50 protein-coding genes are annotated in these 57,671 nt (G+C 69.4%); 22 read left to right on the forward strand and 28 right to left on the reverse strand.

Annotated features, from left to right (window positions below):
• Positions 1–93 precede the first annotated feature (93 nt).
• The 5 genes from AB0K03_RS33215 to AB0K03_RS33235 all read left to right on the forward strand — a co-directional run bounded on the left by AB0K03_RS33215 (position 94) and on the right by AB0K03_RS33235 (position 7,180).
• Entirely contained in the window at positions 94–2,070 is a 1,977-nt protein-coding gene (locus AB0K03_RS33215; protein ID WP_364693265.1) for a S53 family peptidase, read from the forward strand.
• 370 nt (positions 2,071–2,440) lie between these two features.
• Positions 2,441–2,857, forward strand: coding sequence for a hypothetical protein (locus AB0K03_RS33220; RefSeq protein WP_364693268.1), 417 nt, complete (start codon positions 2,441–2,443; stop codon positions 2,855–2,857).
• Between the two features lie 58 nt (positions 2,858–2,915).
• On the forward strand, positions 2,916–4,694 hold the full coding sequence (locus AB0K03_RS33225; protein WP_364693271.1) for an asparagine synthase-related protein: 1,779 nt from the start codon (positions 2,916–2,918) through the stop codon (positions 4,692–4,694).
• A 42-nt stretch (positions 4,695–4,736) separates the two neighbouring features.
• Complete coding sequence (locus tag AB0K03_RS33230; protein ID WP_364693274.1) at positions 4,737–6,008, forward strand: cytochrome P450; 1,272 nt, start codon at positions 4,737–4,739, stop codon at positions 6,006–6,008.
• A 68-nt stretch (positions 6,009–6,076) separates the two neighbouring features.
• Complete coding sequence (locus AB0K03_RS33235) at positions 6,077–7,180, forward strand: histidine decarboxylase (RefSeq protein WP_364693277.1); 1,104 nt, start codon at positions 6,077–6,079, stop codon at positions 7,178–7,180.
• An 89-nt stretch (positions 7,181–7,269) separates the two neighbouring features.
• Here the strand turns inward: AB0K03_RS33235 and AB0K03_RS33240 are convergent, their stop codons facing one another.
• Positions 7,270–8,115 (reverse strand): hypothetical protein, encoded by an 846-nt coding sequence (locus AB0K03_RS33240; protein ID WP_364693280.1) that lies wholly within the window; start codon positions 8,113–8,115, stop codon positions 7,270–7,272.
• 357 nt (positions 8,116–8,472) lie between these two features.
• On the opposite strand from AB0K03_RS33240, the gene AB0K03_RS33245 reads away from it, so the two are divergent.
• The 10 genes from AB0K03_RS33245 to AB0K03_RS33290 all read left to right on the forward strand — a co-directional run bounded on the left by AB0K03_RS33245 (position 8,473) and on the right by AB0K03_RS33290 (position 19,367).
• Positions 8,473–9,528, forward strand: a complete 1,056-nt coding sequence (locus tag AB0K03_RS33245) for a hypothetical protein (protein WP_364693283.1) — start codon at positions 8,473–8,475, stop codon at positions 9,526–9,528.
• Positions 9,525–9,896: a hypothetical protein gene (locus AB0K03_RS33250; protein ID WP_364693286.1), complete on the forward strand. Its 372-nt coding sequence runs from the start codon at positions 9,525–9,527 to the stop codon at positions 9,894–9,896. Before AB0K03_RS33245 ends, AB0K03_RS33250 begins: the two co-directional genes overlap by 4 nt.
• An 8-nt stretch (positions 9,897–9,904) precedes the next feature.
• Positions 9,905–12,055 (forward strand): hypothetical protein, encoded by a 2,151-nt coding sequence (locus AB0K03_RS33255; protein WP_364693289.1) that lies wholly within the window; start codon positions 9,905–9,907, stop codon positions 12,053–12,055.
• Positions 12,056–12,081: 26 nt separating this feature from the next.
• The gene (locus tag AB0K03_RS33260) at positions 12,082–13,602 is read left to right on the forward strand and encodes an SCO6880 family protein (protein WP_364693291.1); all 1,521 of its coding nucleotides are present in this window, start codon (positions 12,082–12,084) and stop codon (positions 13,600–13,602) included.
• The gene (locus tag AB0K03_RS33265; RefSeq protein ID WP_364693293.1) at positions 13,599–15,161 is read left to right on the forward strand and encodes a hypothetical protein; all 1,563 of its coding nucleotides are present in this window, start codon (positions 13,599–13,601) and stop codon (positions 15,159–15,161) included. The genes AB0K03_RS33260 and AB0K03_RS33265 overlap by 4 nt, the downstream gene beginning before the upstream one ends.
• On the forward strand, positions 15,161–17,017 hold the full coding sequence (locus AB0K03_RS33270) for a TraM recognition domain-containing protein (RefSeq protein ID WP_364693295.1): 1,857 nt from the start codon (positions 15,161–15,163) through the stop codon (positions 17,015–17,017). The genes AB0K03_RS33265 and AB0K03_RS33270 overlap by 1 nt, the downstream gene beginning before the upstream one ends.
• Positions 17,017–17,637 (forward strand): hypothetical protein, encoded by a 621-nt coding sequence (locus tag AB0K03_RS33275; RefSeq protein WP_364693298.1) that lies wholly within the window; start codon positions 17,017–17,019, stop codon positions 17,635–17,637. The genes AB0K03_RS33270 and AB0K03_RS33275 overlap by 1 nt, the downstream gene beginning before the upstream one ends.
• A complete protein-coding gene (locus AB0K03_RS33280; protein ID WP_364693300.1) occupies positions 17,634–17,942 on the forward strand; it encodes a hypothetical protein in 309 nt (102 codons plus the stop codon). Before AB0K03_RS33275 ends, AB0K03_RS33280 begins: the two co-directional genes overlap by 4 nt.
• Positions 17,942–18,220 carry a hypothetical protein gene (locus AB0K03_RS33285; RefSeq protein ID WP_364693303.1) on the forward strand — a complete coding sequence of 93 codons (279 nt, stop codon included), beginning with the start codon at positions 17,942–17,944 and terminating at the stop codon, positions 18,218–18,220. Before AB0K03_RS33280 ends, AB0K03_RS33285 begins: the two co-directional genes overlap by 1 nt.
• Positions 18,221–18,329: 109 nt before the next feature.
• Entirely contained in the window at positions 18,330–19,367 is a 1,038-nt protein-coding gene (locus AB0K03_RS33290; protein ID WP_364693305.1) for a hypothetical protein, read from the forward strand.
• A gap of 32 nt (positions 19,368–19,399) precedes the next feature.
• On the opposite strand, the gene AB0K03_RS33295 is transcribed toward AB0K03_RS33290, so the two are convergent.
• From AB0K03_RS33295 to AB0K03_RS33305, 3 genes are all read right to left on the reverse strand, one after another.
• The gene (locus tag AB0K03_RS33295) at positions 19,400–20,452 is read right to left on the reverse strand and encodes a DUF4365 domain-containing protein (RefSeq protein ID WP_364693308.1); all 1,053 of its coding nucleotides are present in this window, start codon (positions 20,450–20,452) and stop codon (positions 19,400–19,402) included.
• Between the two features lie 99 nt (positions 20,453–20,551).
• Positions 20,552–21,040, reverse strand: coding sequence for a hypothetical protein (locus tag AB0K03_RS33300; RefSeq protein ID WP_364693311.1), 489 nt, complete (start codon positions 21,038–21,040; stop codon positions 20,552–20,554).
• Positions 21,041–22,000: 960 nt separating this feature from the next.
• The gene (locus AB0K03_RS33305; protein WP_364693314.1) at positions 22,001–23,458 is read right to left on the reverse strand and encodes a hypothetical protein; all 1,458 of its coding nucleotides are present in this window, start codon (positions 23,456–23,458) and stop codon (positions 22,001–22,003) included.
• A 575-nt stretch (positions 23,459–24,033) separates the two neighbouring features.
• Here AB0K03_RS33305 and AB0K03_RS33310 point away from each other — a divergent pair.
• From AB0K03_RS33310 to AB0K03_RS33335, 6 genes are all read left to right on the forward strand, one after another.
• The gene (locus tag AB0K03_RS33310) at positions 24,034–25,152 is read left to right on the forward strand and encodes an alpha/beta hydrolase (RefSeq protein ID WP_364693317.1); all 1,119 of its coding nucleotides are present in this window, start codon (positions 24,034–24,036) and stop codon (positions 25,150–25,152) included.
• Positions 25,153–25,420: 268 nt separating this feature from the next.
• Positions 25,421–25,951 (forward strand): MarR family transcriptional regulator, encoded by a 531-nt coding sequence (locus AB0K03_RS33315; RefSeq protein ID WP_364693320.1) that lies wholly within the window; start codon positions 25,421–25,423, stop codon positions 25,949–25,951.
• Positions 25,952–25,953: 2 nt separating this feature from the next.
• Positions 25,954–26,643 (forward strand): DUF981 family protein, encoded by a 690-nt coding sequence (locus AB0K03_RS33320; RefSeq protein WP_364693450.1) that lies wholly within the window; start codon positions 25,954–25,956, stop codon positions 26,641–26,643.
• 41 nt (positions 26,644–26,684) lie between these two features.
• Complete coding sequence (locus tag AB0K03_RS33325) at positions 26,685–27,314, forward strand: hypothetical protein (protein WP_364693323.1); 630 nt, start codon at positions 26,685–26,687, stop codon at positions 27,312–27,314.
• 122 nt (positions 27,315–27,436) lie between these two features.
• Complete coding sequence (locus tag AB0K03_RS33330; protein ID WP_364693326.1) at positions 27,437–28,492, forward strand: hypothetical protein; 1,056 nt, start codon at positions 27,437–27,439, stop codon at positions 28,490–28,492.
• Positions 28,493–28,593: 101 nt separating this feature from the next.
• Positions 28,594–28,980, forward strand: a complete 387-nt coding sequence (locus tag AB0K03_RS33335) for a hypothetical protein (protein ID WP_364693329.1) — start codon at positions 28,594–28,596, stop codon at positions 28,978–28,980.
• 222 nt (positions 28,981–29,202) lie between these two features.
• On the opposite strand, the gene mobF is transcribed toward AB0K03_RS33335, so the two are convergent.
• Complete coding sequence (mobF, locus tag AB0K03_RS33340) at positions 29,203–33,498, reverse strand: MobF family relaxase (RefSeq protein WP_364693332.1); 4,296 nt, start codon at positions 33,496–33,498, stop codon at positions 29,203–29,205.
• 211 nt (positions 33,499–33,709) lie between these two features.
• On the opposite strand from mobF, the gene AB0K03_RS33345 reads away from it, so the two are divergent.
• Positions 33,710–34,195, forward strand: a complete 486-nt coding sequence (locus AB0K03_RS33345) for a hypothetical protein (protein WP_364693335.1) — start codon at positions 33,710–33,712, stop codon at positions 34,193–34,195.
• Here AB0K03_RS33345 and AB0K03_RS33350 read toward each other — a convergent pair.
• The 23 genes from AB0K03_RS33350 to AB0K03_RS33460 form a co-directional block, all read right to left on the reverse strand.
• The gene (locus AB0K03_RS33350) at positions 34,179–34,316 is read right to left on the reverse strand and encodes a hypothetical protein (RefSeq protein ID WP_364693338.1); all 138 of its coding nucleotides are present in this window, start codon (positions 34,314–34,316) and stop codon (positions 34,179–34,181) included. The genes AB0K03_RS33345 and AB0K03_RS33350 overlap by 17 nt on opposite strands.
• Positions 34,307–34,498 (reverse strand): hypothetical protein, encoded by a 192-nt coding sequence (locus AB0K03_RS33355; protein ID WP_364693341.1) that lies wholly within the window; start codon positions 34,496–34,498, stop codon positions 34,307–34,309. The genes AB0K03_RS33350 and AB0K03_RS33355 overlap by 10 nt, the downstream gene beginning before the upstream one ends.
• Positions 34,499–34,844: 346 nt before the next feature.
• A complete protein-coding gene (locus AB0K03_RS33360) occupies positions 34,845–35,192 on the reverse strand; it encodes a hypothetical protein (protein WP_364693344.1) in 348 nt (115 codons plus the stop codon).
• Between the two features lie 532 nt (positions 35,193–35,724).
• Positions 35,725–35,889 carry a hypothetical protein gene (locus tag AB0K03_RS33365; protein WP_364693346.1) on the reverse strand — a complete coding sequence of 55 codons (165 nt, stop codon included), beginning with the start codon at positions 35,887–35,889 and terminating at the stop codon, positions 35,725–35,727.
• A 517-nt stretch (positions 35,890–36,406) separates the two neighbouring features.
• Entirely contained in the window at positions 36,407–37,210 is an 804-nt protein-coding gene (locus AB0K03_RS33370; RefSeq protein ID WP_364693349.1) for a hypothetical protein, read from the reverse strand.
• Positions 37,207–37,758, reverse strand: a complete 552-nt coding sequence (locus AB0K03_RS33375) for a hypothetical protein (protein ID WP_364693352.1) — start codon at positions 37,756–37,758, stop codon at positions 37,207–37,209. Before AB0K03_RS33375 ends, AB0K03_RS33370 begins: the two co-directional genes overlap by 4 nt.
• Positions 37,759–37,924: 166 nt before the next feature.
• Positions 37,925–38,476, reverse strand: coding sequence for a hypothetical protein (locus AB0K03_RS33380; protein WP_364693355.1), 552 nt, complete (start codon positions 38,474–38,476; stop codon positions 37,925–37,927).
• A 403-nt stretch (positions 38,477–38,879) separates the two neighbouring features.
• Positions 38,880–39,617, reverse strand: coding sequence for a hypothetical protein (locus AB0K03_RS33385; protein ID WP_364693358.1), 738 nt, complete (start codon positions 39,615–39,617; stop codon positions 38,880–38,882).
• 197 nt (positions 39,618–39,814) lie between these two features.
• A complete protein-coding gene (locus AB0K03_RS33390) occupies positions 39,815–40,000 on the reverse strand; it encodes a hypothetical protein (RefSeq protein WP_364693361.1) in 186 nt (61 codons plus the stop codon).
• A gap of 984 nt (positions 40,001–40,984) precedes the next feature.
• A complete protein-coding gene (locus tag AB0K03_RS33395; RefSeq protein ID WP_364693364.1) occupies positions 40,985–41,452 on the reverse strand; it encodes a hypothetical protein in 468 nt (155 codons plus the stop codon).
• A 78-nt stretch (positions 41,453–41,530) separates the two neighbouring features.
• Positions 41,531–41,965, reverse strand: coding sequence for a single-stranded DNA-binding protein (locus AB0K03_RS33400; RefSeq protein WP_364693367.1), 435 nt, complete (start codon positions 41,963–41,965; stop codon positions 41,531–41,533).
• A 490-nt stretch (positions 41,966–42,455) separates the two neighbouring features.
• Positions 42,456–43,394: a bifunctional DNA primase/polymerase gene (locus AB0K03_RS33405; RefSeq protein ID WP_364693370.1), complete on the reverse strand. Its 939-nt coding sequence runs from the start codon at positions 43,392–43,394 to the stop codon at positions 42,456–42,458.
• A gap of 552 nt (positions 43,395–43,946) precedes the next feature.
• Positions 43,947–44,711 (reverse strand): hypothetical protein, encoded by a 765-nt coding sequence (locus AB0K03_RS33410; RefSeq protein ID WP_364693373.1) that lies wholly within the window; start codon positions 44,709–44,711, stop codon positions 43,947–43,949.
• A gap of 281 nt (positions 44,712–44,992) precedes the next feature.
• Positions 44,993–46,873, reverse strand: coding sequence for a ParB N-terminal domain-containing protein (locus tag AB0K03_RS33415; protein ID WP_364693376.1), 1,881 nt, complete (start codon positions 46,871–46,873; stop codon positions 44,993–44,995).
• 295 nt (positions 46,874–47,168) lie between these two features.
• Positions 47,169–48,083, reverse strand: coding sequence for a DUF4192 domain-containing protein (locus AB0K03_RS33420; protein ID WP_364693379.1), 915 nt, complete (start codon positions 48,081–48,083; stop codon positions 47,169–47,171).
• A 429-nt stretch (positions 48,084–48,512) separates the two neighbouring features.
• A complete protein-coding gene (locus AB0K03_RS33425) occupies positions 48,513–49,664 on the reverse strand; it encodes a DUF932 domain-containing protein (RefSeq protein ID WP_364693382.1) in 1,152 nt (383 codons plus the stop codon).
• 403 nt (positions 49,665–50,067) lie between these two features.
• Positions 50,068–50,670: a hypothetical protein gene (locus AB0K03_RS33430; RefSeq protein ID WP_364693385.1), complete on the reverse strand. Its 603-nt coding sequence runs from the start codon at positions 50,668–50,670 to the stop codon at positions 50,068–50,070.
• A gap of 108 nt (positions 50,671–50,778) precedes the next feature.
• Positions 50,779–51,273 carry a hypothetical protein gene (locus tag AB0K03_RS33435; protein ID WP_364693387.1) on the reverse strand — a complete coding sequence of 165 codons (495 nt, stop codon included), beginning with the start codon at positions 51,271–51,273 and terminating at the stop codon, positions 50,779–50,781.
• Between the two features lie 111 nt (positions 51,274–51,384).
• A complete protein-coding gene (locus tag AB0K03_RS33440) occupies positions 51,385–52,890 on the reverse strand; it encodes an ATP-binding protein (protein WP_364693390.1) in 1,506 nt (501 codons plus the stop codon).
• Between the two features lie 343 nt (positions 52,891–53,233).
• Positions 53,234–53,716, reverse strand: coding sequence for a hypothetical protein (locus AB0K03_RS33445; protein ID WP_364693393.1), 483 nt, complete (start codon positions 53,714–53,716; stop codon positions 53,234–53,236).
• Positions 53,713–54,222, reverse strand: a complete 510-nt coding sequence (locus AB0K03_RS33450) for a hypothetical protein (protein WP_364693396.1) — start codon at positions 54,220–54,222, stop codon at positions 53,713–53,715. Before AB0K03_RS33450 ends, AB0K03_RS33445 begins: the two co-directional genes overlap by 4 nt.
• 139 nt (positions 54,223–54,361) lie before the next feature.
• Positions 54,362–56,446: an ATP-binding protein gene (locus AB0K03_RS33455; RefSeq protein ID WP_364693399.1), complete on the reverse strand. Its 2,085-nt coding sequence runs from the start codon at positions 56,444–56,446 to the stop codon at positions 54,362–54,364.
• A gap of 240 nt (positions 56,447–56,686) precedes the next feature.
• Positions 56,687–57,628 (reverse strand): DUF4192 domain-containing protein, encoded by a 942-nt coding sequence (locus AB0K03_RS33460; protein WP_364693402.1) that lies wholly within the window; start codon positions 57,626–57,628, stop codon positions 56,687–56,689.
• Between the last annotated feature and the right edge of the window lie 43 nt (positions 57,629–57,671).

The raw sequence follows: 57,671 nt of genomic DNA on the forward strand, positions 1-57,671 counted from the left end.
CGCCGCGCGGAAGCCCAAGCCCAACGCGTTGAGCGCTGATCGTTCGTTCGGGCTCTCCTTCCGGCCCTCCATGCACGATGAAAGGTCCTGACCATGCGCCCGTATCACCTCATGGCCTGCCTGCTGGCCGCCGCGCCGATCACGACGGCGCTGGCCACACCTGCCACCGCTGCACCGCCTCGCCCGGATACGTCCACCGAGACAGCCGCGACGGCGACCGTCGGCCTCACCATCAGCCTGCGCAGTCCACACGAGCAGCAGCTGCGCTCGTACGCGGCTGCCGTGTCGACCCCGGGCAACATCCGCTACCGGCAGTACCTCACGACGGCCCAGCTCAGCCAGCGCTTCGGCGCCCGGCCCGGCGCGGCCAGACGAGTCAGCGCGTGGGCCAGTACCGCGGGCTTCCAGGTCGGCGCGTTGGACGCCACCGGCTCCCGCCTGCCGCTGACCGGCACCGCGGCCACGGTCAAGAAAGCGCTCGGCTCGATCCTCTACGACACCGTGCAGGACGGCGCCAGGGTCCGCGTCGCAACCGCCATCCACCTGCCACCGCGCATCGCTGACGACGTCGCGGCGGTCACCGGCCTGAACGAGCAGCCAGCCCAGCCGATGCACGTGCGACCGGCAACCGCGTTGAACACCAGCCGGAGCAGCTGTCTATCCGCGACCACGGCGACCGCGCTACTGGCCTCCTGCCTGGCTCGCCCCGCCATCGAGCAGAGCAACGTTACGGGCCGCCGGCCGCGCGTGGACGTCCGCGGAGCAGCCGGCGCCGCTGGCAACGGCAGCCCCGAAGGGTGGAGGCTGCCGCCGTTACAGCCGGTGCGGAACCCGGGGGTGTGCGCGACGTCCTGGGCCAGCCCCGACACCGCGCCGGTTCAGGATCGCAGCGGCGGGTCCGTGTCGATGCCGGTGTGCGGCTACACCGGGCCGCAACTACGGTCGCTGTACGGACTGCGCGCCGATGACGACGGCGACGGGCAGACCATCGTGATCGTCGGCGCCTACAACGAGGCGGCCACGCTGCGCGACGCCAACGCCACCTTCGCGCTCAACGGCGTCGCACCACTGCCGGCCAGCCGATACCGCGTCAAGACCTACTCGGGGAGTGAAGCGCGGGACCGCGGTTGTGACCGTGCCGCGTGGGGGTGGGAGCAGGCCGTCGACGTGCAGAGCGCCCACACTCTCGCCCCGGCCGCGACCATCATCTACGTCCCCGCCGCCGACTGCACCCGGCTCGGCGACACCCTCGCCCAAGCCATCGCCGACCCCCAGCTACGCGGCAGCGTGATCTCGAACTCATGGGGATACCCGGCCGAGGCGCTGAGCAACGACGAAGTCGCCGCCACCGACGCCATGCTCGCCCGCGCCGCCGTGCTCGGGACCGGCACCTACAGCGCCTCCGGGCTGTACGGCACCGCCACGACCAGCGGCATGCAGCTCCCAGACCGCGCCTACCCCGCGTCGTCGCCGTGGACAACCGCGGTCGGCGGCACCACCAGCGCTGTCGGCCCCGGCAATACAGTGCTGTGGCAAACCGGCTGGGCCAGCTCCGGCACCGCCCTGAACAGCGGCGCCCAGGACCCGACGGCCGGCCCCCTGGTCGCCGCCGCCGGTGGCGGCACCAGCGTCCGCGAATCTCGGCCCGCGTGGCAGCGCACCTCCACCGCGATGCGGCAGGTGCCCGACCTAGCCGCCCTCGCCGACCCCCACACCGGCCTGCTCGTCGGTACCACCCAAGACGGCCGCTTCGGCGCTGGGCCGGTCGGAGGGACCGGGCTGGCAACCCCGATCGTCGCGTCGCTGGCGGCTCTGGCCCAGGCCCGCAGCGGCCACCCAGCTGGCCTTATCGCGCCGGCATTGTGGGACCGACAGTCGCAGGGGTCCACGCTCATCGACATCACACATGTCGACGCCGCCGTGTGGACACCACAGCTGCCCGGCACGGCACCGGCGACGAGCGGCTACGTAGTCCGCGTTGACGCCGCCGACCAGCACACCGGCCCCGGCTGGGACCCCGTCACCGGCCTCGGCGCACCCGGACGCACGTTCCTGGCCGATGTCGGCTGACCCGCGGCGCTCGGCGTCGCAGAGCACGTCCCACCAGGAAGAAGCACGGGTGCGTGCCGTGCCAGCTATCACCTCTGCTTTTGACCATTTCCTGCACCCGCTGGAAAGCCGCGCGCGTCGCGTGCCGGTCCCACATCTTGCGGCGGCGACGCTGCAGGAACTCGTCGAGGTCACGGCACAAGCCGAGGTGCCCGGTGCGCCTCGAGACGATCACCAGGACCAGCCTGGCACTGGTCACACCGTTCACCCCCGGGCCCCTCTCGCGGTCTTCGACGCCGCCGGGGGAAGTCCCATCGCTCGGATCCGACCCGTCTGGGCCGGTAGTGAAGCATGGCTGCCGGTCATCGCGTGGCAACCGGGCTGGGTGCGGGTGCTGCTCCCGACGCGGCCGGGCGGTGCGACGGGCTGGCTCGACGCTAGCCGCGTCGCCACCGCCATCAGCCGCCACCGCCTCCACCTATCGCTGCGCACCGGCATGCTGCGCCTGCTGCACGGGGAGCACGTCGTAGGGGCCTGGCCAGCCGACTTGCACGCCGAGCCCCACACCGTCGCCGCCGGGCGGACCTTCGTCCTGGCGAGCGTACGGCGCGGACCAGTGACGCCACCGATGCTGCTGCGCCTGGCCGTTCACCTGCACGAGCGCGACGCGGGACTGCTCACCATCCACCCCCGATCACGCCCCGCAGGCAACCCCGCTGCGGGCAGAGGAATCAGCGTCCCCGACGAGGCGATGGCCGCTCTGCACGTCGTGCCGCCGGGCTGCCTCGTGCACCTCGAGATGCGCTGAGCCACCACCTTCGCGCACCCACTCCTGCGCCCAGCGACTACTTCATGGGGGAAACAGCATGGCAATCACAGGATGGATCCATCCCACGCGCGACCTGCGTGACGAGCGGCCAGCGGTCAACGCGATGGCCGTCGCGCTCACCGCCGGGGCGTTACGCCGCGACGTCGTCCGGCTGGCCCGGCGCACCGCGTTCGCTCACCTCGGACTGAACGGCGGCTACGCCGACTGGCGACATCCCGAACACCCCGACCCGGACCTGGCCCTGGTCATCGACGGGCAGTTGACCAACCGCGGTCACCTCGACGAGCAGTTGTACGGCGGACCGAGACCGTTGTCGGGTGACGCCGAAGTGCTGCTGCATGCCTACCGGGCATGGGGAGCCGGCCTGGTCGACCGGATCGACGGCGCGTACGCCATTGCCGTCTGGGACAACCTGACCCGGCAGCTCATGCTGATCCGCGACCCTCTCGGCGCCCGTACCCTGTACTTCTCGCTGATCGACGGCGGGATCGTCTTCGCGACTCGAGCCACCGCGCTGCTGGCCCATCCGGCGGTCAAGCCAGTCGTCGACGCCGATGGTCTCAACGAACTACTCACCCTCGGCCCGGTGCGCACCCCCGGTCATGGCGTCATCGCCGGAGTGGCCGAGGTCCTGCCCGCCGAACTCATCCAGGCCGGTCCGACTGGGCTGCGACGGCGCCGCTACTGGTACCTCGAAGCAGATGACCCTCGCCACAACGCCGACACCGCCGTACAGGTCGTGCGTCGAGCTCTGGCCGAGACGACCGCGGCGCACCGCACCCGGCCGGCGAGCGCGGTGCTCCTGTCCGGGGGCGTCGCGTCGGCCACCGCCGCCGCATATGCCGCCGGAACGCGCGGACACCGGCCCGCCGCCTGGACCCTGGCCCTCACCGGCCCATCGGGCCTGTCACCCGACGCCGGGGCCGACGTGGCGCAGGCCGAGCGCACCGCCGAGCACCTGCGCCTGCGGCACCACGTGCTCGCCCTCGACACCGACACCCTCCTCGACGCCGCGCACGCCGCGAACGAGGCCCTCGATTTTCCTGGCGAAGCCGGTGCGGATGCCGTGCTGTTCGCGGGGCTTCGGCGGATCGCCGCCGCGGGCAGCACCAGCGTCGTGACCGGTGACGGCGCGAACGCGGTGTTCGGCGGCTACGGGTGGCAGCACGACCCGCTCACCCTGGCTACCGACGACTTCCCCTGGCCCGGCGTCGGCGAGCCCGCGGATCTGCTGAACGCCGACGCCCGTCGCCATCTCATGGCCGGGGTGTATCGCCGGCACCGCTACGAGCAGGCCACCCTCGGCGTGCCGCACCTGACCGGCGCGGACGCACTCGCGCGACGGCGACGCACGATGGCGTACCTGACCCTCACCCGGTACGTGCCGCACCTGCTGACCCGTCTCGGCCGGCTCGCCGACACCGTCGGCGTGACTGTGCGTACCCCGTTCGCCGACTGGCTGCTCGCGGCCTACCTGTTCAACACGCCGACGGGCCTGCGGCACCTGCTCGGCATCCCGAACGGGTTGCTGCGCCACGCCGTCGCGGGCCTGCTGCCGCCCGAGACCACGTGGCTTCGGCCCCGCGCATTTCCCAGCGCCGACCTGCTCGACGGATGGCAGCAAACCCGGACCGATCAGCTGCGCGCCGTCCTCGACGACCGCGAGGCGCCGCTGCGCCCGCTGCTGGACCGCAACCGCGTCACCGACCTGCTCGCCCCGCCTACCGGCCCGACGGGCGACCGCGCGGCGGCCACCGCCGCGTACCTCGTCGACGTCAACGCCTGGCTGCAGCGCCACCACATCTCGCTCACCTGAGCCACCACCGACCCCTCCCGATTCCTCCTACCGGAGCACGCGATGAGACTCGACCCGTTCAGCGGCCCCTACAGCCGCGACCCCGCCACCACCTGGCGGCGCATCAACGCCACCGCCCGATCCATCAGCTACGACGACGACCTCGAGATGTGGCTGATCGCGGGGCACGACAACGTGCGCACCGTACTGTCGGACACCGCCCGGTTCAGCAACGCCGCCACCCTGGCGCCGATCACCGCGCTCACCGCCGACGCCGCCGACATCCTGGCCGGCCTCGACGCCCCGGCGGTGGCCGTTGCCGCGGATCGCCCGCAGCACCTGCGCACCCGAGCGATCCTGCGGGCGTTGATGCCCGCCACCGCGGTCCGCGCCGAACAGCAGTGGGGGCCACTGGTCGCGGCCCGCACCAATGACCTGATCGTTGACATGAAGGTCACGGAGCCGGCCGACCTGATGCACTTCGCGGTGCAGCTGCCGCTGCTGGTCATCCACGATGTCCTCGGCCTGCCGACTACCGCTGCCCCACAGGTTCGCGCGTGGACCGACGACTTCGCCGAACTGGTCTGGGGCAACCCGAGTCCCGAAGCGCAGATCGCCCAGGCGTACTCCAGCGTTACGTTGTGGCGGTACTGCGCCGACATCGTCAACGGCCGCGCCGACCGCGGCGATTACGGCCCCGGTCTGATCGGTGAGCTCCTGCGCTACCGCAACAACGACGACAGCAACCTCACCATCGCCGAGGTCGCCGCCCTCGCGCTCAACATCGTCGGTGCCGGTTGGATCACCACCGCGGGGGCCCTCGGCAATGCCCTCGCCCACGCCTTGGCCGATCCTGGCCGGTGGGCGCAGCTGGCCGACAACGAGCACTACCTCAACCTGCACGTCGAGGAAGCCCTGCGGCATAGCCCCGCCATCGACGGCTGGCTGCGCCTGACCACCACCGACGTCACCCTCGACGGTGTCACCATCCCGACTGGCGGCCGCTGCCTGGTCCTGATCGGCGCCGCGAACCACGACCCCGCCGTCTACGCCGAACCGGACGTCTTCGATCCCCGCCGCGGCCGCGCCGGACAACACCTCGCCTTCGGAGCCGGCCCGCACTACTGCATCGGCGCCGCCCTGGCCCGCCTCGAACTCACCACTGCGCTACGCGCCCTGGCCGGCCGGCTGCCGGATCTCGCCGTGGCCGACGGATTCCGGCAGCAGTTCAAGACCAGCGCGGCCCTACGGCAGCTCACCCGCTTGCCCGTTCGGCAGCAACCGCCAGGCCGGTGCCCGATCGCGCACGGCACCACCGCGGGGCCGCGGTCATGACCGGACGCGGATTGACCGATACCCGCCCGGCCGGTTCCGTTATCCGGTCTCCGCGCGCCGCACAGGCGATGAACGCACGCCTGCGCGCTGTGGAGACGCGGCTGGCCGCCGCCGCCCCTACGAACATCGGGTTTCCCGCCGCCCGCGACATCGACTACGGGCCGCTGGCGCCCCTGCTGGGCCATCTGCTCAACAACCTCGGCGACCCGCGCGTCGACCCGCTGTACCCGGGTCATGTGCACGATCTGGAACGTGAGGTGCTCGACTTCACTGCTGAGTTGTTCCGCGCCCCGCCCGGTTGGAGCGGCTACCTCACCAGCGGCGGCACCGAAGGCAACCTGTACGGCCTGTGGCTGGGCCGCACCAAACTTCCCAACGCCGTCGCCTACTACTCCAGCGCCGCGCACTACAGCGTGCCCAAGGCCTGCCACCTGCTCGGCCTACCCGCCGTCGAAGTCGCCACAACGGCTACCGGGCAGATTGACTACACCGACTTGACCCGCCAAGCCGGACGGCACCGCAGCCGGCCGGCGATCGTCGTGGCCACCATCGGCACCACCATGACCGAGGCCGTCGACGACGTCATCCACGTCCACAACGCCCTCGACGTCGCCGGTATCCGGCACCGCTACGTGCACAGCGATGCCGCCCTCGCCGGAGTCCCGCTCGCCACCACCAGCAACCGGCCCGCATTCGACTTGGCCGAGGGCGCCGACAGCATCAGCGTGTCCGGGCACAAGTTCTTCGGCACCCCTGTGGTCTGCGGGATCGTCGTGACCCGCCGCGGACCCGACGAACTCGGCCCTGCGGTGCCGTACCTCGACACCCACGACACCACCATCAGCGGATCCCGCAATGGTCTCGCCGCGGCGATGCTGTGGCACGCCATGGATTCCCTCGGCGAGGCCGGGCACACCGCCCGGGCGCGTCGAGCCCGCGACGTCGCCGCCTATGCCGTCCAGCAGCTGCACAACATCGGCTGGCCGGCGTGGCGCAACCCCCTGTCGTTCACCGTGCTCCTGCGGCAACTCCCCGCCGACATGGCGACCACCTGGCCGCTGCCGACTCAAGACGGCTGGTCCCACATCATCTGCATGCCCGGCATAGAGACGAAGCACATCGACCATCTCGTCGAAACGATAGCCGCGCACGGTGGCTATCCGCACGAATAGAACCGAAAGGTCAAGAGGTCCTCAAAGGAAAGCGCAGCAATGGCGATACGGCAACGCTATCCAAGCGTCAATGTTCCGCCGAAAAAGTCCTACCGGCCCCAGTGCGCGTACTGCTGGCGGAGAATCATCAGGTCCCGCTCACACTGTGCTCGCTCATCCTCGTCCGGCGCAAGGTCAACAAGGGCACTGAACGATTTACTCGCACGGTCGAAATCGGCACGCTTTTTGTCGCGTTCGAGGCGTGTAACCAGCAAGGGTCCAAGTAGTTTGTGTGCCCGCCGGATCCCGGGACCGGTGACCCGCGGATGGTGCAGAGCCCGCTCAGCCAGATCAATGGCGTCATCCAGGTCAGACACCGCTTTCGAAGGCATGAACCTGCTTCGCGCGGCGGTGACCCCGGCAAGGTCGAGTAGCCTCGTCGCGTATGCAGGGTCGTCGCTTGGCGTGTAGTCGAGCAGCCGCACGAAAACGGCGACGACGCTGTCCGCCAGTGCTGGATCCTGCGTCTTCAGCCAGTGGGCGCGAACGGCTGAGGCGTGGCCTTGCAAGGCGCGTAGCAGGGCGGCCGGCTCATCCGTCTCGGCGCCGCGCGCGATGGCGTCGTCGACCTCTTGGCGTAGCTGAGGTGCGACATTGCCGCCGTTGATCGCGTACATCCACACGGCGAGCGCGACGTAGGCGTGTGTGTCCTCCGGGCTGGCCAGTCCGGAGGCGCGTAGCCGGTGCACCGCGATCACATCGGCTAGAACGCCGATCGGTAGTGCCGCGCCCTGACGGCGCTGCAGCAGCAGGGCATCGAGTGCCTGCGAAGTGTCGACGAGTGCTTCGCCTTCAAATGCGAGAGCTGCGTCCTGGCGGTCGACGTAGTCCTGTACGCGGCGGCGCAGCCGCGCCTCGACAGGGGAAGAAGCGAGTCGACGCCGCCAGATGGGCACCGGCCGAGACTAACCCTCGGCGGCAAGCGGGCCAAACGCTATCGCCGGTGCGGCCGGGTTAGCCAAGGACAGGGCGGGACAGCTCCGGACAACTGCCATCGCCAGAACAGCCACGGCAAGGTAGATGGCGTGACCGATCCGCCTTCACGCAATAAGTCGGGCGATCGGGCGACGAGCGATGGATATGCGTCCGAGGGGGGCGTCGATCGTCGTCTCGGGCAGTGATTCACCGATGCGCTAATGAACGTTGTCGGGCGAATTCCCCGTCCTGCTCGGGTCACCAGCCGGTTGCTATCGGCTGCCTTCGCTGACCACGTGCGATTGCCCCCATCAATCGCACGTGGTCAGCAAACAAACGTGCCGAAACTCGAACCCATTCGAAGGGGGCTGATGGTGCTCGCTATCGCTGCGTCGGATGCGCCACCAGCTCAGGTGCTGGCGGCTGCGGGCGATTCCGCGTCACTGCCGAGCGGCCCGGAATGGTCGGCCTACCCAGCGCCGGCTGACCCGCCCGGCTACAAGCCGCCGGTGGAGCAGCCGCTGGTCGTGCGCGCGCGTGCCGTGCCCAGCGAGTTCGGCCCCGCGGACATCGCGGAGCGGGCTTGGCTACGCGCCGCTGCGTTGCGTCCTGCCGCGTTGATCGCGGTGTCGTCCGCCGACGGCGGCGTCGGCCGCTCCACCCTGGTCGCCGCGCTCGGTGAGGTGCTCGCTCTTGCGGTGCCGGGACCGGTCGTCGCCGTCGACATGCACCCTGTGCCCTGGGGTGGGCTCGGCGAACGCGTCGGCCGCTCCAACGCCGGGACTATGTGGGACGCGGTTCGCGACCTGCATACCTTGACCAGCCGCCACGAGGTCGAGCGGTGGACCCAGCGCAACCCTTCGGGGCTGCTGGCCTTGGTCGGGGAAACCGAAGGGCAGGGCCGGCGCCCGCCACGTCACGACGAAGCCGCCGCGGTCGTCGAGGCGGTGCGCCGGCTCTATCCGCTGACGATCTGCGACGTCATGCCCGCCCTGATCACAGGCGTCTGGCGCACTCTGGCCGCCGCGTACGCGCCGGTGCTGGTCGCTCGAGCGACCACCGACAGCCTGCACCACACGATGCGGCTGCTCACCCACCTGCGCGCTGCGGGAAACAGCGCGGTGGTCGACCGGGCAGTGCTGGCCGTTGTCGCCGCCTCTCCGGTCACCGACCGCACGGTGCGCGCCGTCCTGCAGCAGGCAGCCACGGTCGTGCCCGCCGTCGTCTCGATCCCTTACGACCCTCAGCTCGCCCGGCCCGAGCCGGTCGACGCGCGGCGCCTGAAGAAGCAGACACGGACCGCGCTGGTGCAGCTGGCCGATGCCGTTGTCGCGCGGTGCGCCGATCCCCGGGTCGCTCTACCCGTCGCCGCCCGAAAGGAGCGCGCCCGATGATTTCCACGCTGACTGCTTGGCTCGCCGTGCGGCTTCCCGCCGAAGCCCAGCACCTGTTGGCAGCACCCGGGCCGACGCCGACGCCGTCGAACGGCCCCGGCGGGTTCGATTGGGACCGCGTCCACCCTGACGGCTCGGCGATCCCCAAGTCCGGGATCTTCTACACGATCATGAACGCCGTCATGTGGCTCGGCGGCGTGGCCGCGTTCTGCGGCCTGGTCGCCGGCGCCATCGCGTTCGGCGTCGGCCCGATCTTCGGCGCTCACATCGTCTCTGATCGCGGCAAGAGCATGATGTGGCGCAACGGCTTGGTCGCGATCATCGTCGGCTCGGCGACCGCCATCATCGCCGGGCTGCTGGTGCTGTGACCGCGGCCATGCACAGGACCGAGGCTGCAGCCGCGCCGGACGGGTCGAAGCATCCCGTCTCCCGCCGGGCGGCCTTCGCGCGCGGGCTGCTCCTGCTCGCTGCCTGCCTGGCGATGCTGCTCGGTGGTGCAGTCCGCGCCGAGGCGGCGCCCGCCCCGAGCCCCACACCGTCGAGCCCGGTCGTGGGCGCGGCTTGCGCGGCGAAAGCACCGGGGTCGGTCGCCTGGTGCATGCCGTGGGCCGTGCACGTCGACAAGCCCACCGAGCAGGGCCGCTCGCATTGGGTCACGCAGTGCAGTAAAGCGATTAGCGACGCCGACAAAGAGTCCTGCGCTGCTGCGTCCATCACGTTGAGAGGCAATCCGCGCGACGGGACCGCGTCAGTGCTGATGGACGGGCCCAGCACCGGCGCCGGACCTAAGGGCCTGATCAACTGCGCGGCCCAGCTTCCGATCGGCTACAACCTCAACTCCCATACCGAGCCGGCCTACGAGCTGAAGTACAACCTCTGCCAGCAGCAAGTTTCCGTGTTGGCGGCCCAGATGTACGACCCGGACCCGAAACCGCCGGACTGCCCGGTCGCCGACGTCAGCTGCAAGGTCCAGCGCAACGCCGCGGAGGCGCTCGAGTCCGGTGTGCGCTCGGGCATCCAAGGGCTCGTCGACGCGGCCGTGCAGGGCGTGGTGTTCCTGCTGTCCAAGCTGGCCACCCTGGTCTTCAAGGTCACCGCTATCTCATCGCCGGACGCGGCGTTCTACTCCACCTACAACTCCCTCGCCGGCGTGATGATCGGGCTGATCTTCGTCTTCTTCGTGATCTCCACGATCATCAACGGGCTGCGCACCACCGCCGGACCCAGCCCGGTCGCGTCGCTCGGCGGCCTCGTCCGGGCCGTCCTCGGTGTCACCTTCGCCGGCGGTCTGGCCTACACGATCGTCGCGGCGTGGGACCAGGCCACCAACGCGGTCATCGACGCGAACGCGCGTACCCCGTACGACCCGTCAGCGCTGGTGACCAGCTTCAGCAACCTCACCGGTGGCGCCGGGACGATGATCATCGCGCTGTTGCTGGCGGTGCTGGCCACGATCGGCCTGCTCCTGCTGTTCGTGATCATGCTGTTCCGCGGTTTGCTGGCCACTGGCGCCGCGCTGTTCGGCGCGGTCGCGATGTCCGGTCAGGCCATGCACGAGACCCGGCACTGGGGACGTCGCTGGTTCTGGACGGTCAACGCGCTGGGCTCGTCGAAGTTCTTCATCGCCGAGCTGTGGATCTACGGCTCCCGGGCCGCGTACGGGTCGGACGACCTGATGAACGCGCTGCGCGGGGTGCTGCTGATCTGGCTGATGGTGGTCGCGCCCTGGATTCTGCTGCGGCTGACGACGCTGTGGGACGGCTACCTGTCCGACGTCAACGCCCACGGCATCCTGTCCACCGCCGGGGGCCCGCTGCAGCTGGGCGCCGACCTGGTCGACGGGTTCCGCGCCGGTGCCGCCGACGCCAGCGGCGGCGGAAGTCCGGGCTCCGGTGCCGCCGGCGTCATGAACGAGAACGCGGCGAGCGTGCCGACCAGCCCGGTCGAGTCTGCCGAGGGCGCCGCCGGTATCGGTGCCGGCACCGGCCGGCAGGTGGGTGACGCCGCGTCGACCGGCGCCGACGGTGGGCAGGTCGGCGAAACCGCCAACGACCCGGGCAGCGAGGAGCAGGCCCAGGGCGGGGGCGCTGAGACTCCGAACGGCGACGAAGCCGACGGCATCCAGTCGGGAGCGAACAGCGCGCAGCACGACGTGGCGTCCGGGCAGCTCACCGCCCCGGGAGATGCCACTGGCTCGCAAGGGTCGCTGCCGGTCACCCCGGGCGGGGCGCAGACCGCCGACCCGACCGGTGGCGTCACCGGCGACCTCACCGGCGCGAGCGGCCGATCGGGCGACAACGCCGATACCTCCGCGATGCCCGACGCGACCGGCGCGACGTCTCCCGCAGCGTCGGGCGCCTCGTCGGCCGGTGAGCCGTCCGCGTCCGGCCCGGCAGCGGGATCGGACGCCGCGCCGCAGCAGAACTCGTCAACCGACGGCGAGCAGTCCGGCGGTCGCTCGGGCGCGGCAGCCAGTGGCGATGGTGCTGCCGCCGCCGCATCCGAAGTGCCCATCGTGCCGATCTAGCCCCTGACCTCGACGGAAGTGAAGACATGAAATTCCAGTTTCCGCCGCGCTCGACGCGCGGAGCCGTCCTCGGGTTCGCGTGGTCGCAGATCGCCCTGGTCATGGCCGGTGTCATCGCCGCCGTCGTGGCCCTCAACCTGCTGGTCGCCGGGCAACGCGGTGCGGCGATCGCCGCCATGGCGGGCTGCGTGCTGCTGGTGACGCTCGGGCTCCTGCGGTTCAAGGGCCGGCGGGTGACCGAGTGGGCGCCGGTCGTGGCCGGAGCTCTGCTGCAGCGCCGGACCGGGCAGAGCGACTACCGCGGCGGCCCGTATGCGCCGAACAGCGTCGAGCGGTGGATGGATCTGCCCGGCCCGGCCGCCGCCTATGTGTGGCTGCCGGCGACCGCCGCCGACGGCACCACGCAGATCGGGTTGCTGCATCACCGCCGCGAGAAGACGGTGACCGCCGCTCTGACCTGCTACGGCACCAACCTCATCCTCGCCGACCGCGATGTTCAGGCGCAGCGGCTGACCGACTGGGCGCAGCTGCTCAACATCCTCGGCAGTGAGTACGCCGACGCCGGCCTGATCCGCTGGTCAGTGACCTCCCGCGCAGTGCCGGACACCGGCAACGCCGCCCAGCGATACCTGGTGAACCGGGCCGTCGACACCAGCAGCGACGCCTACCGATCGCTGGCGCAGCTGACCGCGGCGGCGGCGCCGGCAGCGCAGCGCCACGAGATCTACCTGTCGGTGGTGTTCGACATCGCCCGGCTCTCGGGCGAGATCGCCCAGGCCGGTGGGACGGACGCGGCGATCGCCGCGGTGGTGCTGGACCGGCTGACCGGTATCGAGTCCGCCGTCCTCGAGGCAGGGATCACCACCGGCGGCTGGCTGTCCCCGCGCGCCTACGCCGCCGTCATCCGTACGCAGTTCGACCCCGACGATCAGGAAGTCGTCGACCTGCGCGCCAGCACCTCACCGACCGGCGACGACGGGCCGACGGCGGCGGGAGTTGAACCGCGGCTGGCCGGGCCGGTCGCTGCCCGCACCGTCGGCTGGACGACCTACCAGCACGACTCGGCATTTTCCCGCACGCTGTGGGTGGCGCAGATGCCGCGGCAGCAAGTGGCGGCGACGTGGCTGAGCCCGCTCTACATGCGCACCACCTGCCGCCGCACCGTCACCCTGGTCGCCCAGCCCGTCCCGGCCGCGGTGGCGCAGCTGGCCACCCGCCGCGAGAAGGTGTCCCGCGCCGGAGACGAGGTCACCAAACGCAAACTGCGGCTGGTCCGGACCGCGCGGGAGGACGACGAGGCCCGCGCGGTCGAGCAGATCGACCGGGAGCAGGCCGCCGGGCACGTGCGGTACCGGTACGCGCTGCTGGTCACCGTCACCGCGCCCACCCTGCCTGACCTCGACCGGGATGTCCGCTCGGTCAAACGGATCCTCTCGCGCGCCGGGTGCGAGGCCATCGTCCTTGCCGGGGAACAAGACCAGGCGTTCGCCGCCGGAGCCCTGCCGCTGGCACGCGGATTGAAGCCCGCCCGGGGGTGGTCCGCGTGAGCCGCCGAGTCCTGCGCCGCGAAGGATCGCTAGCCGACCGCATCGAGCAGCGGGCCGCCGCCCGCGACCTCGCCCACGCGCAGGCCGCCCTGGAGCGCGAACAGCAGGCCGTGGCCCGGCAGGAGGACCGGCTGCTCGGCCCCGTCCCCGTCGGCCCACGCGGTGCCTACGGCCGCGCGGCCGGGCGGGTGTTCTGGCAGATGCAACTTCCACCGCTGACCACCACCTCCGCCCAGCTGTGCAGTGTGTACCCATTCGTGTCCGATCCGGGCCTGCCCGTCGACGGACCGCTGATCGGCCTCGAGGTGTACTCCCGTAGCGCGTTCACCTTCAGCCTGCACGAGCTGTACCGGGCGAAAGTCATCACCGCCCCGAACATGGTCGTCACCGGCGAGATCGGCTCGGCGAAGTCGTCGTTGCTCAAGACCCTGGCGTTTAGGGGGATCCCGTTCGGGACCCGGTTCTACGGCACCGACTACAAGGGTGAGTACGAACAGCTCGCCGCCGCCGCGGGCATCGCACCGGTGCGGATCGGCCCCGGCCTGGGCGTCATCATGAACCCCTTGGCTGGGATCCGCCGCTACCCGCAGCAGACCGAGGCCCAGTGGCGGCAGCTGCAGCGCTCACGCCGGCTGCTGCTGCTCGAAGGACTCCTCGAAATTCAGCTCGGCGGGCCATTGCAGGAAGCCGAACGCTCGCTGCTGGAGTACGCCGTCGACGCGGTCACCCGCGAACACGACGCCTCCGCCGGCCGGCTGGCCACCCCCACCCTGTCCGCAGTGCTCGCCGCGACCGGCGACCCCGCGCTGTGGCAGCACCGCCTCGACCAACTCGCCTACCCCATCGACACGTTCGTCACCGACTCCCGCCGCGTCCGGCTGGCCCTCGAACGTCTGATCAGCGGGGCGCTGGGTGGGGTGTTCGACGGCCCGGTCGAATCCAACGCGCGCCTGGACTTCACCCAGCCCGGCGCGATCCTGGACCTGCGCACCATCCGCGCCTCGGACCAGATGACCGCGATGGCGATGACCTGCGCCCAGTCCTGGCTCGAGACCGAACTCTCCGCGCCCGACGCCCCGCCGCGGGTGTGCTTCTACGACGAGTTCGCGCTCATCGCCCGCCACCTGCCGCTGATCCGCCGCATGCGCGAACAGCTGAAACTGGCCCGAGCGCTGGGCATCGCCAACGTCCTGGCGTTCCACCGCTTCAGTGACCTGGCCGCGTCCGGCTCGGCCGACTCCGAACAGGTCCGCATCGCCCGCGGCCTGATCGAGGACTCCGGCGTGCGCGTCTCCTACCGCCAAGCCACCGGCAGCCTGGAACAGGCCCGCGAATTTCTTGGCACCTCCGACGTCGAAACCGACCTGATGCGCTACCTGCGCCAAGGCGTCGGCCTGTGGAAGATCGGCACCCGCTCCTTCGTCGTCAAACACCAGCTGTCCCGGGTCGAGACGGCGATGGTGCACACCGACAGCCGCATGGAAACCGACGAGCCGGCCGCCCCGGTCGACGACTATGACGCCCGCTTGGCCGCCGCCACCGACGGGACGGCGGCGTGATGGCCCGCCCGCCGCTGTCCTCACCCGGGCACCGCCCACCCCGCCAAGGCCGGGCCCGCGCCGACATCCTCGGCCGGCTCATCCTGCTCGTGTTGTTCGTCGTGATTGCCGTAGTCGGCGTTGTGTCGCTGTGGGCGGCTGGTCAGCTGTCCGCTCTGCTTGCCCACCATCGGTGGGCGGACGCCACGATCGGGCAGACCCCCGGGATCGTGGTGCGCCTGACCGCGCACCTGAGCCGCCCCGCCGATGCGTGGCCGGCCACCGCCCGCGCGGTCATCGGGGGGCCTTGGTTGCTGTATCCGCTGTGGGCCCTCACGTTCTTCGGCACCCTAGCCGGGATCGGCGCCCCGGCACTGCACCTGGCCAAGACCCGGATGCGGCGTAGCGGCTTCGCCACCAACGCTGACCTGCACCGGACGCTGACCGCTGACGCGGTCCGCAAGCGGGTCGACGTCGTGCGTCCCGGCCTGACCGTTCTCGACTCCGACGACGCACTCACCCACGCGACCAAGACCGCCCGCCGGCAGGACCCGCTCGAGGTCGCCCGGTTCCTGGGCAACGACGCCACCAGCGGCCGGCCGTTGTACCTGGCCAACGAATACACCCTGCTCGCCGCCGCGGTGCCCCGTTTCGGCAACAAGACCACCCGCTACGTCATCCCCGCGGTCGCCGACGCCCGCGGCGCGGTCCTCACGACCTCCACCCGCCTGGACGTCGCGGAGATCACCTACGACCGGCGGGCTGCGATCGGCCCCACGCACATCTTCGAGCCCCAAGGTGAGATCCGCGGCGTGCCCCGCATGGCGTGGTCGCCGATCGAAGGCGCCGATGACCAGATCGTCGCCATGCTCCGAGCCAACGGCTTCGCGGCCGGGTCGGGCATCGGCGACGAGAGCGTGGAAAACGGCAAATGGTTCCGCGACCAGGCCGCCACCATCCTGCGCGGCCTGCTGCACGCCGCTGCCCTGGACGAACACGCCACCATGCTCGACGTCCTCGCCTGGTCCCAGAACCCGGCCAACTCCCGACCGGAACGGATCCTGCGGGCGCACGGCGTCGACTCCTGGGCCGACCGGCTGGCCCGGCACCGCGAAACCAGCGGCCGGGCCCGCGACACCATCCAAACCGTCGTCGCCGGCGCCCTCGACGCCTTCAATGACCCCCGCGTCCTGACCGCGTGCTCACCGCCGCGCGGCACGCAGTTCAAGCCCATCGACTGGCTGCGCGAGTCCGGCACCATCTACCTGGTCGGCACCCGTGACGCCCAGGCCCTGATCGCGCCGCTGCTTGCCGCGCTGAGCGAGGACATCCTCTACCAGGCCAAACGTCTCGCTCTGACCGCGCCGGGCGGGCGGATCGAACCGACGCTGTACTTCATCGGCGACGAGATCACCAACATCGCACCGCTACCCAGCCTGCCCAGCCTGATGAACGAGGGCGGCGGCTCCGGCATCGCCGTCAGCATTTTCGCCCAAAACCTGCACCAGCTGCGCGAACGATGGGGCGACAAGGGCGGGCGGGCCATCGCCGACTCCGCCAGCGCCCGGCTGCTCATCGGCGGTAGCAGCGACGTCACCGGCATGCGCGACGCCCAAGCGTTGGCCGGGCAGGTCACCGATATCTCCTCCAGCCACTCCTGGGGAAGCGGCCGGGCCACGGTCAACGAAAGCACCCGTCGCGAGAACCTGCTCGACCTGGCTGACCTGCGCACCCTGCCCGAGGGGCGCGCGCTGGCCCTGGTCGGCAACCTGCCCCCGGTCGAGCTCACGGTACCGGCGTGGTGGGAACGCCGCGACGCCGGCGAGCTGGCCGCCGGACGTGACGCCTTCCGCAAACGCCTGGCCGAGGCGGCGTGATGGACGCCTTCGACTTTCAGCTGCCCGACGACCCGCCAGCGGACATGGTCGCGGTCGCTCAGCTCGCCGCCACCGTCGCCCGGCTCGCCGAGGCCGTCGACACCCTGCACCAGCAGCACCTCACGCTGGCCGACACCGTCACCCGCGGCGGCGGCCAAAGTGTGGGGCCGCGCAAGGCCCCGCCCAGCATTCCGTGGCCGCTGCGCTGGGCCGAGCTCGACCGCGACGGCGCCGCGCAGGCGTGGGCATGGCTGATCGACTGGGTCGACTGGGCCGTCGGCCGCTACCAGCTGGCCGAAGAAATCCCCGCCTGCTGGTACCAGCACCCGCCGATGATCGAGGAACTGACTGGGCTCGCCGCCGCCTGGCACACCGCATACGACGACACGGCACCCGCGGACGGGCCGCTGCTGTGGCACGAACGCTTCGCCCGCGCCCGCCTGCGGCTGCGCGACTGGGACGATTACACCCGCTGCCGCAACGGCACCCACACCGACCGGCACCTCGACCTCGCCTGGCCCGACGCCTGGCGTGAAGACGCCGTGCAGGCCGCGAACGCCGATCTCGCCGACCGGCCGACTGCCGGACCGGGCGGCAGCCCGCAGGAGGCGACGCCATGACCATGCCCGCCGAAGTCACCTCGGACGCCGCCTGGGACCGCCTCAACACCGTCCTGCGGGCCATGTACGGCGACATCGACGGCCTTTACCAGCGCATCACCGACCCCGAAACCGACGAACAAACACCGCAGCCAGAGGAGACCGAACCCGTGAGTGACCTGGACGCCGAATACGACGCCGAAGCCAACGACCGCGCCGCCGAATACGCCGATGAGGAACGCGAGCGCCTCGACGCCGAGACCGACGGCCGTCTCGACGGCGACTACGACACCGACGTCTACGACGACCCCGGCCTGGAGGACTGATGCCCGGCCACGCCCTCGCCCACGACGGTGACCTCGCGAACGATGCGGCCACCAACTGCATGGCCGGCGGCGACTACCTGAGCTACCTCGACATCCTTCGGGCGCTCGACGGCCAAGGCGCCGCCGTCAACAGCGCGCTGCTCGAGGCACACACCGCCTATACCAGCGAGCAGCGGCAGACCGCGCTGACCACTCTGCACAGCCGGCTGCGTGACATGGCTGCCACCGCCAACGACGCCCTGGGCAACTGGCCTGTGAAGGGTGAGGAATCGGCATGATCCCCCAGCGAGTGACCCTCGTCTGCCGGCTCGCCGCTGCCGTGGCGGCGGGCGGCAGTCGATGCTGACGCCGTCACCATGACCGAGCCCACCCCGCTGGCTGATCCTGGTGTCGCGTCGTCAGCAGTCGCTGCCCGTACACCCGGCGGCGGCCATGAGTAGCCGCGTTGTCGCCCTGGTGGTGGGCGCCTTCCTGCTCGTCGGCTGCTGCCTCGCCGGGCCCTTGCTGCTGCTGACCACCGTCAACGACGAGTGCGCCCCCGCACCCGTGGTATCGGCTGCCAGCAGCCAGCCCGCCGGGCTCTGGGACGCCGAGCAACTGGCCAACGCGCGCACGATCCTCAGCGTCGGCGCCGAACGGCGCATCCCGGCTCGCGGCCAGATCATCGCGCTCGCAACCGCCATGCAAGAGTCCAGGCTGCGCAACCTCCCCGGCGGGGACCGCGATTCGGTCGGCCTGTTCCAGCAACGGCCCAGCCAAGGCTGGGGCACCCCGGCCCAGATCGGCGACCCCGTCTACGCCGCAGGCAAGTTCTACGACAAACTCGCGACTATCCGCGGGTGGCAGACCATGCCGCTCACCGAGGCCGCGCAAGCCGTCCAAGGCTCCGCCCTGCCCAACGCGTACGCGAAGTGGGAAGACGACGCCACCGCTCTGAGCCAGCAGCTCGGCGTCCCGGTCGGCAGCGCAACCGACTGCTCAGCCGCCAACGCCGCGATGGCGCAACCGGTCAGTCGCAACCCCGATGGCTCCTGGCCCGACGAGGGCTGCGCCATCCGGCCCGACCCGACCACCGGCTCGGGCTGCCTGACACCACGCACCTTGCACCTCGTGCAACAGGCCGAAGCGGCTGGGTTCCCGAAGCCGGGCTGCTACCGCGTCGACGATCACGGCGAACATCCCAAGGGTCGCGCCTGCGACTTCATGATGACCTCCGGCGGCGAAGCGTCCGGAGCTCAGAAAGCCCGCGGCGACGCCATGGCCGTATGGGCGGTCGCCAACGCCGATCGCCTCGGCATTAAGTACGTCATCTGGTTCCGCCGCATCTGGACCCGATCCGAAGGCTGGCACGCCTACAACAACCCCTTCGGGGGCGACGACCCAAGCGGATGGCACACCAACCACGTCCACATCAGCGTCGAGTGATTCTGAGTAGATTTCAATTAGGAGGACTGATTTTAGGTGTCAAGCTCTTCGTTTTCCCGATCATCGTCTGCGAATACATCTGCTAGCGTCAGCATATTCTTGCGCATGTAACGATCAATGCCGATGGTCATTGCCGACAGGGCGGCGTTTGTGTTTCTCAGTGTCGGCTCTTGTGGTGCGCCGAGCTCCTGCGCGCACCAGGCCCACCCCCGATCGGTTAGTTCAAGAAGCAAGCTAAGGCCGCTCTTGCGTACGTTGATAAAACCGAGCTTAGTGAGGGCATCACGATCCCATTTAAGGATGGTGAGTCCGTAACGCTCTCGTAGCTCCCGGCTGCTGACTGGCCGTCCGCCGATAGACATCAGCGTTAGTAAAGCCATGCGCTGTCCCGCTGGGAGCAGTGGGTTCCTAGGACCTATGGAAGCCGACTGGGCTGCGGTACTTGGAGCAGTCACCGGAGCCTGGTGCTGCGAAGGGTTGACAATGGGCCGAGTCGATTGGCGGGCTCTGGCGCAGATGGCACTCAGGGGATCCAAGGCCGTCGCGTCCAGTCGTTGCCCGTCCGGAATGACGATCTTCCAGCCATTCGAAGTCAGACTCACGCGCCGCGCCTCGATGTGGCCCCAGTATGCGACTTTGTCATCGACGTCGACCAGAACAAGCAGGACCGGCAGCTCGTACCCTAACCAGTAGTCGAGGTGGTCGCGGATTCCCCGGTAAATCCACCCGTCGGGTGCCCGCTCACGAAAAAAGGATGACCCACTCTTGATCTGCACCCCCATCAAACGGCCTGTCGCCCTGTCGCCGGCGCGCTGCTCGATGATCGCATCGATGCCAACGTCACTGACCGGCAGCTCTCGGAAGATCCATTGGAGGTGTTCATGCACGAACTGGTCGACGAGGGCGACGCCCAGGCGCGCTGTCAGCTGGCGTTGATCAAAGTGCACCAATGCAATGTCCTCCAGAACGCCTGACGCGGAAAACTTCAGCTCGATCTGCGGAGCTGCTCCTGTTTCGTGATCAAGGCCAATATCGTGATTGATCGACGCCGGAATAGGAATATCCGGCGAGTGGCTGCGGGCCACCTGGAGAGGTCGTGCAGCTATAGCAAAGTCTTCTTATGCTGCTGCGGAGGCCGAGCACTCGGCCCAACGAGGGCCATTCACGTCCCTAGCCAGCATATTTTACTTGGCTTTTCGGGGTGCGAGACCGGTTTCGACCTCGTAGTCCAATGGACTGCTCCAATGGCTTTCCCGGCGGCTGAGCGGGCGCTCGTCGAGCATCGTAATCGACCAATCTCGTGGGGTCTCCATGAGCAAGTGGGGGGAGTGACTGACGATTGCGACCTGTGCATGCTCCGCCGTCTCTTGAAGTCGCTCGAGGGCTTGAACCTGCCAGGATGGAACATAGTTGTCGAGGAATTCATCGAGGAGCAGGATTGTTGGTTCGACACGTGCATGGTGCCTTGCATGAAAACCTGCGATTTCCATAATGATTAGCGACCTGTGTCCCGAAGCTATTCCATCATTCTCGGAGTATTTCCAGCTTCGCCCATGGATATCCAGCGTCCAACTTACCTGTGTGCCATCGAGCTGGACGTCATTGATTATGCGACTGTTGGAAGGTAGGAGGCTCAGCGTCGATCTCATTGCAGAGACGCTCAGGTCGAACATCTGAGAAAGTTCGACTATATTGTCAATTTGAATATTCGGCCGTAGATTCAGCAAGATGGTCTTGTAGGGTCGAGCAACGTATGGGACTGGGTTTCCATCTAGTACATGCGTTACCGATCCCGATCTGCCCCTAGTTGTGACGTCGTGTGTCATCGGGTCAAACCACCGCACCCCCATGTCGACATCTCTATGGCGCGACATATCGGCGACGTGATCTGGGTATGAAACGCTCGCGATCAGACGTGTTAGGACCGACTTGCCGCTTGCATTGGGCCCCATAACTATGTTACGCATGCCAAGATTGAAAGTCTTTCCAACTAGGGCGGCAGCGGGGGCCGAGTTAATGGAGATTGACTCGACTAGGCCGATGTTACTTAGAGCTCCGCCGTTGACCTCTGCAGCTTTGCGAGCCTCGTGAAGCCTCTTCCATGCCCTCAGTTGGGCCGCTGAGAAAATCCGTCCATCGTCCGAATCGATGGATTTCCCATGTGCGGTACAACACCAAATTCCATTTTCGGGCTCACTGCGCTCTTTATCTGATAGGCCGCCAGTGCCGCGAGGTCCATTTGGTGAAGCCGCGAATATGTGTGCAGCGATGCCGGTATGTACGGTTTGCCTCGGACGCATTCCGGGGCCGATAGTCAAGCGCCCACAGTTGAGAACCGAACACTGATACCCTGCCCTCTCTGCAATGACTCGGCGCGTAGCTGCATTGAAGTCGGCTCGGACGCCCATGCCCAACCATTGCCCTCCTGCTTTACACGACGTGTCTCCTCGAATGATAAGCGAGGATTTATGATCATCGGGCGGTGCCCTCATCTAGCCGCGATCCGTGCGCACTCGCCGGCCTCGGAGGGCCTTGGCCGCTGGTTGTGGTCGAGCCTCACCTCGAACTGACCGCCCAATTGGCGGTATGCCGCGCGAGCGCCAGCAGGAACTAGCGTGAAGGCGGTCGGCAGGTCACGTGCGGCCGCCTTCGTGGCCGGCCGTCCGCTGTGGCACGGCTACGTGGTGCTTGCGGAAGAGGCTGTCGAAGAAGGCGGTTACCAGCGGGCGAGCCTCCTGTTCGTCCCGCAACTCGTGAGCACCGAAGCGGTGGACCTCGTAGCCAGCAAGCGTGAGGTCTCGGCTCGCCGCCACCGTTCGCGCGTACTCCCTCGCGTCCGGAAGCATGCGGCGCTGTCCTTTCCCGGCCGCGCGTTCGCTTGCGTAGTGGTGCTGCCCGTCGACCTCCAGGACGATCCGGGCACCGGCTGGCGCGAACATCAGGAAGTCCATGCGGAACTGCACCAGTGCGAGGTTGCCGCGCGTCTTGGCGTTCACCGGGTCCCAGTGCCGCCAGACCTCGGGCAGCAGGACGGGAAGGTCCGGAAGGGCCGTGCGGTAGATATCGTGGTAGAGCCTGAACAGGAGCAGTTGGGGCGGTGAGACAGGAATCCACTCGTTGTCGACCCTCTCGTAGAGCGAGTTGCCGAGCCGCTTGTAGAGCTGGGCCTTTGCCTGTTCGTCGTCGTCGACTTGGCGGGTTTCCTTCCACCACGTCTGCAGGTCATGCCAGCGGAGTCCTGCGGGTCCAATCTTCCGGTCGTAGACGAGGACCTTCCCGTTCGGGTCGACCACCTCGACGTCGCTGTCGATGACATCGATTAGCCGCAGGTCGGGCTTCTCCGGGGATCCGAAGATCAGTTGCTTCGGGCGTCCGCTGCGTGTGCCGGTGGACACCAGATCGAAGGTCGGGTAGCCGTCGACGTTGCCTGTCTCCCGGAGTTCGAGGCCGACGGCGGTGAGCGGCGGATTGATCGCTTCGACCAGCTGGCGCTGGCCGTCCTCGTCCGGCACGGTGTTGCCGGACACGATGCCCTCGAGGAAGAGGCCGAACCTGCGGTCGGAGGCGTTGTCGATGGCGCCGAGCTCGTCGAACAGCTGCTCGACAGTCCAGTCGTCGTTGTTGTAGAAGTGCCGCTCGATCTGGCCGCCGAGGCTGGTGTTTTCGAAGCCGAAGAACAAGTCACCACGGCCGAGGTCGAATAGGTTGGCCAGCAGCGCGTGGAATCGCTGGGAATGGTCTCTGAGGAACTCGCCGGGCAGGATCCGGGCGATGTCCCGGCGTGTCCGCTTCGGGATCGGCGGCGGGTATTCGTCCGCCCACACGAGGTCCTGCACGGCCATGCGGTCGATCATGTGAAGGACAGCGTTCCGTTCGACCAGGCTGATGGCAACCTCACGGAGCCGTTCGTCTGGAACCGCAGCGGCACTACTCTCGCCGCGCTGAGCCTTCGTCTCGCCGCCGGTCGATGGTGGCAGCCCGGCCGCGATCAGGTCCTCGTCCAGTCTCGCGTGGGTGCTCGCGCCGGCGATCGAACAGGCCGCCCTGTCCACAATCCCGCGCAGCGCCTCGGTCGCGCCCTCGTCCGCCATCGAACAATCCTGGCAGCTCGGAGGTAAAGATTGTCTGCGCCCCCAAGGGGCGCCCTCAGCGCCATGGGATCCGAGCATTGACGGCGGCGGCGATGGTGTCGAGTACAGGTAGCTGATCGATCGATGTCTGCTAACTTGCGGCGTCACTACCGCTCCCACGTAGGTGAGTAGGGCCCGTGGGGCCTGGTACACCGTCTGCCAGGTCCGAAAGACGTTGACGTTCGCCACCGTTTCCGCTGAGTAGGGCGTTCGCATCCGGTACCGCCGCCAATCTTCGGGCGGGTGACAGTTGGAGACAGCTGGGGACAGCTGGAGACAGCTACACCGACGTAGGTCCTACCGGCAGGGTCGTTGCTGTGGCGGCTCCGACTGACGCTTCACATTTCCTTGGTTCTGGACGGGCATCGGCCTGCGCTCGCAGTGCGGCTACAGAAAGCGTGCTTGCGGCTACAAGATGTCCGACCCGACGAGGGGCGGTCTCCTGGCTCGACTAATTCAGAGCGTTGGAGTATCCGCGCCTTCCCAAGACCGCCGTCGCTTGACCGTCTCCAGCCATCACACCGAAGGAGCAGCGCATGCTGTCCAACCCCTCCCCGGCCGCCACCGCAGAATCACAGCGGCCCCGTGCCCGTCGCCTCTTAACACCGCTCGCGGTGGCGGTGGCGCTGATCCTTACCGGTTTGGCGCTCGCCACGCCCGCCGCACACGCACAGCCGCCATCGGCGGCACCTCCGGGATGCGCCCGGCACGACCTGGTCGTCACCTTGACCCCCAGTCCCGGCGCGTCGCAGTACCGGCTTGCCGGATGGCTGTGCCGGCCCGCCCGCCCCACCACGACCGTGCAACTGCTGGTGCCAGGTCTCACCTACACCCACCGCTACTGGACCGGCCTGGACCAGCGCACGAACTACACCGCCGCGGCCCTGGCGGGCGGCGACGCCGTCTACCTCATCGACCGCATCGGCACCGGCGCCAGCGATCGGCCACCCGCCGGCCAGGTCACCACCACCAGCGAGGCCACCGTCGCCCACCAGGTGATCGAGGCGTTGCGCGACGGCACCGTCGGCCGTTTCACCCGTGTCGTGGGTGTGGGGCACTCCTTCGGTTCGGTCATCGCGATGGCCGAGGCCGCTACCTATCACGATGTCGACGCGCTCGTGCTCACCGGCCTGCTGCACGACATCCGCCTCGACGAGATGACCCGCTTCATCACCGACTTGTACCCGGCCGCCGCCGACCCGAAGTTCGCCAGCTCCGCACCGCTGGAGGGCTACCTGACCACCCGGCCCGGCAGCCGGCCCGGCTACTTCCTAGATCCGAACACCGCCGACCGCGGCGCCGCCGACTGGGATGAGCAGACCAAGACGACCGCGACGACCGGCGAGCTCACCTTCACTCCCGACGACGAGCTGGCCTACAGCCGCGCCATCACCGTGCCCGTCCTGTTCGTCATGGGCACCAACGACACTCTGTTCTGCGGCGCCGGCCAGCCCTGCACCACACCGGCAGACATCTGCCAGCGCGAACGGAACGCCTTCCCGATCGGCACGCCACTTGCCGCGACGACCGTCCCGCAGACCGGCCACTCGATCAACCTGCACCGCACGGCGCCGCTGGCGTTCGCCGCCACCGCCGCGTGGCTGCACGGCGTGCGCAATGCACCGGCCGCGACATTGGCGTCGCTGTGCCGGTAACCGCCCCTGCAGACATCAGGAATGACGACGTCTACTCATCGCTCATCGAAAGGGCCGCGATCGTGCCTGTGCCTACCTCGGGTGACCGACCTGTCCAGCTCAACAAGCGCCGCATCGACCCCAACGGCTTCTACAGCCTGGCCTACCGGTACTGGCCCGTCGAGAAGTTCGTGAAGGTTCTCATGCGCGGCGATCACCGCCGCCAGAGCAGATCCCACGCTCAGCCCGGCCCGCGAGCGCCACGCAAGCCCGACACCGGAACCACGTCATGAACGGACACCCCTCGGTCGCTGCTGGCGCCGCCGCACCGGCGGCGCCAGCAGCGCCGAGCAGCCCCGGTGATGACGCGGAAGCGGCCCGGCTCGACCGGCTTGCGGTGCTGTGCCGTACCGCCAACTTCGCGCGCCACCACCTCGAGGTCACTGTCCTCTCCGGCGCCAACCTGACCTGGACCAGTTACGACGTGCTGCACCTGACCGTCATGCACCGACCCGTTGACACCGGCGTCGTCGCCGCTCTGGCTCACGTCTCCAAAGGCTCCGTCACCCGCTCCGCCGCGGCCCTCATCAGGCGCGGCCTGCTGCGCCGCAGCATCCCTGCCAAGGACCGCCGGCGATCCCTGCTCGCCCCAACCGCCGCGGGGTGGGCGCTGAACCAGCAACTACGTGGCCAGCTCATCACCGAACTGAACACCCTGCTCGACACCCAGGCCAGCGCTGTCCGGCACGACATTGACGTCCTGCGGCACCTCATCGCGCCCACCACCGATGACCTCCACCTGTCAGGAGCCAACACGTGATCATGTACAACACCCTCATCGGCGTCGCCGCCGGAGCTGCGCTGATCCTCGTCCCGCGTTACTGGGCCTGGCTGCGCAACGAACGCATGCCCATGCCCCTGGTACGCGCCCCTGCGGATCACAACGGCTGGGCCGCCGCGTTCGGCGTCCTCGGCCTCGTGCTGACCGGGCTCGGCGGTGCCATGACCATCACCCACCCGCTTGCCGAAGCCAAGCCCTACATCGACACCATCTTCGGCGAGCCAGCCCTGTTGCTCGGCGTCCTTCTATTGGCCGCCGCGTGGCGGATCAGCCGGACCGCACCAGCCTTCGCCCCCGACCGGCTACCGGACACGATCGGTCCCGTCGGTGTCATCGTCTTCCTCCTCGGGCTCGTCATGACCTGGTGCACGCTGGCCATCCTCCGCTTCGACGTCATCAGCGCCGCGCCCGCCGAAGAGCCCATCACCGGGCTGCTGCACCAGTACCCGGCCATCGAGAACAGCTTCTTCGCCATCCTCTACGGCGCTGCCGCGCTGGGCTGCCTGCTGTTTCCCTTCGCGGCCCGGCCGGACAGCCACCGCAGCTGGCAGATCCTGTACTGGGTCTGGACGGTCGCCGGCATCGGGTTCGCGCTGTTCTCCGCGATGAACTTCTACACCCACACCGGCATGGTCGTGAACCTCACCGACGGCAGTGATTACCGGTGGTAGGGCCCGTGACTGTTGCGCAGCTACCCGGAAGGCGGCGACTGATGGCCACCTCATCAGTCAGCGCGGCTGCCCGCGCCGCCGTGGCCGTGCTCCTGGTGTTTGCCATTGCCGCGTGCCGTGACACAAGCGGCACCGCCCAGCCCACGGCCAGCGCATCGGCGTCGGCAGCGGCGCATTCCGCCGGCCCGGCACCGAGCGCCACCACCGCAGCTCACTACGTCAACCGGCGTGACGTCTGCAGCGCCCTGGACGACACACGCCTCATCCGCGAACTGGGCACCGATGCTGGCGGCCTGGGACAACCCCGATTCAGCGACACCAGCACCTCGTCGATCGCAACCTGCAATCACCAATACGGGGGCGCCGGGATGCGTAGTTTGGTCTCCCTGGAGGTCATGACTAGCAAGGCGGGGTCGGCGCAGGCCTTCTACGAAGGCATGCGAGGCGCCCAGCAGAGGGCGACCCCGGTCACCGATGTGCCAGGGCTCGGACAGCAGGCCGCCGTCTACACCGACCCCACCACCGGCCCACATCTGCTGGCGTACGACGGCAATCTCTACATGAGCATCGCGCTCATTCCGGTGAACAGCGCTGCCACCGAACAGGTGGACACTCAACGCCTGCTCGTTGCTTGTGCGCGGGATGTCCTCGCCACACTGCGCCAGCCATGAGAGCAGCCTCGGCCGTTCCGACGCACCTCGCCGGAGCGGCCGAGGCCGGCAGGTTCGGCCGGCCTTCCGCCGCGCCGAAAAGGTGACGCAGTCCGTCCCGGTTGTTGCGATGATGCCGTGTTGTGGCCATCCTCTCGGCGCTCGCCCGCACGGTCCTTCGTGGCGTGCTGCCCTATCCGGATCTCCCGCGACGCATCCGCGTGCGGCGCAGCGCACACGCCCTCGCGACCGGCAGCCCCTTGCCGCGCGACGAGGAACAGGTCACCGGTGAACACTTCGCCCGGTTGGCCCTCTTACGGCTGCTGTTTCTGCAGCGGGAGACACGTCGAGCGGTCCGGATGCGTCAGCGGGAAGCGGCGGCCTTGCTCGCCCGCACGGGTATCGAGACCTGCATCCTCGGCCTGTGGTGCCTCCTCGTTCCCGGCGCTGCGGCCAAACTTCGGGCGTCGGAGTTCAAGACCGGGGCGGCGATGTTGACCTTCCTGTCGGGCACAGGGCTCATCTCCCAGCAACTCATCCGGCAGTCCGTGAGCGCTCTCGGCGAACCACAGAAGCTGCCGCCCGTAGCGGCCATGGCCGAGCAGATAGACGCGGAAATTGATGCCAAGGCGATCATTTATCTGTATGACGTCGCGTATCGGCCCGCCTCGCAATACTTCACCCACGCGACCAACTCGGCGCTCCGTCGGCATGTCACCGCGGACTACGGCTACAAGAGCCGGCCGGCCAACTCTTGGGTGCGCCGCGCACCGGTGCGGCTGGTCGACGCCTGCGTGGGAGTCTTGGCCGGCGCCATCGCGAACGACCTTGAGGCGCCAGCGGATCTGTTTGTTCAGTACGGCGAAGACCATGCCAAGCGGGTACTGCCCCCTCTGCTGGCCACCATCGGAAAAGGAATGGGTCGCAAGCTCCGGTGGGGCGGCATCATGGCCGTGATCAAGGAAGCGGCCGAGACTCGCGCCTACCTCGCCGGAGCGGCGGCGAGCGCCGCCCCGGAAGAACGGGAAGCTCGGCTCCGTTCGATGTACGACTCGCTGATCGATCGACTCGACATCGGCGACGTGCCGCCGGAGGCCATCAACCCTGTCGTGAACCACTTCATCAACTACACGATGGGTGAGTGGGACTCTGAGCGAGCGAACGAGCTTCCCCCGCCGCCGTCGGCCACCGAACCATAAGAGATCCCTGAGAGGCGAGACTGGCCGCAGGGCGGGTTGAGACCGGCGAACCGTTCGCCGACCATGGCCGAGACGAAGGCCGACGGGCAAATTTCGAACGCATGTTCGATATCGTCGGGCAGGTGGAATGGGAACGTCGATGGTCCTACGAGCTGCGGTGGCAGCCGCACTACCGCGGGCACGGCGTCCGCTCCCGCGAGGTCGCCACCGTCGCTCAGCTCCGCGCAGTAGTCGAATGGGCCCGCCGGAATCCGAACGTCCTGCGGTGCAGCTACAAACCGACGGACCACCTGGTCGGTGATCAGGTCAAGATGTGCCCCGACGGACACTCTCTGGAGGCGCCGAATCCGAACCAGCCGTATCGGATGATCCAGCAAATGCGCATGGTGCGATGCGCGACGTGTCCGGGCCACTACCGGACGGTCTGCCCGACCTGCCGGGCGCCGGTATTCGACCCGCCGCTGTCGGTCGAGTGCCGACCGGCGTAGCAGGAACGGGATGTCTGATGCTGTCGGCTGCGGTAAAGCTAGAGCCGTCAGCCGGGCTAGGTTCGTTCAACTCTCGATGCGTAGCGGGGCTCTCCTGTCGGTTCTCTGCATCGAGGCTCCCAGCATCTGTGTCGTTTGGGGTGGCGTACTCCTGGCAGCATCGGGCTACGCTGGCTGACCGGCGCCCACGTCTTTCAGGTTGTGCGGTCGAGGGTGCGCGTTTCAGGCATGGTCTGCCTCCGGCTCGGAGTGGTCGGGCGGTGCGTCGAGGTCGTGGTCCTCGAGGACACGTTGCCGTGCGGCTTCGGCGTGTTCGGTGAGATGGTCGGGGACGGGCCGGGTATGGGGTTGCGGGCGTGTGGCGTCGACTGCCCGCACACGAGCCGCGGTGGCGCGGACAGTTTCGGCGAGGTCGCTGGCACCGTCGGCGAGGTTCTGCGCGCGACGAGCCACCTCGGCCGCGGCGGCAAGGCCGGCGTATCGGGTGGGTAGCGCCTCGTCATACCAGCCGGCCCACTGCTGGTGCTGACCTTCGAGGTTGTGCACCCTTTCGCGGACGGTCTCGATCCGTTGGCGGGCGGAGCTGAGCCGATCTTGGAGTTCGTCGACGGTGGTGCTGGCGCGCAGCGCGTCGGTGCGGGCGTGCTGGTGGCGGATCGCCGCCCGGGTGTGCAGGGGCCCGGCGTGCCACCATCGCGGTTTCAATGTGTCAGCGTGTCGAGTCGCTGAGGCCGCGGCGGTCTGCGCGGTGGCCAGGTCGACGCGAGCGTCGCGCAGCTGATTTTCGGCGCCGACGAGCTGAGTGTGGGCCGTGCGGAGCTGCCCGGCGACGTAGATGGGGGCGTTCTGGTCGGCGTCGCGTTGCGCGGCGATGAGCGAGCGGAGCTGCCCGTCGGTGGCGGAGTGGATCTGCCCGGCGAGCGCGGCGATACCGAGCACGGTCTGTGCCCGCTGCCATGCGCCCCATCTGCCGACGTCGCGGGTCGAGGGTTCGGGACCAATGGGCTCGTCGCCGGTGATGCTGTAGCGGTCGCGGTAGGCAGCGACGACGGCGGCGCGGCTGGTCCACTGCCGCCGCCCGGCCTGATCGTCGGGCAACGGGCCCAACGCATTGGCCCAGGTGGGTTGTTCGGCAGCGGCCTGCTGGGCGAGTGCGTCGATGCGGGTGTCGCAGATGGCCGCGACTTGGCGCAGGGCATCGCCGATGTCGCCGTCGACGGTGGGTGTGCGCTGGGTGTAGGTGCCGGCTTGGGCGGGGCTGAGCGCGACGGCGGGGTCGGGTTGCAGGTCGTGGTATGCCTGGTCGATGCGCCAGGCGAGCACCGCGGCGGTGTCGCGGGCGCTGGCGAGTTCGCGTTCGGAGGCGACGGCCGCGAGGACCTGCTCAGGGTTGTAGCCGGCGGCGGCCAAGGCGTGCAGGCGGCCGGCGAGGGCGGGCATGGCGGGGTCGGCGGCGAGATTGTCAGCGACTCTTTGTCCGGCCACGCCGCGGACGACAGCCGTGTATTGGTCGATGCTGGCGCGGGCGGTCAGGTCGTCGTAGATCGGGCCCCAGTGCCGCAGGGCGTCGGCGTCGGCCCACAGGGTTTGTTCGGTTTCGGTGGCGGAGCGGTCGGTGTTGTCTTCGCGCAGGATTCCGGCGAGGACGGTGATCCCGGCGGTGGCCGGCGCGGGTGGGTGCGCTTCGGGGGGTTCGTCGGCGGTGACGACGGCGAGTTGGTTGAGGAGCCGGCCGCGGGTGGCCATGACGTAGAGCCGGGCGCGGGTGGTCGCCTGGTCGATGATGGCGCGGGCGACGTCGACGGTGCGTCCTTGAGCAGAATCGACGGTGGCGGCGTAAGCGAGCTGGACGTGTTCGGCGACGTATTCGGCGGGCAGTGCGGTGGTGGCGTGGCTGGCCGGGTTTTCGACGAGCAGGGCGCCGTCGGGGCCGAGTTGCAGGATGCGCCATTGGGTGCGGTTGGCGACGAACGCGTCCCCGGCGAGCAGGGTGCGGTTGTTGCGGCGGGTGACGATCAGGTCGCCGACGCCGGCGTGGGTGCCGTCGGCGAGCGTGACGGTGGGTCCGGGTTGCACGATGCCGGCTCGGATGAGCAGGCGTCTGGCTTGGGTGGCGATGTCGGCGGCTTCGGCCTGGGTCTCGACGAGGATGAGGCTGGTCCGGCCTTGCAGGATGTCGGCGGCCCACCCGTCGAGGACGTGCGCGATGAGTTCGGTTCGGTGGCCGGCGATGATGCGGCCGCGGCGGTCGTATTCGGCGAGCACCGTGGTGTCGCCCTCGCGCAGCCGCAGAGAGGCGGGGCCCTCCCACGGTTCGGTGAACCGGCGGACCTCGCGTAGCTGGGTGGTGGTGCCGAGAGAGGCGAGGTAGCGGAACATGCCGCCCGGCCCGATCGCGGAGATCTGCTCGGGGTCACCGACCAGGATCAGCTTTCCGCCGACGGGTGCGAGGAGCTGGGTGAGGCGGACCAGGTCGAGCGTGGAGGCCTGGGACGCCTCGTCAATGATGACCCACTGCCCGGGCCGGAACGCCCAATCAGCCGGGGTGGTGCCCTCGGGCGGCATCGATTGGGCGTGCAACCACATGGCGATGTTCTCGGTCCGGATCCCGGGATGCTCGCCGTCGCGGGTCGCGTCGGCGAGCACGAACGCGGCGTTCTGCCCCACCGTAAGGCCGAGCACCGGCACGCCGGCCTGGCGTGCGGCCACCCCGACAGCACGCTGCAGATAGGTCTTACCGGTGCCGGCCGGGCCGACGATCCCGGTGACCGGGCGGTCGTCACCAACGGCGAAGTGCAGCGCGGCGCGCTTCTCGTCCGACAGGTCAAGCCGGTCAGCGACCGCGTCGAGCAGCGCCCGGGGTGCGGGCGTGGCGCCGTGGCCGGTGGCGTAGGCGATCAGCTCTTTTTCCGCGGCCAGGACCGGTTCGGTGGATAGTTTCAGGTCGCGGTGGCGGCTGTAGATGCTCTGCCGATCGGAGCTGCGGACCAATGTTTGGCCCCACTCGAGTAACGCGGGTGGGGTCAGTACCCGTAGCCCGCCGGCCCGGACGCGGATGGCTTGGGCGGCGTAGCGCTGCACCTGCCGCCAGTCGGAGCGCCGGTCAGCGTTCGGGCTGACGTGTAGCTGGCGGCCGATGGCCAGTTCGAGGTGATCGATGCTGAACACGGCGCGTTCGGCGCTGAGCTCGTCAACAGCGCGTTCGACGGCCAGGTGCGGCAGGCGGCGGATCGCGGCCGTGACGACCGGGGAGCGTTGCTCCTCGCGGTCCAGCCCGAGCCGGACGGCGGCAGCGTCGAGGTCCTCGACGCGCAGACGCTGGCCGGCGCGGTGGCGTTGTGCGAGACGGATGACCTGTCGTGCTTGCTGGTCGACGGGGTCGAGCGTGCGGCCTGCGGCGATCTGGCGGACGTCGGCGGTCGTGTCGAAGCCTGCCTGGCGGTCTTCGCGCCGCCATCGCGCGACGGCTTCGTTGGTGGATTCGGGGTCGTCCTTGGGTTGGCGGGTGCGCAGGGTGGCGTCTTGCGCGGAGCGGCGCCATCGGCTGGTGGGGATCCATTCTCGGCCGGTGCTGGGGTCGTTGTGGCGGGCGTCGAGTTCGGTTTCCACGGCGGTGCGCCGCTTGGAGTAGTGCTGGATCGTGCGGGGGTCGAACCCGACGATTTCGCGGATTGGGGAGCCGGTGCGGGCGGCGAACCGTACGCCGAGGCGTCGGCCGAGTTGGTGTTCGACGGCGCGTTCGTAGGCGATGCGAGCGCCGATGGTCGCCTGGTAGAACGCTTTGCTGTCGAGCGCCAGCCACGTCTCGCGGCCGTCGCGGATGACGCGGACCTTGGAGCTGACGATGATGTGGGAGTGCAGCTGCGGGTCCTTTTCCCGGGACATGCGGTGGTCGAAGACGGCGGCGGCGAGCCCGTCGGTGTCGACCTGCACGATGCCGTTGGTGCCCAGCCGGGTGAACGCGCCGTGTGCTCGCAGGTGCTCCAGGGCGGCGCGCACGCCGTCGTGGTGCGATGCCATCACCTCGCGCTTGACCCGGTCGTCGCCGAACGCCCACAGCAGGCTGACGCTCTTGACCGGTGAAACGGTGACGTCAAATCCGGCCACGGGGTGTCGTTCCGGGGCGGTCCAGATCCGCAGCCACACCTGGGCGATCTGTTCGTAGGTGGCATCTTCGGGCAGGGCATTCCACGCCTTCTCGACGGCGGCTTGGCGGGCGTCGTCGTCGAGCGCCTCGAATTTGCGCCATAGCCGGCCGAGTTGTTCGCCGGTGTCCGGGTGGCTGCCTTCGCCGATGAGGTTGTGCAATTGCTTCTCGGTCACCTGTCCGTGCACGCCGAACAGGGCTTGGCTTTGGCCGGCCCACCAGCCGGGCGCCTCGCCGTGCGCGCGCGGGTCGGCGTGGTAGGCCACCGCTGCGCTGGGTGCAGCGGGGCGGAAGTCGTGCCGGCCGGTGGCTACCTGCTGGGTCAGGTAGGCGATCCCGGCCCCTGGTGAGATGCGGGTTACCGAGAGCATGCCGCCGAGCGTAAGCCGCCGACAGGCGCCTTTTCGACATTGGAATGCCAGGGGGTGTGCTAGTTCTGAGAAGGGGTTAGGGGGTGGCCTGATATCTGTGCTGATGGGAGATGGTGTGAGCAATGTTGAACGATGTCGTGACCATTTACAACTAACATTCAACGATCGTCAAGTGTGGAGGTCGACGCTTCGGAATAGGTAGCGTCGATGCATGGCTAGCAAGGGAACGAACAAAGCTATTGAGGCGTTGGCGCGGCGGCATGAGGCGGAGCGTGCCGCGTTGAAAGCGGCGACGGACGCGGGGGCGGTGGTTCGCCGCGCGCAGGATAGACGCGCGGCGGAACTGGCGCGGCTGGATGCGGCGGTGGCGGAGGCGGAGCGGGGGGCGGATGTCGCGCTGGCGGTGCTGGCCTCGATGATGGCAATCGAGGTCGCTGCGGTGCTGACGGAGGAGACACCGGCGCGGGTGCGGCTGGGTCAGCAGCGGGCGCCGGTTGATGACGTCAATGCCCGGGTGGGCGAGCTGACCGACGGTGTTCCGGTGGCGCGGCGGCGGGGCCGTCCGCGTGGAAGCGGGCGGCCCACTTCCGAGGCGGAGACACGGGGGACGGTGGGCGGCGTGAGTACGTCCGGCGGGTCGTCGATGCCGGTGGGTCCGGCGGTGTCGGCGGCTACGCCGTCTAGCGAAGAACGATGACGGCGAGGGTGAGTACGAGCAGGATCGCGGCTGTGAGGGCGAGCCATTTCCCTCGGGCGGCGGCGACGGCACCGACCCGGACGATGCGTCGGCCCCACGTGTCGTTGTTGATCAGCGGCATGGGCTCTCCTGCGTGGATGCGTCAGTAAAGGTTAGGCCGTACCGCGCGCAGATCGCTTCGAGATGTTGGGCGGTCGCGGTGTCGCCGTTCTGTTCTGTGCTGGTGAGTGGCTGGATGTCAGCGGCGAGTGCGGCTAACTCGTCGATGGTTAGGGTCGGTATCTCGGCGGCAACTGTGGGCATCGCGGACTCCGTCTTGGCGGTGGTCGTCGTGTTGAGGCGACGCGCAGACCGGGCTAAGCTGGTGGCGGCCTTTCTGCCGGCGTTTACGCGTCGGTTTGCCTGGCTGGTGTTGGCCGGCGGACTTGCCCGTACATCTCTTCGGAGGTGTCCCCGAGAGGGGCCGTCGGCCTCTAAACTTTCCGGCCCGTTCGCTGTACGGCCGTGAGCGGGCGGCGCGGCAGCCCGGGTCGGCGTGCTCGATGCGCGTCGACGCGGAATACGCGTAGCGGCACTGCCTGCGTGCGACGGTGTTTCGTTCCATGCGCTGATGCCCGGGGACCGTTGCGGTCCCCGGGAATCGGTGCGTTTAGAACGGGCAGGGCCAACCGTCGGTGTTGACCGGCGGGGTTGCCGCTGCGTACAGGATCCCGACGATGGCGGGGGTTTCGCAGGTTCCCTCCCGCACTGCGTCGGCGGTCAGGGTGGCGCTCATGTCGTCGGGCACCTTGGCGTACATGCTCGCAAGCTCGATCGCGGCGGCGGGGTCGGTGACTTCACGAAAGTCCGTGCCGATCTCGAACGTGGGAGCGTCAAACTCGTTGTCGTCGTCGGTGAGGTAGACGTGAGTGAAGAACGATCCGAGCGGGCGGTCCCATCCGACGATGACGCAGGAGACGGTGTCCGGGTCGAGCGGGGTGAGGTCGTGACGGCTCACGGTGTGGCCTCTTCTCTGTAATTTTGCCTTCTGGTGTCGCCAGGGTTTGCCCTCCCTGACTAAGCTCCATCTTACACTATTTATCGACCCATATCGATAACAGCGAAGCCGCTTTTGAACTTTCTTTTGCAGAGTATTTCGGCGCGCTAGATAAGCGTTTCTGCAGCTAGCGGCGATGGTTTTGACCTTCGGCATTTTTCGGCCGCAGGCGGCGAACTTGTTCGCCTGGTTGCGCCCGACGGGAGCCAAATTCGCTGCGGGGGTTTCGAGTAAAAGATTATGCGGGGTTTGCATAATGTTTTAGGAGCCCGCAGCGGATTTGGTGGACGGCGGGCGCAACCTACACTTGTGGCGCAGCCAGTGGCCGAAAGGATGCTTTTGAAGCAGCGCGGCCGCAGGCCGCTTCCGGTCTACCGGGCCGTCAAGGCCCGGCCGGGTTGAGCACAGCCGCGGCACCCAGCCCGGGCCCAGCGCCTTGCTGGCGCACCGGCGCCGGCGCCGGGGAGGAGCCGAAGCTCCTCCCCGCCTGCGGTCAGCGGTGACCGTAGTTCACGACCGTGCGGTACTCGCGCGCGTCGGCCGGGCTGGCCGGGTCGAAGACCTCCTTCTCGCCGGCCAGCACGAAGCGGCGGTGGTGACGGGTGACGCGGGCGTCGCGGCGCTGACGGCGGTCGGCGAAGGGCAGGTCCTGGTACATGGCGTCGCCTCCTGGCGGGCAGATCGAGGTGCGACGGCCGGCGGCGAGGAGCCGGGCTGTCGCGCTGACGAGCCGGGGTGGGATCGGCGCGGCCTGCCGGTGGCAAGCCGGACGTCGGTCAAGAGATCTTGGAAGCGCAGCGTCCATAGCGTTGGTAGGCACCGTCCGCTGCGCTTCCAAGATGTTTTGCCGGGCTTGCCGCCGCCGGACGAGTCGGTCATCGCTTCGGGCTGGCAGACGCGGCCCCGGTTCCACACCGGCTGACCGCACCGAGATCCCGTCAGGCGGCAGCCATGATCAGGACCGTCCTTCGCCTGCCGGTAGCGTCGCGCCTGCGTCACCCCGACCCCCGGTGCTCGGCCGGCAGAAGGAGCCGGCTGTCGTGTCCCGGCAGACCGATGAGCGGCGATATGTTGCACGGTCGGCTGATACATGGCAGGGGGTTGGCTCGTCCCCGGTCGGTGCGCCGGTTGTAGCCCTGCGGCCGGCAGCGCGGTGCTGGTCGCGCGCCCTAGGGTTAGCCGATGTGGTCGCGCTCGCCCGCTCGGCGGCGCAGCTCGCGCAGCGGCAACGGATAGCTAATACCGGCGCGCCGCTCCCGGAGTATCGCCACGTCGCCGAGCTGCTGGCGCAACTCTTCTTCTTCGGCCTCGGCGCGGACATATCGCTCGGGCGCCACCTGCAGAAGGTGCAGCCATTGGCGCTGCCCGGCGCGCACGCACACACCGAAGCAGTTGTTGTGCGTGAACCCTTGGTCGTACAGCCGGGGCGTTCGCAGGCCTTCAGCTCTCGCCCAGTCGAGCATGTTCTGCTTGCTCAGGTAGGGCGGGTCACACATCGGGAATCGCACCGTCCACGGCGTCCAACCGCGCACGATGCCGGGGATACGCTGTCGTTCTCCGGCGTCGATGCCGACATACAACAAGGTGCTGGCGGGATCGGCGTTGTCGTTCAGCCACGCTCGCGCGGGCTTCTGCTTCAGGAATAACGAGCACGGCGCGACGCGCGAATTCCCGATGAACCGCTGGTCAGCGAAAACCTGCCACGGGGTGCGGCCGTCAGCGACGATCACCGGGTCCACGCCAAGGTGCGCGCCGGCGTCGGCGACGAAACGCCAGAGGTCAGGGTCCTCGGCTTTGGTGTCGGCGGCGAGCAAAACGAGATTGTCGGTGCCGTGTCTTTCGGCGACGCGCATGGCGGTGGCCCAGCTGCCGATGCCGCCGGAGAACTGGACCACGTGCAGGGTGGCTTTGCGGTTCGGTGCCACGTGCGGGATCGCGGGCGGTTCGCCGCCGCCGGCGGGCGTTGGCGTTTCGGTCATGGCCTGGCCACGTTAGGGGTGCGCAGCCCGAGAGCGCGAGCGAAGACGCCGCGGTCGGGCACGCTCCAGCCGTCGCCGCACCGGATCTGCTCGTGGCCGTGCAGGTCGACCATGACGTACCACCCTTGCTCGCCGCGGGTTTGACGCTTGGGGTCCACCGGTCCGTACTCGTCGAGGTACGCCGCGATGCGCGCGGTCGCCTGCTCGCGTAGACGCGTAATCCACCGGCATGCGGTGCTCGACGGCCAATCCGGGTGTTCGCAGGATTGGTAGGCGAGCGAGGCCGCGGCTGCGGCGACGACCTCGGGGTCAACCGGGCCGGGGTAGGGCTGGAAGCGGTAGGTGTCGACGTGCCGGTCGCGGAAGTCGATCGGGCCGGGTCGGTCGCCATCGCGGTCGTGCGGGTAGCGGTAGGCGACGCTGGCGACGTTCTCCTTCCACAGCATCCGGCCGGTCTTGTCGGCCTCGCCCGAGGGGGTGATCTCCCACTCCTGGGCGGCGGTCAGAAGCAGGTCGAGGTGGTCACGGCTGATGATCCAGGCGCTCATTAGAGGTCCTTTGGCTCGAGGTGCGGCTCGGCGCGGTAACCGCTGAGATTCGTCCTCGCTGGCGCAGCGCACACGAAACTTGGCGGGCGGCGGGTCCGACGAGGGTGTTGGTAAGTCCCCGGGGTGTTGCCCGGCCGGGTGCGAGCCGGCCGGGCAACCGCGATGCCTACGGCCGCAGGGTGGGCGTTGCCAGCTCGGTGGCTTCGGTCGTGACGGTGAAACCGGTCGTGATCCCGTAGCGCAGCGCCCACGCCATGCCGTCTTCGTTCACCGCCTGCCCGGCCAGGTGCTCGTCGGTGACGGTGAAAGTGACCGTGTACTTCAAGACCGCAAGCGGCACCTCGTCCAGCTGGTAGGTCTCGACGAGCTCGCGGTAGAGGGCGAAGTGCTCCTCCCCGTCGTAGCAAAGGTCGACGGCCTTACGAATCGCGTTCTTCAGGCGGACCTTCGTGACGAACGGATCGGTCCCCTCGGTCGGGGTGAACCGCTCGACCACCAGATCGCGGACCGGCTGAAACGACAGGCCGTCGTTCAACGCCTTGGTGGTGACGTACTCGGCCTCCGCGCACCAGTTGTTGTCGTTGGCGTGCTTGCGGATCCTGGCGAGGATGTCGGACAGGTAGACCGACCCCTGCGGGGCGGCCGGCCGCTCGCCGGTGTCCGTGCTCGGACCGGCCGGGGTGGCGGACATCGTCGGGTCGACGGCGTTCTCAGTCATGCTGTATGCCTCCATCAGGGTGCATCTGATGCGGCTCGCCCTGCGGGATCGAGTGATCCCGGCGCCGGGGGTGCCGCGCTGACGGGACCGGTCAGAGCCCGCACAGAGGCCGAGGGGCGCAAGCCCCGTCCGAGTCGGAAGATCTTGGCGTCGAGCAACGCGAGACGGTGTGGGCCAAGATGTTCTGCCGGGGCTTGCACCCCTAGCCTGGGTGGGCTGACCTCGGGTCCCTCAGCGAGCGGCTCCAGGCGCTGCTGGGTCGGCTCGCTGAGGGCGTGTGCAGCGCACGGACGTGGGCGGGATCGCCGGCTGGGTGACGTGAGGAGCAGGCGGGTCACGCGTTTGGACGGTGCTGTCGATCGACGCTGAGGTGGTACGGCCGGCTGCCGCAGTTGTTGTGGGGTCAGACAGGGCGGTCTTCGCGTTGCCCCCCGGTGCACCTGGCGTGCGGCGGCAGAGTGCGGACGAGACGGTACAGCGATGGGCCATCGGGGTAGCGCCGGTAGAAGTCCTGCTGCGCCGCGTGGGCCTCAGCCTCACGGTAGGGACAGGTCGCGAGCCGGTGCACGGAGTCGACGACGTGGTTGAGGAAGTACGCCGGCCAGGTGAACATCCGCATCGCGGCGATGCGGCCGGTATCGGCGTGCACCAGGAACGTGAACGTCCGGCTGTGGGTGCCGCGCTCGATCTGCTGGCCACCGAAGGGCTCGCTGAGCCGCTGTGGATTGAACGGGGCGTCGTTCCACGGCGAGTCGCCGTACTTGAACAGCAGGAACCCGTTGACGCCTTGCTCAGTCCAGGCGAAACGCGCGATGCCGGACTCGACGGCGGATACCTCGGGCCGGCTGGGGTTCCTCAGGAAGATGGCCAGCCGGGTGTCACCGTCGGCGTCCAGCCACAGGTGCGGGCCTTGCGGCCAGCGGGTGCGGCCGGGGTCGAACAGATCACCGACGCGGTAGAGACGGCCCTGACCCGCGTCGCCCTGGCCGGGGAGGTGGTTTGCGCAGGCGGCCTTGTGGTGATGCGAGCCGCGGCTGGGATCGGTGACGAGGTACCACAGCTGGCCGGGGCCGAGATGATGGTTGCCGATATCGCAGTACCGCACGGTAGGTGAAGCGGGGTAGGGGCCGGTCACGGACATGGCGTCCTCCTTCTAAAACGGTGGCGGCAGGGCGTGCGCGGCAGGAACTGCCGACGATCAGGTGCAGAGCCGCGCGTCGGTTCGCGCGCCCGTGCAGCCACGGCTGACCCGCCACGGCGGGGGTCGTGGCGGGCGGTGGCGTGCTCCGCGGGCCCGGTGGAGTGCTGCCGCAGGCACCCCACCGGACCCGCGGGAAATCAGTGCAGCGAGAGCAGGGCGAGCAGCGGCGTCTTCTCGAGCACGGCCAGCGCGGCGACGTGCGCGGCCAGCAGACCGGAGATGTGCACCACCGGGTGACTCAAGCGGCGGGCCGCGGTACGCAGCGGCCGGTCGGCGGTGGCGGGGGTCTGCTCGGTGGTGGTGACGTCGGTGTTGTCGTTCATGGCGCTGCCTTCCGGAGTGCGGATGGGGCGGCGTCGCCGGTTCGCACCGGGGCTGCCGCGCTGACAGGACCTGGGGGGACCGGCGCGGCAGCGGCTGGCAAGCCAGATGTTGGGCAAAAGATCTTGGAAGCGCAGCATGGGAGGCGTGCCGGGAAAATCAGTGCTGCGCTTCCAAGATGTTTTGACGGCTTGCCTGACCGCTGATCGGGTCGGTCATCACTGAGGACTGGCGAACGCGGTGGCCCGGGGTTGCCACCGCGTTCGCCGGCCATTAAGCCCGAAATCAGCGTGCCGTCGGCACACCGGTGGCCCGCTGAGCAGTGCTTCGGCGCTGTGCCGGGATCGTCGTTCGCGGCTGTCGCCTGGCCTGAGATCGAACCGATGGCCGGGTGGCTGCGACCGCCGGGGTGCCGAAGTGGCGTGGTGGCTGTCGAGTGGCCCTCAGATGAGCTCGCCACGGTGACGTCGGCATCGGTGGGCGATGGCACCACGTCGGGCCGGCCGGGCAGCTCCTGGTATCGATCGGCATGTGCGGCTGTGTCGCGAGGATCCATCAGGCGCGGACGATGGGCGCCGGGTCGTCGATGGGATGTCCTGGCCATCGGGCGGCGTCGGGCCACGTCGCTGATTCGAGGTCACTGTCGGGCTCGTCGTCGAACCAGGAACAAGACGGGTAGATGTGGCCGGTGCCAGGCTCGGCGGAGCAGTCACTGCACGGACGCGGCACATCGGGAGTGCCGCATTCGGGGCTGTGCTCGAAATACCAGCCGCGGCAACAGGTCTCCATCCGTACCCGGATCGGCGTTGCTTGAGCGGCCGAGCTCGGGACTGACGGACGGCGCAACCAGCGACCCAGGCGGCAACCTTTCCAGCAGAGGCTGTATCGGCGTAGGAAATGACGCACGGTCCCTTGCACGTGGGTGAAGTCTCCTTAACGACGGCAAGGCCGGTCCGCGTGCGCGGACCGGCCTGGCAAAGGTTGGTTCAGCGGTGATGCGCGAGCTGCGGGTCGGTGACGACGTCGGGCCAGGCGTCAGAGGCGATCTTCTCGCCGTGCGGGCTGACGACCAGGTCGCCGCTGCGCTGCGGGCGCGGTGCGCTGGGGGTGGGCGTGCTGCTGGGCAGGGCCACGATGTCGGCCGGGGTGATGTTGATGATCGGCTCGTCGCTCTGGTCCAGGTACGGGAAGAACTTCTTCACCGTGACGAGAACCTCGGTGCCGGGTCGCAGCGAGCGCGCGATCAGCATCTGCTGTTCGTCCCAGCAGGTCACCTCAAACTCCATCGGCGCGGTGGATACCCACCGGCCGTCCTTGCGGTAGCCGGTGCGGTGCACGATGCGGAACTTGACGAAGGCCCGCCCGCCGCTGGTGGTGTGGCCCTGCTCGCAGCGGCCACGAACGGTGCCCTGGATGAGGCTGGTGAAGATCTGCTTCGACGGTTCCTGGCTCATGACGACAACTCCCCGGAGATGGTCGGACTGGTCGGCAAGGTGCCCGGGGCCGGCCGTGAGACCGGCCCCGGGAGGCGGTCAGGCGGCCTGCAGCTCGCGCTCGGCCTCGGCCTCGGCCTCGGCGGGGTCCCACGCGTCGCCGGCCGGCTTGTCGTCGGTCACCGGCAGGGCACCCTTGAACCGCATGGATACCGACACGTTCTCGGCGGTGACCTCCAGGATGCCGCCGGGCGTGCCGTCCTGCTGGCGGATGAAGGGCCACACGTTCAGGTCGTCGCGGGCCTTGACCACCACGGTGTCGCCCTTGCTCAGCTCGGCGCACCGTTCGGCGAGCTCGCCCCAGACGGTGACCTGCGCCCACATGGGGGTCGTGTCGACCCACTGCCCCTCGCTGGTGCGGCGGCGCCGGTTGTGGGCCACGCGCAGCCGGCACAGCGTCTGCCCGCCGTTGGTGATCTCGAGTTCGGGCGTGGCGGCAAGGTTGCCCTCGAAGGAGAGGTTGAACTCCGACATGTGCTGACTCCCGTTCAGGTGATGCGGTGCGGCCCGTGACCGCGCCTCGGATCGGGTGATCCGGGCGCCGCGGTGCCGCGCTGACGGGGCCGGTCAGAGCCCGCACAGAGGCCGAGGGGTGCAAGCCCCGTTCGAGTCAGAAGATCTTGGCGTCGAGCAACGCGAGACGATGTGGGCCAAGATGTTCTGCCGGGGCTTGCACCCCCGGTCTGGGTGGGCTGACCTTCGGGTCCCTCAGCAGCGGAACCAGCCGACGTCCACGGACCAGCCCAGCCGGGATGCCGGGACCGCCACGCGTGCACCTCGCGGAGCAGCCAACGTTGCCCGTCGCCGAGTGCCGGCATGAAGCCCATCGGGACGCACGCCGTCGGCGGACGGAACGCTGCGACCACGCGTCGCACCGCCGCCCGCCCCGAGGGCGGGCGGGATCCCCTCCTTGGCCGGATCGAGGCTGGGTGCTCGGTGAAGACGCTCCGGGCGAGCGGGGGGGTCAGGTGTGCGGCCCCGGCCAGGTGCGAACCGGTGCTTTCCTGCTACGACGTGCTGTGGCACCCTGCCGGTCACCGAGACGCCGGGGATGGCGCAGCCCGGCTCGCCATCCCGACGACAGCGTGCGCTGAACCTCTGCGCGTCCCAGTCCCGTGCTCAGGGCGGCTTCGGTGAGCTCGCGGCGCACGGCCGCCTCGTCCAAGGCAGTGGTCGCGGCCAGTTGCCCGAGCCGGAACGCGGCCCGGTTCAGCGCGTCGTTGCGGCCGCCGCCGCTGATACGGCGGCCGCCGCTGATCACCGGCCGCGGCGCCCGGCGGACACGTTCGGCTTCCCCGTCGAGCGCCGCTTGCACGTAGCGGTCCAGGTCCGCAATCGGGACCGACGGCGGGCTGACCGATGGCGGGGGTGCAGGCAACACTAGGGTGCGCAGCTGCGGTGGACAGCCGGGCAGATCGCCGGGCTTCCAGGGCTGCTGGAAGGTGTATCGGGTCCTGGTGTGGTGCAGCGACGGCGGTGCGACGACCAAGCCGCCTCGGCCGCGCCAGTCCACGCCGGGCAGGACCGCCACCCGGCTGGGCAGGCCACCGGCGGCGTACCACAGGTGCCACCCGGATCCTGTCCGGATCAGCGGCCCGGCTGGGCGAACCACGTCGAGCAGGTCGAGCACGACGCGCAGTCCGGCGTTGGTGTCGATGTCGCAGACGTCCAGCACGGTTCCGGTGACCAGGCCGATGTTCGCGTGCGGCCACCGTAACCACCACGACCGGATGACCTGCGGCTGCCGGGAGGCATCGTGCAGGCCGCGACGCACGCGGGGGTGCTTGCCTGGCGAACCGCAGGACGCGCCGGCTCGGCAGCTGCACACACCGCCCGCGTCGGGGGTATGCAGCGGCAGCACCGCGATCCCCGCCGCGGCGTAGCCGATCGCCGCGGCTACCAAATCCGCCGTCGTGAGCGACGGTCGCGAATGACCGTGGTCAACTGGCCCGGCCGGTCGGGACGCGTTCACTGCTGGCCTGCGCAGCGCCGGTACGCGCGAGGCGCAAGGTCTGCCTGCATGGTCGGCGTGCAGCGGTTGTCAGGGGCGGGCGGCCAGCAACCTGGGCGCAGTGGCCGTGGTGTCGAACCGGGAGGTCGCTGGGGCCGGTCGGCGAGGCGCACGTGGGACACGACGCTGTCGTAGGTCGCGGCGGCGCAACGGCGACCCGACCGCGGCGCTCGCGCCGAACGCGGATCACAGATGCCAGGTCTGCGTGCGAGACGAAGAGGGTGAGACACAACAGCTCCTTGGGTGACGGCGGTTCGTACAACCACCGATGTCGGCAGGTAAAGCTCGGCGCGTCCGCCGCTGTGGCGGACGGTGGTGGTGGACGTCGGTGGAGGCGGGGTTGGTCACGGTGACCGGCGGCGGTCACCGTCACGCTCGGCCGTGTGCGGCGGCGATGCCGCCGCACACGGCCGAGCAGGGCGGCGAGTGCGTTCCCGGCGGGGGTTATGGCCGGGTTATCCAGCGGCCGGGCTGCGGGCCGTCGGCGGGATGGCTGGGCTGGTGTTCGTGATCGAGCACCGTGGCGTCGGGATGGCTGGGCTGCCAGTGGCCGTCTGCGGCGGTCACGGCGTGGCAGCCTGCGACGGTGCAATGCGGTGCCAGAGGCTCGAAGGCGATGCTGTAGTGGCTGGCGTCGTCGGTGCTGACATACAGCGACAGCGGCCCGTCGGGATGCAGCACGCGGTGCGCGCTGGGCGGGCCGCTGATCAGGTTGGTGAGCTGCAGCGACCAACTGGCTGTGGCGTCGCGGTAGAGGTCGCTGTCGGTGCCGTACGCCGCGGCGAGCTCGATCAGGTGCTGCTGGCAGGAGGCGACGGTGGCGGTCGCGTCGGAACTGATGTCCAGGCGTCGCAGCTTCGGGTTGTCGTCGATGGGCTTGAGCAGCGGGGTCGGTACGGCCGGGTCGTCGTAGCTGGTTGGCAGCAGCGCGGCGAGGTCCATGCCGGTGGAGGTGGCCGCGCCCCACGTGTAGGCGCGATCGGTGACCGTGGTGACGATCGCGGTCCATTGACTGGCCGGGATCGCGTAGTTGTCGCGGTCGAACAGCGCGTCGTCTCGGACGTCGCGGTACGTGCGCGCCTGGCCGGTCAGCAGCGCGTCGAACACTGCGGTGACGACAGCGGTGACCAACTCCTGCGGGCCGAGGGCATCGCCGTGGATCTGCTCACGAATGGCGTCCAGCTCGGAGCGTGTCAGAGGGCGCCGCACGGCGGAGGGCGTCGGCGGCGGCGAGGTAGGGGTAAACCAAGGGTTCATAGCGCAACTCCGGTAAGAGGAACCGTCGGCGCACGCCAACGGGGGTGCGCCAGGACGGTCGATGGCAGGAATTTCGGGGCGGCTCACCGCGATACGGCCCGGCACTGCGCAGGCCATCCCGCGAGAACGCGGCGCTGGTCAGCCGCCCGAAGGACATCAACGGCCGCGTGTGCCGGGTGGGCGCCGCGCTGCACCTTCGCCGTCCTGGCGAGGGACGCAGCGCGGCGGGCGGGTCAGGCTGCCTCGGAGAACTCGTCGGGGTCGTACCACTCAGCGGTGTCATCGGCGGACGCGTCATTGCGGTCGAACGGTGCCCCGATCACCACGCCGTCGGCACCGTCGTTCGCCGCAAGCACGTCGCCCACCTGGTCCTGCTCGGTGGAGACGGGCACCTCCTGCGGGCCCTCGTTCGCCGAGAGCACGTCGACGTTCTCCTCCTGCTCGCCGGTGTCGGGCACCGGCGACGCGTCGGCGATCAGCGCGGCATCCGCAGTTACGACGTCCTCGTCGGCGTGCGGGCCTTCGTCGTCGTCCTCGTATTCGTCGTCGGTGTCGTCCTCGGTGGTCGCCTCGGCCGTCCAGCCCTGGTAGAGGGCCTGCTCGTCGTCGGTCAGCGGGTACTTGCGCTGGCGCAGCTCGTCGTACCAGGCGACGGCCTCCTGCTTGTCGATCCACATCCGGTGCGGCTGGGTGGTGCCGTTGAGGTTGTACTCCAGCGCGCAGATGTACTTGGCGACCAGACTGCGGCGCAGCCGGTCCTCCCCGGCACCGGCCAGGGTGTCATTGTCGGAACCACCGAGAGCCCGGTACAGCTCGTCCAGGTCGGCGGAGCGACTCATCGCCCGGCCGAGGGCGGCGGTCCGCAGCGCCGGCACGAACAGCGCGCGGGCACCCTTGGCGGTGCCGAACTTCTCGACGATGAACTCCCGGCGCACCGTCGCGGCCAGTGTGAGCCGCTCGAGGCGCTCCTTCTCCTGCTGCTCGGCGAGTTCCTTCGCGGCGATCTCTTCCGGGCTCAGACCACGGTGCGCTGCCGAGACCTCCTTGCGGCGGCTGTAGCCGTATTGCGCCGGGTCGTCGCAGTACACAACGGTGCTGGCCTGACCGCCGTTCTTCTCCACGAAGGCGTGGAAACCGGGCTGGGTCTTGACCGCCTCGACGTCGACCGGCTGACCGTCGGCGTCCAGGAGCAGGTCCGCGCGTACCGCGGTGCCGTCGTAGCCGAAACCGCGCGGCTTGGGCGTCACGTCGACGCTCTCGAGGACCAGGTGCGCCTTGGCGACGTCGCGGTTGCGGGCGTAGGCGCGCTTGTCGCGCAGCCGCGACAGCTCGTGCTTGAAGTCGTACTGGTCGCTCAGCTTGTTCAGCAGCTTGCTCTGGGCGTCCGGGTCGTCGGCGAACTCCTCCAGCGCGAGGGCCTGGTCCAGGGTGAGAGTGCCGGCGTTGAGGGCGCGTTGCGCGGTGGCCGGCAACGCGCGGGCCTTGATGGCGGTGCGGACCTGGCTGACGTCGACGCGGCGGGCGTCGGCGATCTGCTGGTCGCTGAGGCCCAAGTCGAGCAGCATCTGGTACGCCTCGGCCTGCTCGATGCCCTCCAGGTCCTTGTGGTGGTCGTTGAGTTCCAGGAACTGCAGGATGAGCTGGATGTCGTCGTCGGTGTCGGCGATGAAGCACGGCAGCTCGAAGCGTTCGGCCCCGATCGCCGCGTTGCGGCGCCGCAGCCCGTCGACGACGGCGAAGTGCTCCACGGGTTCGGCGTCTTCGATCGGCTTACCCTCGACGTCGGTGGCCGGGAACAGGCCGAGCGAGCGCACGACCAGCGGCGCGCGGACGCCGAACAGCCGCACGGAGGCGATCAGATCGTCCAGCTCGCCCATCTGCGTGCGCTTGATGCCTTGCGGCTCGTGCAGGTGGCGGGCGTCGAGCAGGCCGGCGCGAAACGGCAGCTGCTGGCCCTCCCGGCCGGTGCTGAGGTGCACCGGCCCGTCGACGACCTCGCCGATCATCGCGGTCTCAGCCGCTACGAGGTCGGTGCCGGCGACGGTGCCGGGCTCCTCGGGTGCGGGGACGTCGTTGTTCTCAATAGCCTCGGTGTCGTTGATGACGGTGGTCACGATGGAACTACCTCCACATAGAGAGCGGTGATGAGCTGCGCTCGGGCGGGCGCCCGAGCGGGGCTGGCCTGATCCGTCCCGGGCCGGCCGATCGACGTGAACCGCAAGGGCCCACCCCGGCGGTCACATCGACGCAGCAATGGCTGGTAGGGGTGGGCTTGCGGGGCGCGGCGCGGGCGGCCAGGATCAGTGGCCAGCCCCGCCGGCACCCGACCCGGTGCCAGCTGACGGGTCAACCGGCCCTTCGAAAAGCAGGCCGACATTGCTGGTGGGTGCGCCGCCACTGACGCAGGCGTCAGTGGGCGGCGGGGTGGCGCAGGCGGTGCGCGGGCACATGGGTCCGAACGACGCTGGTCACCAGCCTGGTCAACCGGTGACCTGGTCCTTCGCGGACGGCGCGCTGGCATGCCGCGATGGCCAGCGCGTGTTCGTCGCGACGCCATGCGCACCAGGCGGCCAACGTCGCGGGGCCGCTGGCGTAGCGGTCCGGAACGCGGCGGGTCACGTCCAGCCACAGATCGCGTTGCCACATGCACGCGCACACGTCGCCCCACGCCGCCTCGAGGACATCGCGGCGGGTCAAGGCGAGAGCCAGCGGCGCCAGCTGCCCGGCGGTGAGGCGCCGGCCGCGCTTGGCCGTGGCCCGAACGTCGTCGAGCAGCCCGGGGACGACGGCATCCGGTGTCAGGGGCGCCACCGCGGCCTCCACTTCGGCCTGCGAGACCAGGTCGGGGGCGACCAGAGTGTCCAGGGCCTGCCGGGACGGTAAGGCCACCATGCCGGCGTAGGCCATCTGGGCGGCGACCGGGCTGGTGGCCGGGTCGATGTCCATACCGCGGTGGGCCTGGCACGAACAGCTGTCGAGCAGACACACGCACCGCGAACCGGTGACCCACAGCAGAGTGTGCAGCGGCCAGAACAACTCGAGGATCCGGCCGATCGTGGCCAGGACCGGCCGTATCGGGGGTGGGCCGTAGCCGATGAGCGCGACCTCGGCGCACGGCTCGGCTGGGGCCTGCAACATCAGGTGCTCGCTCAATGCCTCGGCCGAGAACCGCAGCGGTTCCGCGGCCACGCCGAGGATGCGCTGATCGGCGCCGAGATACACCGCGACGATCTCGCCGCCCGGGTGATAGCCCAGCAGGTACGGCACGGCACCCAGCATGTCCTGCGGGCTGCGGACGGTGGTCTCAGGTGAGGGGTCGGTCATGATCACAGTCGCCTTTCAACGAGAGGGGTGCGGGCGTACGCCGCAGTGCCGGTGCTGAACACCCGGTGCGGAAGGTGGTTGGGTTTTCCGGGGGCTTCGTGTCACGCAACGGCGTCGTCATCGACCTATGGCGCGGTGTTTGCCGAAGCTGGGCATGGCGTGGTCGGGGCGCCTGCCCCCGGGAACCGGTTATGGCCGGTCGGTGGGCGCCTGCTCAGGGATGTCGGGGCGGGGGCGGAGCACGCCGAGCACCCGCACGTGGGGTGGCCCCGAGCCAGCCAGGCTCGATAGCGCCGGCGTGGTGGTGGACGCCGATGGGGTGAGGGGCCGTTGGGGGCGGCATGGGTTACCTCCAGGACGCACGGCAGGGCGCCCACCGCTTGGCGGGCGCCCTGCAATGGCGGGGATGAGAGGTGACGGGCCGCTACCTCAGGCGGCTGCCGCGGCCAGGCGCAGGGCCTTTGAGGCGGTGGTCTCCATTTGGTAGGCCGCGTCGGCGTCGCTGATGCTGCGCGCTACGGAGGTGACGGCCTGCATGATGCCGCCGGCGCTCAGGTCGGCCCCAGCGATGAAGTGCGCCAGGATGGCGTCCTGCTGTTCCTTGGTGTAATGCAGCTGCTGGGAGACGACCTTGATGGTGGTTTCCGGTCGGCGGACCGTGACTCCGGCCGCGCGTTCCAGGTCGGCGACAGCGCGGGCGACGAAGTCGACGTTGAGGTAGGCGCGGATCGTGTCGACGGTCTGCGAGGTGATCAGCTCCAGCAGTTTGCGTATCGTCCCCGCGGAGGGGTCGACGATGCCGTCCTCGTCGGTGATCCGGGCACCCAGATGGGTGCGACCGACGGCGCCGCGTTCGACGGTCTGGCCGTTGCGGCACACCTCGATGCGCAGCCACGGGGCCAGGGAGTAGCGGCCGTAGCCGGTCTCGGAGTTCTTCAGCAGGAACCCGCCGGAGATGACCGGCAGGTCACTGCCGCGGCGCCCGTCGAACGGCGAGCGGTAGTTGCGCAGCAGCTCCGGGGCCATGACCTGCACCTCGGGCGACACGAACCGCACGTACATGCGCCGGTCGGTCAGGTCGCAGGAGGCGATCTGCACCGCGACGCCGGCCTTCTCGATGCCCTCGATCGCCGCCGTCAGCACGTCGAGGTTGTTGATGCGCAGATACCGGTCGGACAGGAATGCCCGGGCGGTGCCGTCACCGCTGTCGGGGGTGCGGCGCAGGCAGCGGACCAGGAATCTGCGGTCGTCGCGTTCCAGCCAGCTGTTGACGTTGTCGTCCAGCAGCGGCACGTTCTCGGCGGCCAGCCGGCGAAGATACGGGACGGGGATGTCGAGCTTCGCGCCCAACCCGCCCAGTGCGACGTCGGAGAGAGCGAAGGTGCCGGGACCCACGCCTACGCCCGTGGAGGTCAGCACGGGCGTGGCGCGAGCGATGATCAACTTGCCGTTGTCGGCGTGCATGGTGGCGGCGCTGGCGTAGACGTCTACCGCCCGGTCATGTTGATCTCTGAGCGTGGCGATCAGGCTGTTCATCCCGATGTGGCGGTTCTGGGCCACGGTGAGCGTGGGTGTTGCCATAGAAGGTGCCTTCCAGGTGGGCCGCCACCGTGACGGTGGCGGTCGGCGGCACGCCCGCCGCAGGCCGTGGTCGGCGGGGCGAGCGTGTGCTGGCCCGCCGGTGCCCGGGGCCGTGCCCGGCCGGCCGGGCGGCAAGGCGGCCAGGGCGAGAAGATCTCTGGCCGAAGGCCAAGATGTTTTCGGCCCGCCTTGCGCCAGGCGCCGGGTCGGCCACCGTGCCCGGCCAGCACCGCCGCCGCCGTTGCCCGGACCGGGAGCCGCCACCGTGGAGAAGCGGTGCTCAGCCAAGGCCAGCCTGACGGCCCTGCCGTGCTCGTGCACGTCGTGAAGCCGTGAATCGGCCGCGCGATATCGCCTGGGCAACATCGCTCACCTGCGCGTTTTGTACTTAGGTGCCGCTACCTCACGACGGGCGTGGCGTTGACGCGCCAAGGGTCCAGGTAGCGCCGACGCGAGCCGGGTATCGGCCGGTGCTGGCGCGATGACCTGGATACGACGGCTGCGCGGGTGCGTCGGTCCGTGCGCGTCGGCGCAAAAGCCGGCTCGGGCGAGGCACGGACCCGGCGGGAACGTCGATGTAGCGCTCGCAGCGCAGCCGGACGTAGTCGACGTCGGAGCTGAAGGCGACGTACGTTCCGTTGAGGATCGTGCCGCCGAGCCGGTCACAACATGCAACCGATACGGGATACCAGCCGGTCACCGCGTAGGTGACGACGTGGCCGCAGGACAGGTCCAGGTCGAACACGCACCGCCGGTGCTGCTCGCGGGCGCCAGTCGGCGGCGAGGCGTTCGCCGCCGTGATGTCGGCGTCGTGGCAGGGCCGGCAGATCGGCCCGAGGTCGGCGTCGTAGCCGGCGTCGCAGTTCTCGCACACGATCCGCAGGCAGCGGTGACATTCGCCGGAGGCGGTGGTGCCCAGGTCGGCGTCGCAGAATCCGCACGGGCCCGTCATGCAGGCCGTCGTGTGCTGCCCCGCCTGGTGGTGGTGACACGGGTGCTCAGCCATGGTGGCCTGCACGGGCAAGCTCGGACCGGTAGTGGGCACGAGGTGACGGCCCGTCGTTGGCGAACGGTTCGGCTCGTAGCTGGGCGTGGTGGAGGGCTCGGTGGGTAGTCATGACGCGCTCGCAGCGAGGTCGGCTGCAGTCTGCAGGAACTCGCGGTAGGCGTGGTCGGCGACGTCGACGACCACGGCGAGTACCTGGCGCGGTAGATCGTCGGCGTCCCGGAATACCTGCGGGATCAGCTGGCCGGAGGCCATGGTGATCCGGTCGGCGATGGTGACCATGACCAGGAAGCCGCCGTCGCGGTAGTCACCGCTGACGGTCGCCTCGATGTCGACTGCGGTGACCGGTGCCGCGAAACGCAAGATCTGCTGTTCGCTGCAGTGCTCGATGAACGCCGCGACGTCGGTGCCGAAGTCCCGACCGCCGGGGTTCATCAGCGTGAACAGAGTCGGCAGCTCATCGGTGCCAGCGGCGTCGGCTGCGAGGTGATCCAGCCGGGCCAGATCAGCCCAGACGGTCAGTCCAGGGCCATCTGATCGCATCGTCGGGTTGGCAGTGCGCGGCCATGCAAGAGCCGCGCGGAGAAGGGCTTTGAGGAACATGCGGTGCTCCTGAGCATCGAAACAGGGCGCCCACCCGGATGGGTGGGCGCCCTGACGGACAAATAGCGAAGTGGAGTTGTCGGCTTCCCGAGGGCGGCGCAGGCCGCAGGGTCAGATCGTGTGGCGCCGCGGGCGATACAGCTCGACGGCGGTGTCCACGGCGTCGCGGTCGGGGTGGCCGGCACCGCGGAGGTCACTGACCGTCCATGCGAGCCGCAGCACCCGGCCATAGCCCCTCGTGCTCAGCTGACCGGTCTCGACCATTCGGCGCAGACCGTCTGTTGCTGATGCGGGGATACGAAACCGCGGCCGCCGTAGGACATCGTTGGAGACCTCCGTATTGGTGGAGAAGCCCTCCTTTGCCCACCGCTCGGCGGCTGCCTCCCTGACGGCGGCAACCCGAGCCGCGACGGTTGCGGTCGAATCCCGCGCACAGCTCTCGCCGGACGCGGCCGGTTCGACGGTGACGGCAATGTCTAAGCGGTCGGAGATCGGGTGGAGCTGGTTGCGGTAGCGCCGGCGGGCCGGTGCGCTGCACCCGTCGCCCCGGCTGTGGGCGGTGGAGCACGGACACGGCCGGGATGTGGCGATCAGCTGAGCGTCGGCGGGGAAGGTGCTGGTGCCCCGTGCGCGCGCCACCTGGACGATGCGGCGCTCGAGCGGCTGACGCAGCGCGTGCAGGACCTCGGGTGCGAAGTCCGGGGCGTCGTGCAGCAGCAGGACGCCACGATGCGCCAAGCTGACCAACCCCGGTCGCCGGCCGCCGATCATGCTGGCCACTGACGTCGCGGTCCCCGGGGACTGCAACGGGGGGCGCCGGACCAGCGCGTCGACGGGATGACCCGCGGCGGCATGCAGGGCGCTGACCTCAACGGCCTGACGATCGTCGAGATCCGGCATGAGTGACCGCACATAGTCGCCGATCACCGTCACCGGCAGCTGCGGTGCGGCGGTGACCCCGAGGTGGTGCCGCCCCGCAGCGGCGACCTCCAGGGCGAATCCTGCTGGCGATATCGACGCCGGCAGCTGTGCCGGGCCCGCTTCGGCTGGACCATCAGTTGCCCTCGCGCGGTCCTCGGAAGGGTCGGGTAGAGCGGGTTCAACGCCGGTGGTGGCCCAGTTGAGCAGGTCGGACAGGGCGTTGAGAGCGATCACGCGTACGCCGGGCACCAGCATCGCCTGGCGGGCGTTGGCCGCCGGCACCACGACGGTGTGGTATCCCCGCTCGGCGGCTGCGGCAACCAGGGCGAGCGTTTCGGGGACCGGCCGTACTGCTCCGTCCAGACCGACTTCGCCGAAGAACATCGTCTCGCTCAGCGCGGTGAACCGGAGGTGACCGGCAGCGGTGAGGACCGCCGCAGCGACCGCCAGGTCGGTGCCGGGAGGCACCGACCATTGTCCCAGTGGGGCGACGGAGATGATGATGTTGCGGTCCGGCCAGGTCAGGCCGCTGTTGGTGATACCCGCGTACACGCGGTCGCGCAGCTCGGGATACGAGGCGCCTTCCGGGTCGACCGCGACCAGGCCGCGGCCGCCGGTCAGCGCGCTCACCCGGACGATGACCTCGCGAAGGTCACCACCGTCGAGCGTCAACGTCGCCACGCTCAGCGCGGTCATGCCGGCCACCGCGCCGACCGGACGCTGTAACGCATCCCCGCCAGGGCCTGTCGGCGCTCGGGCGAGACGTGGTCAAGGGGGAACTGCTGACCCGCGCGTACATCGCGGGTGTTGTCAATGGTGGTGGGCAACGACGGCCTCCGTAGTCATAGGGGTCCCGGCGGCCGAGGCGTTGCGGTGGCTGCCGGGAAGGACGGCTCGAGTCGGCCCGCCCGGCGTGGTGCCGGTGTCCAGCCCCGGTGCCGCAGGCTGACTGCGCCGGTGCAGTCGTCGACCCCGATGCCACGCTGGTCGCGATGGCCGGCCGGTGGCTTGACGACGGCGCGCGCGGGCGGGACCGTGCCTAGTCCCTTCCCGCGCGGGCGCCCGACATGAGGCGCGACCGATCTGTCGCAGAGTCACTGCCGGTCCGCGGCGCTGGCCGGTCGAGGATGACCTCAGCGACGCCCAAGGCCCGCGCCCGTAGCTCGTCGGCGGCCTCACGCACAGCGAACTCGTCGTTCTCTTGCCCGGATTCGTTCGCCTCGTCGCACAACCGTTGCGCTTCGGTCTGCATGGCGTCGGCCGCCGCCACCAGCTCGAAGAACGTGGTGCGTCGCGGGCTGTGGAACACCGCGCGCAGCCCGGCGATGAAGGCACGCGCGTGAGCGGGGTCGCGCAGTGGGACCACCGCGTTGCCGGTCGTGACGATGTAGCCGCCCGTGGTGTCGTCTGGACGCCACTGGTGTAGTAGCCCGACCGCGGTGAGGTGGGCCAGGTCGGCGGCGATGTCGGCCGCAGGGGTGTGGAGCTGGCTAGTCCGGTCCGGGGAGGTCACGTCGGTCACCAGTCCCATGCGGGAAGGCCGTTGACGCGGTCGGCGTCGGCATCGAGCAGCACGTAGTCGGCGCCGAAGCGGTGCGCGTACTTCCATAGCTGCCAGACAGCCTCCGGGACGGTGTCCGGGTGCTCGTTGCGGTGCGCGGCGAGGTTACTGGGCACGACCAGCAGCCAGCCGTGGCGGGTGTCGTAGGCGGTGACACCCCAGTAGTCGTTCAAGCGGGTGCACACTTGCTCGGGAAGATGGCCCGTGGACAGGTCGAGCACGCTCGCGATCCGCGGACCGCTGGTCTTGGCCCTCAGCTGCCCGCGAGCGCGGTTCAACCAACCGTGCAGCTGCTGTTCGGTGCCGGCGACCCGAATGCCATCCTCGTTGGTGGCGGTGGTCGTGATGATCGAGTACGTGCCGTCGGAATCGGGTTCGTCGACGTCTTTGGAGACGGCGAACGTCTCCGCTGCGTCGAGGACCGTGACGTCGTGTTGCGCTTGGACGCATTCCAGCCTGATCAGCATGTTTCTTCCTTCGTGCTGCTGTGGATGATGAGTGGTGAGATGTGGGGCTGCGCTCCGGCGATGAGCCGCCGTGGCTGTCGTCGTCGCAGAGCACTAGGGAAGCCGCGTGCCGGTTCCCGGCGGCGCGGACTTGGCGCTGCTACGTCGGTGTGGCGTCGGGGAGCAGGCGCTGGCGTTCCAGGGCCAGCAGCGTCCGCGCGGGGGCGTGCCAGCGGTCGTCGCCGATGAGCGCGGTGGTCCGCCCGTCGATCAGCGCGTGCAGAGCCGGGATCTGCTCGGCGTAGGCGCCGCCGATCGCTTGCAGGTCGGCGCAGGCGCGGAGCGTGGCGTCGCGCATTTTCTTCGTCCACGGGACGCTTGCGGGCGGAACCTGGATCCGGCGGCGTGTTCGGCCGTAGATGGGCCCTTCGCACAGGTGGTAGCCGAGCCAGACGACCGGCGGGTGAAGGCCGGCGGCTTGCGCGAGCAGGGCGACTTTGTCGTAGTCCCAGGCGCGGCCGCCGCGCTGCTGGCGGTGTCCGGCGACTTTCGGGCGCGTCAGCGTGCGCCAGTAGTCGGGGTGGACGCCGGTGGAGGCGACCAGGTCTTTCTCGTCGGTGAAACCGCCGGCGCCCAGGGCGTGCGGTAGCTGGTCGAGTAGCAGGTGGGCCAGTTCGCGGCGGACGGCTGGCACCGCCGGGTCATCCGCTGGGGCCAGGCGCGGGGCGCGGGGTGCGGGCATCGGCTCGTCGGGCAGCTCGGGAAGTGCGGCACCGGCGGCGAGGTAGTCCAGGAGCACCGCGGCGAAGTCGTCGAGCGTCTGCTCAAAGCCGCGGGTACGGTCGTGATAGTCGCCGATGGGCAGCCATCGGCCGCCGCCGCGGTGCGCCACGCGGTGCCCAGCCTCGTGCAGCAGAACACGCCGGGTCCGGTGTCGGCTGCTCAGGGCTGCGCGGTGGACAGCGACGTCGCCGGTGCCCGGGTGGTAGAACCCGTCGGAGCAGGGCGATTCTTCGCTGTCGGAGTACACCCTGACCCGGTCCAGCGCGAACGGGCCGATCGCTCGGCGCACCAGCTGCCGCGTGTCGGTCAGCACGTCGCGTTCGGCGGCGGTGAGCTGTCGCTGAGAAACCCAGGTGGTTCTGTTCCGGGCGCGTTGGTAGTGCTGCGTGCGGCGGGTCCGGGCGATCTCGACGCCGAGCCGGTCCATGAACGCCCACAGCTGGTCGCGGGGCAGGCCGGGGGCGCTGAGCTCGGTGTAGCCCTTGTCGGCCAGGTCGAGTTTGGCTTCCTCGTTTCCCGAGGTGGTGTAGAAGGACAGGGTGGGCAGGTGGGTGCCTGCCCACGTCCGCCAGGCGGCCCGGGCCCGCGGGAGGTGGATGTCGGTGAAGAACTGCTCCGGCTCCCGCAACTTCCCGCCATTGAGCACATGCTGGGCGAACCGGTCGATGACTTGCTGGTCTTCGCTGTCGGCGAGGATGGCCCGGACCGCGTCGCGTAGGGCGCCGGCTTCGATGACGGTGCGGTCGCGGTTCTGCAGGCCCTTGGCGTCCAACGGCAGGTCGTAGGAGGCCAGCAAGCCGGGCATGGTGGTGACCAGAACACCGCCGATCCATACTCGGCCCGGCTGGCCGCCGAGCACGCACGTGCCGTGGCCTTGCGGCGGCTGGTAGCCGGGCTCGCTCAGCGCCCTGAACCGGCTGATGGCTTCGTCGGCAAGATTCTTGGGGCAGGCGACGGTGATGACGGTGCCGCGGGTGCGGTCGCTGCGATGCAGGTGGTAGACGAGGACCTCGGTGCCGGCGGCGGATCGTGACGGTACGAGGCCGTCGAGCAGCCGGCGGCGTTCGACGGCCGGGATGAACCCGTAGCCGACGGTGTCGTACCGCAGTTGACCGACCTCGGGGCTGCGGGCCAGGACGAGACAGGCGAGCTTCTTGCCCTCGCCGAACTGGCCGATCTGAGCGTCGGTCTTCGTCGAGTAGCCCAGCACCAGTCCCTCTTCGGGGATGCCGGGGCCGTCGTCGCTGATGGTCAGGACACCGTCGGCCCACCCGACGTGGGCGCCGGGGTCCTCGTCGAGCGCGTTGGCGATCAGCTCGCACAGCGCCCGCACGGGTGTCCATGACTTCACGTACTCCGGTGAGATCGGGTACGCCAGCGTGTCCACCGAGGCCGGCATAGCGGTGGTGGCGACGGTGTCGGGTTGGTGCTCTGCGACGTCCGCGGATGCGAAGTCGTCCACGAGACAATCTCCTTGCTCAGTCAGAGAAAGAAATGGGGGGCTTCCGACTGCGGCGCTCGGGGCGGCCAGCCGTTCCGGAGCAGGGCGCAGTGCTGGCGCCGCTATGCGGGTGCGCGGCAGTGACCTTCGGGCCCGGCGACGGTGGGCACGTGCGGCGGCAGGGTGACCGTCACGGTGAGGCCGGCGGTCACGACGGCGCGGTGTCCCAGCACCGTGCGCACTGGGACACCGGCGACGGGCTTACGGCACGAGGCCCTCGAGGTCAGTGCCGTCGGGCAGTGGCCAGGGCAGCGTGGCCGGATTGATTCCGGAGGCCAGTACGGCGTCGATGAGGGGCGACATGGTGTTGTCCGGCTCGGCTTGTACGGCTTTGGCCAGTGCGGCCCAGGCCAGCGCCGGTTCGCTGCGCCGCCAGGCGCTCCAGGCGGCCAGGTTCGCCGGCGCCGCCACGCGGTTCGGTGGCACCCGGCGGGTCATGTCGAGCCAGAGGTCGTGCTGCCAGTCCTCACCGGTGGTTGCCCGCCATGCCGCGCTACGGCCGTCGTTGTCGGTCAGGGCCACGGCCAGGTACGCGGCTTGCTCGTCGCTGAGCTGGTTGCCGGCGGATGCGATGTCCAGGCTGGTGTGCACGACGGCGGGCGCGTCCGGCAGCTGGCCCGGTACCCGGTGCAGGGCGGCGATGGTGCGGGTCTGCGCGTCGGGGTCCGGTTCGACGAACGCGGCGGCGTGGTCGCGTGAGGGCAGCGCCACGTTCCCGCGCAGTGTCATCTCGGCGGCGATGACGCTGCTGGAGGGGTCCAGGACGGCACCATGCTCTGGTGTGCAGGGGCACCCGTCGTTGAGGCAGTAGTACCTGCCGTCGTCGACCAGCAGGCACGCGGCGATGGTGACCGCCATGTTCAGCGCATCGACGATCCCGGCGATCCGTTCGCGATCCGACAGCGGCCCGTAGGCCACGACGAACGCAACGCCGGCGTCCGCGCGGGCGGCGGCAGTGCTGCTCTCGGCGACGATGACCTCATCCGGTGCCTGCCGGCCGATACTCAGACTGCAGGACAGGCGCCCGTCGCCGGTGAAGAACACCACGACGACGCTGTCGTTCGGGTGATATCCCAGCACGTACGGGATGGTGGCGAGCAGGTCACCCGGACCGCGAACGACCGACGGAGCAGAGTCAAGCACAGCAATCACTCCCTGAGGGCATGGCAGATGTCGCAACCCCGAC

Source organism: Actinoplanes sp. NPDC049316 (assembly GCF_040677315.1).
Taxonomy (GTDB): domain Bacteria; phylum Actinomycetota; class Actinomycetes; order Mycobacteriales; family Micromonosporaceae; genus Actinoplanes.

Bases quoted from the DNA above. Each gene is read 5' to 3' on its own strand.
- AB0K03_RS33215 (WP_364693265.1), top strand. From the start codon at position 94: ATGCGCCCGTATCACCTCATGGCCTGCCTGCTGGCCGCCGCGCCGATC.
- AB0K03_RS33225 (WP_364693271.1), top strand. From the start codon at position 2,916: ATGGCAATCACAGGATGGATCCATCCCACGCGCGACCTGCGTGACGAG.
- AB0K03_RS33230 (WP_364693274.1), top strand. From the start codon at position 4,737: ATGAGACTCGACCCGTTCAGCGGCCCCTACAGCCGCGACCCCGCCACC.
- AB0K03_RS33235 (WP_364693277.1), top strand. From the start codon at position 6,077: ATGAACGCACGCCTGCGCGCTGTGGAGACGCGGCTGGCCGCCGCCGCC.
- AB0K03_RS33250 (WP_364693286.1), top strand. From the start codon at position 9,525: ATGATTTCCACGCTGACTGCTTGGCTCGCCGTGCGGCTTCCCGCCGAA.
- AB0K03_RS33255 (WP_364693289.1), top strand. From the start codon at position 9,905: ATGCACAGGACCGAGGCTGCAGCCGCGCCGGACGGGTCGAAGCATCCC.
- AB0K03_RS33260 (WP_364693291.1), top strand. From the start codon at position 12,082: ATGAAATTCCAGTTTCCGCCGCGCTCGACGCGCGGAGCCGTCCTCGGG.
- AB0K03_RS33270 (WP_364693295.1), top strand. From the start codon at position 15,161: ATGGCCCGCCCGCCGCTGTCCTCACCCGGGCACCGCCCACCCCGCCAA.
- AB0K03_RS33275 (WP_364693298.1), top strand. From the start codon at position 17,017: ATGGACGCCTTCGACTTTCAGCTGCCCGACGACCCGCCAGCGGACATG.
- AB0K03_RS33280 (WP_364693300.1), top strand. From the start codon at position 17,634: ATGACCATGCCCGCCGAAGTCACCTCGGACGCCGCCTGGGACCGCCTC.
- AB0K03_RS33285 (WP_364693303.1), top strand. From the start codon at position 17,942: ATGCCCGGCCACGCCCTCGCCCACGACGGTGACCTCGCGAACGATGCG.
- AB0K03_RS33300 (WP_364693311.1), bottom strand. From the start codon at position 21,040: ATGTTCGACCTGAGCGTCTCTGCAATGAGATCGACGCTGAGCCTCCTA.
- AB0K03_RS33305 (WP_364693314.1), bottom strand. From the start codon at position 23,458: ATGGCGGACGAGGGCGCGACCGAGGCGCTGCGCGGGATTGTGGACAGG.
- AB0K03_RS33310 (WP_364693317.1), top strand. From the start codon at position 24,034: ATGCTGTCCAACCCCTCCCCGGCCGCCACCGCAGAATCACAGCGGCCC.
- AB0K03_RS33315 (WP_364693320.1), top strand. From the start codon at position 25,421: ATGAACGGACACCCCTCGGTCGCTGCTGGCGCCGCCGCACCGGCGGCG.
- AB0K03_RS33320 (WP_364693450.1), top strand. From the start codon at position 25,954: ATGTACAACACCCTCATCGGCGTCGCCGCCGGAGCTGCGCTGATCCTC.
- AB0K03_RS33325 (WP_364693323.1), top strand. From the start codon at position 26,685: ATGGCCACCTCATCAGTCAGCGCGGCTGCCCGCGCCGCCGTGGCCGTG.
- AB0K03_RS33335 (WP_364693329.1), top strand. From the start codon at position 28,594: ATGTTCGATATCGTCGGGCAGGTGGAATGGGAACGTCGATGGTCCTAC.
- mobF (WP_364693332.1), bottom strand. From the start codon at position 33,498: ATGCTCTCGGTAACCCGCATCTCACCAGGGGCCGGGATCGCCTACCTG.
- AB0K03_RS33345 (WP_364693335.1), top strand. From the start codon at position 33,710: ATGGCTAGCAAGGGAACGAACAAAGCTATTGAGGCGTTGGCGCGGCGG.
- AB0K03_RS33350 (WP_364693338.1), bottom strand. From the start codon at position 34,316: ATGCCGCTGATCAACAACGACACGTGGGGCCGACGCATCGTCCGGGTC.
- AB0K03_RS33355 (WP_364693341.1), bottom strand. From the start codon at position 34,498: ATGCCCACAGTTGCCGCCGAGATACCGACCCTAACCATCGACGAGTTA.
- AB0K03_RS33365 (WP_364693346.1), bottom strand. From the start codon at position 35,889: ATGTACCAGGACCTGCCCTTCGCCGACCGCCGTCAGCGCCGCGACGCC.
- AB0K03_RS33370 (WP_364693349.1), bottom strand. From the start codon at position 37,210: ATGACCGAAACGCCAACGCCCGCCGGCGGCGGCGAACCGCCCGCGATC.
- AB0K03_RS33375 (WP_364693352.1), bottom strand. From the start codon at position 37,758: ATGAGCGCCTGGATCATCAGCCGTGACCACCTCGACCTGCTTCTGACC.
- AB0K03_RS33380 (WP_364693355.1), bottom strand. From the start codon at position 38,476: ATGACTGAGAACGCCGTCGACCCGACGATGTCCGCCACCCCGGCCGGT.
- AB0K03_RS33385 (WP_364693358.1), bottom strand. From the start codon at position 39,617: ATGTCCGTGACCGGCCCCTACCCCGCTTCACCTACCGTGCGGTACTGC.
- AB0K03_RS33390 (WP_364693361.1), bottom strand. From the start codon at position 40,000: ATGAACGACAACACCGACGTCACCACCACCGAGCAGACCCCCGCCACC.
- AB0K03_RS33395 (WP_364693364.1), bottom strand. From the start codon at position 41,452: ATGAGCCAGGAACCGTCGAAGCAGATCTTCACCAGCCTCATCCAGGGC.
- AB0K03_RS33400 (WP_364693367.1), bottom strand. From the start codon at position 41,965: ATGTCGGAGTTCAACCTCTCCTTCGAGGGCAACCTTGCCGCCACGCCC.
- AB0K03_RS33420 (WP_364693379.1), bottom strand. From the start codon at position 48,083: ATGACCGACCCCTCACCTGAGACCACCGTCCGCAGCCCGCAGGACATG.
- AB0K03_RS33425 (WP_364693382.1), bottom strand. From the start codon at position 49,664: ATGGCAACACCCACGCTCACCGTGGCCCAGAACCGCCACATCGGGATG.
- AB0K03_RS33430 (WP_364693385.1), bottom strand. From the start codon at position 50,670: ATGGCTGAGCACCCGTGTCACCACCACCAGGCGGGGCAGCACACGACG.
- AB0K03_RS33435 (WP_364693387.1), bottom strand. From the start codon at position 51,273: ATGTTCCTCAAAGCCCTTCTCCGCGCGGCTCTTGCATGGCCGCGCACT.
- AB0K03_RS33440 (WP_364693390.1), bottom strand. From the start codon at position 52,890: ATGACCGCGCTGAGCGTGGCGACGTTGACGCTCGACGGTGGTGACCTT.
- AB0K03_RS33450 (WP_364693396.1), bottom strand. From the start codon at position 54,222: ATGCTGATCAGGCTGGAATGCGTCCAAGCGCAACACGACGTCACGGTC.